Origin of the sequence: Thermohalobaculum xanthum, assembly GCF_016623495.1 — a bacterium.
Classification (GTDB): domain Bacteria; phylum Pseudomonadota; class Alphaproteobacteria; order Rhodobacterales; family Rhodobacteraceae; genus Thermohalobaculum; species Thermohalobaculum xanthum.
Window position 1 is genome coordinate 1 of record NZ_JAEHHL010000010.1, and the last position, 54,150, is coordinate 54,150.

Consider the following 54,150-nt stretch of genomic DNA (forward strand, 5'->3'; position numbering starts at 1 on the left):
GCTGGCGGCGACGCTGGCGGCTTCGGGCGCGACCGACCCCGCGCCGGCCGCCGACGCCCCGAAGCAGGCCGCGCCCTTCGCCGGCGAGCCCACACCGCTGCCGCTGCCGGTCGCGGGCCGCGTGGTCGGCGGCTATGGCTCGCCCGATCCCTGGGGACGGCGCGGCAGCGGGCTGACCTTCAGCGCCCCGGCCTGGGCCGAGGTGCGCGCGCCGGTAGACGCGACCGTGCGCTATGCCGGCCCGCTGGCCGATTACGGGCAGGTCGCGATCCTCGAGCCCGGGCCGCGCTGGCTGATCGTCATGGCAGGGCTCGGGCGGGTGACCCGCGCGCCCGGCGACACGGTGCTGGCGGGCGAGCCGGTGGGCGATCTGGGGGGGCTTCTGCCGGCAAGCGAGGAATTTTTACTTGAAGCATCCGGCAAGGATGGTGAGATCCTAGACCGGAAGCTCTATATCGAGGTGAGGCTCGACGGCGACCCCGTCGACCCGACCCCGTGGTTCGGCAATGGCGACAAGCGAGGCCCTTAGTTTATGCGCAAGACCCTTTTGGCCCTGGCGGCGGGCGTGGCGCTCGGCATCTCCGTGCCGCACTACGTGTCCCTTACCCACGCGCAGGAGAACAGCGCGCGCACGACCTATGAATATCTCGACCTCTTCGGCGACATCTTCCAGCGGGTGCGCAGCTCGTATGTCGAGGATGTCGACGAGAAGAAGCTGGTCGAGGCCGCGATCAACGGCATGCTGGCGTCGCTCGACCCGCATTCGACCTACCTTCCGCCCGCGAACTTCGAGGATATGCGCGAACAGACGCGCGGCGAGTTCGGCGGGCTGGGCATCGAGGTCACGATGGAGAACGGCTTCGTCAAGGTCGTGGCGCCCATCGACGAAACACCGGCGGCGCGCGCCGGCATCGAGGCGGGCGACTTCATCACCCATATCGACGGCGAGTCGGTGCTCGGGCTCACCCTTTCGGACGCGGTCGACAAGATGCGCGGGCCCGTGGGCTCGGAGATCACGATCACCATCGGGCGCGAGGGCGCCGAGGAGCCCTTCGACGTCACCATCGTGCGCGACACCATTCGCATCCGCGCGGTGCGCGCGCGCGCCGAGGGCGATATCGGGGTGATCCGCATCACCACCTTCAACGAGCAAACCAGCGACAACCTGCGTGAGAGCATCGCCGAGCTGCAGGAGGAGATCGGGGCCGACAAGATCACCGGCTACGTCATCGACCTGCGCAACAATCCCGGCGGCCTGCTGACCCAGGCCATCGAGGTGTCGGACGCCTTCCTCGACGAGGGCGAGATCGTCTCGACCCGCGGCCGCGACCTCGACCAGGCCGAGCGCGTCAACGCCCAGCCGGGCGACGTGACCGGCGGCAAGCCGATCGTGGTGCTGATCAACGAGGGGTCGGCCTCGGCGTCCGAGATCGTCGCGGGCGCGCTGCAGGACCAGCGCCGCGCGATCATCGTCGGCGCCAAGAGCTTCGGCAAGGGATCGGTCCAGACGATCATGCGGCTGGGCGACAAGGGCGCGGTGAAGCTGACCACGGCGCGCTACTACACCCCGTCGGGGCGGTCGATCCAGGCGCTGGGCATCGAGCCCGACATCCTGGTCGAGGAGCGCAAGATCGCGGCCGACGAGCAGTCCTCCCGTCCGCTGCGCTCGGAGGCCGAGCTGCGCGGCAGCCTGTCGAACGAGCTGTCCGAGGACGAGCGCAAGCTGCTTGAAGAAGAGCGGAGCCGGCACGAGGCGACCGCCAAGCTGCGGGCCGACGACTTCCAGCTGGCCTATGCGATCGACCTGCTGAACGGGCTCGCGATCTACGAGGGCGGCCGGAATTGAGGCCGCGCCCGGCCATCACGCCCGTCCCCGGTGCAATGCCGGGGACGCGGTTTCGCAGGTCGCCGTGATGGCAAAGCACAAGCGCTCGGCCGATCCCGCCAGCCTGCCCTACCGTCCCTGCGTCGGGCTGGTGATCCTCAACCCCGAAGGGCGGATCTTCGCCGGGCAACGGATCGATTCGACCTACGACGCCTGGCAGATGCCGCAGGGCGGGATCGACAAGGGCGAGAGCCCGCGCGAGGCCGCGCTGCGCGAGTTGCGCGAGGAGACGGGCATCGCCGCCGACAGCGTGCGCATCCTGCGCGAGAGCGCGCACTGGCTGCCCTATGACCTGCCCGTGCACCTGGTGGGCAAGCTCTGGGACGGGCGGTTCCGCGGCCAGACCCAGCGCTGGTTCGCCTTGCGCTTCGAGGGCGACGAGCGCGAGATCGACATCGAGACCGAGGAACCCGAGTTCAACCGCTGGGCCTGGATGGCGCCGGACGAGCTGGTGCACAAGATCGTGCCGTTCAAGCGCGACACCTACGCGGCGGTGTTCGAGGAATTCGCCGACCTCTTGCGCTGACGCCGCACGTCTGCGCCGCGCCGCGCGCGACGCCCGTCGACCATTCGATGCCCGGGATCAGATCACGCGCTGGCTATCGCCCGGCGAGCGGGTCCGGCGAATGCCGTCCTCGGGCTTTTCCACCACGCCCTCGGGGATGAAGACATACTCGTTGCCGAAGCGATAGACGGTGGCGCAGCCCATCATGCCGCTGCCCCAGTCCCGCTCCCACTGACGGCAGAGCAGGCCGCCCCCCGTGCCGTTGTCGCGAACGCTCCACTGGCCGCGATTGCGCTCGGTCGCGCCGTCCTGGGACTTGGCGAGGCCGTAGAGCCCGCCATCCGGCCCGATATAGACATGCCACAGCCGTTTCTCGCCGACATGGCTCAGCGTCGAGTCCGTGAGATAGATGCTGATCTCGGCGGCGGTAAGCGGCGGCGTGCCCCGGCTGACCACGTCGGCGCTCTGGACGATGCGGTCTTCCTCGGGTGTCAGGTCCGAGGTTGTGCAGCCTGCCAGCATGGCTGCCGCCAGCACAGCCGCCCCGATCTTCAGATATCGCGTCACCGATTGGCCCCCCGCATGCGCAAACTCCGGTCACGTCATGTTATGGGGATCGCGTGGCGGCGCAACCGCTCTGCGCGCGGAATGCGGCGCGGCGGGCCCGAAAACGAAAGGCGGCGCGCCGGGAAGCCCCCGGCGCGCCGCATAACTGTCCCACGTATGTCTTGCCGGCGTCAGCCCGAGATGCGCTCGGCCACAGCCTTGATGTCGTTGAGCTTGAGCGCCTCGGCCTGGGCGCGCTCGGCCGGCGCCTCGGCCGCGATCGCGGTGAAGGCCTCGATCTTCTCGTCGAGCCAGGCGCGGGTCACCTCGGCGCCCTCGACGGCCTCCTCGGCCAGGACCGAGACGGTCTCGGGCGAGATCTCGGCGAAGCCGCCGGTCACAAAATAGGTCTGCTCGCCCGCGGCGCCGCGCACCGTCACGAAACCGGGACGCAGCGTGGTGAGGAAGGGCGCGTGGTTCGGCATCGCGGTCATGTCGCCGGCCATGCCGGGAACCGTGACCGACTCGGCGTCGGCCGATGCAAGCTTGCGCTCGGGGCTCACCAGCTCGAATTTGATCGTGTCTGCCATCTGGTCACTCGCTTCCCGCCGGGGTCCCGATCAGCGCGTCGAACTGCGCGACCGCGGTCTCGAACTTGTTCCGGCAGCCCGGGTTGCAGAAGCCGACGACCCGCCCGCGATAGAGGGCCAGGGCGTCGGGAGAAACCGGCTTGCCCGACCACGGACAGGTCTCGTTGACACAGTCCGCGATGTCGGGCTTGCCGGTCATGTCGTCATCAGGCCGCGGCGGCCATCTTCTCGGCCTTGGCCACGACCTCGTCGATGTCGCCCACCATGTAGAAGGCCGCTTCCGGCAGATGGTCGAACTCGCCGGCGACGACACGCTTGAAGCTGTCGATCGTCTTCTCGAGCGGCACCTGCACGCCCGGGAAGCCGGTGAAGACCTGGGCCACGTCGAAGGGCTGGCTGAGGAAGCGCTGGATCTTGCGTGCCCGCGCCACGGTCAGCTTGTCCTCTTCCGAGAGCTCGTCCATGCCGAGGATGGCGATGATGTCCTGGAGCGCCTTGTAGCGCTGCAGGATGCCCTGTACGTCGCGCGCGACCTGGTAGTGCTCCTCGCCGACGATCGCCGGGTCGAGGATGCGCGAGGTCGAGTCGAGCGGGTCGACCGCCGGGTAGATGCCGAGCTCGGCGATCTGGCGCGAAAGCACCGTCGTCGCGTCGAGGTGGGCGAACGAGGTGGCCGGCGCGGGGTCGGTAAGGTCGTCCGCAGGCACGTAGATCGCCTGCACCGAGGTGATCGAGCCGGCCTTGGTCGAGGTGATCCGCTCCTGCAGCGCGCCCATGTCGGTCGCGAGCGTCGGCTGGTAGCCCACGGCCGAGGGGATGCGGCCCAGAAGCGCCGACACCTCGGAGCCCGCCTGGGTGAAGCGGAAGATGTTGTCGACGAAGAACAGCACATCCGTGCCCGACTGGTCGCGGAACTGCTCGGCCAGCGTCAGGCCGGTCAGCGCGACGCGCGCGCGGGCTCCCGGCGGCTCGTTCATCTGGCCGTAGACCAGCGCCACCTGGCTCTCGCCAAGATTGTCGGGCTTGATGACGCCCGACTCGATCATCTCGTGGTAGAGGTCGTTGCCCTCGCGGGTGCGCTCGCCGACGCCGGCGAAGACCGAGAAGCCCGAGTGCACCTTCGCGATGTTGTTGATCAGCTCCATGATGAGCACGGTCTTGCCCACGCCGGCGCCGCCGAACAGGCCGATCTTGCCGCCCTTCGAGTAGGGCGCGAGCAGGTCGACGACCTTGATGCCGGTGACCAGGATTTCCGATTCGGTCGACTGGGCGACGAACTCGGGAGCGGGCTGGTGGATGGTGCGGGTCTCGGTCGCGTCGACCGGGCCCTTCTCGTCCACCGGCTGGCCGATGACGTTGAGGATGCGCCCGAGCGTGGCGTTGCCCACCGGCACCGCGATCGGCGCGCCGGTGTCCTTCACCTGCTGGCCGCGGACGAGGCCCTCGGTCGCGTCCATCGCGATGGTGCGCACCGTGTTCTCGCCGAGATGCTGGGCCACCTCGAGCACGAGGCGGTTGCCGTTGTTGTCCGTTTCCAGCGCGTTGAGGATTGCGGGCAGGTGTTCGTCGAACTGAACGTCGACGACGGCGCCGATCACCTGCGTTACCTTGCCAACAGCCTGAGCCATTCGTCGTCTCCCGTGGTCGTCAGAGCGCCTCGGCGCCCGAGATGATCTCGATCAGTTCCTTGGTGATCGCGGCCTGGCGCGAGCGGTTGTAGACGATCGTCAGCTTGTCGATCATCTCGCCGGCGTTGCGCGTCGCGTTGTCCATGGCGGACATGCGGGCGCCCTGCTCGGAGGCCGCGTTCTCGAGGAGCGCGCGGAAGATCTGCACCGCGAGGTTGCGAGGCAGAAGGTCCGCGAGGATTGCATCCTCATCGGGTTCGTATTCATAGCCGGTGCCGGCCTCGGCGGCCTCGCTCTCGTCGAAGGTCGCCGGGATCACCTGCTGCGCGGTCGGGACCTGTGTGATCACCGACTGGAAGCGGTTGAAGTAGACCGTCGCGACGTCGAACTCGCCCGCGTCGAAGCGGTGGAGCACGTCCTGCGCGACCGACTGGGCATTGGCATAGGCGATGCGCTTGACCTCGGAGAAGTCGACATGGCCGACGAAGAGGTCGGCATAGCCGCGCTTGAGCTGCTCGCGCCCCTTCTTGCCGACGGTCAGGATCTTGACCGTCTTGCCCTCGGCGCGCAGGCGCTCGATGTCCTGGCGCGCGCGCTTGACGATCTGGCTGTTGAAGCCGCCGCACAGGCCGCGCTCGGCGGTGGCGACGATCAGCAGGTGCACATCGTCCTTGCCGGTCCCGGCCAGGAGCCGGGGCGCGGTCGGGCTGTCCTTCGAGGCACGGGCGAGATTGGCCAGCACCGCGTCCATCCGCTCGGCGAAGGGACGCGCGGCTTCCGCCGCCTCCTGCGCACGACGCAGCTTGGCGGCGGCGACCATCTGCATCGCCTTGGTGATCTTCCGGGTCGATTTGACCGAGTTGATCCGGTTCTTCAGGTCCTTGAGGCTCGGCATCTGCCCAAGTCTCCTCCAGCCGCGCGGGGATTACGCGAAGGTCTTCTTCACGCTTTCGATGACGGCCTTGATCTTGTCGGCCAGGTCGCCCTCGACCTTGCGGTCGTTGTCGCGGATGTCGTCGAGCAGGGCGCGGTGGTTGTCGCGAAGCTCGGTCAGCAGCGCCTTCTCGAACCGGCCGACCTCGGCGACCTTGAGGTCATCGAGATAGCCCTGGGTGCCCGAGAAGATCACGCAGACCTGCTCGGCGTTCGTCAGCGGCGAATACTGCGACTGCTTGAGGAGCTCGGTCAGGCGCGCGCCGCGGTTCAGCAGCTTTTGGGTCGCGGCGTCGAGGTCCGAGCCAAACTGCGCGAAGGCCGCCATCTCGCGGTACTGCGCCAGTTCGAGCTTGATCGAGCCCGCGACCGACTTCATCGCCTTGGTCTGCGCCGCCGAGCCCACGCGGCTCACCGAGAGGCCCACGTTGATGGCCGGACGGATGCCCTGGTAGAAGAGCTCGGTCTCGAGGAAGATCTGGCCGTCGGTGATCGAGATCACGTTGGTCGGGATGTAGGCCGACACGTCGCCCGCCTGGGTCTCGATCACGGGCAGCGCGGTCAGCGAGCCGGCGCCGTTGTCCTCGTTGAGCTTGGCCGCGCGCTCGAGCAGGCGCGAGTGCAGGTAGAAGACGTCGCCCGGATAGGCCTCGCGTCCCGGCGGACGGCGCAGCAGGAGCGACATCTGGCGATAGGCGACGGCCTGCTTCGACAGGTCATCATAGATGATCAGCGCGTGCATGCCGTTGTCGCGGAAATACTCGGCCATCGCGCAGGCCGAGTAGGGCGCGAGATACTGCATCGGCGCGGGCTCGGAGGCCGTGGCCGCGACGACGATCGAGTACTCGATCGCGCCCGTCTCCTCGAGCTTCTTCACCAGCTGGGCGACGGTCGAGCGCTTCTGGCCGACCGCGACGTAGACACAGTAGAGCTTCTTCGACTCATCGCCGCCGGCGGCCTCGTTGTAGCTCTTCTGGTTGAGGATGGCGTCGAGCGCCACCGCGGTCTTGCCGGTCTGGCGGTCGCCGATGATCAGCTCGCGCTGGCCGCGGCCGATCGGCACGAGGCTGTCGACCGACTTCAGGCCGGTCGCCATCGGCTCGTGCACCGACTTGCGGGGGATGATGCCGGGCGCCTTGACGTCGGCGATGCGGCGCTCGGCCGCCTCGATCGGGCCCTTGCCGTCGATCGGGTTGCCGAGTCCGTCGACCACGCGGCCGAGCAGGCCCTTGCCGGCAGGCACGTCCACGATCGCGCCGGTGCGCTTGACCGTGTCGCCTTCCTTGATGTCCTGGTCGGTGCCGAAGATCACGACGCCGACATTGTCGGTCTCGAGGTTAAGCGCCATGCCGCGGATGCCGCCCGGGAACTCGACCATCTCGCCGGCCTTGACCTGGTCGAGGCCGTAGACGCGGGCGATGCCATCACCCACCGAGAGGACGCGGCCGATCTCGGAGACCTGCGCCTCCTGGCCGAAGTTCTTGATCTGCTCCTTGAGGATAGCAGAGATCTCAGCTGCCTGGATGCCCATCACCCGACCTCTTTCATGACATTCTGGAGGGACGCGAGCCGCGAGCGGATCGACGTGTCGATCATCCTCGAGCCCACCTTCACGATAAGACCGCCGATGAGATCCTCATCGACCTTGACATTCAGCTTGACCTCGCGGCCGGTCGCCCCCTTGAGGGTCTCGGACAGGCTCGCGAGTTGCGCGTCCGACAGGGCCCGCGCGGCGGTCACCTCGGCGGTGATCTCGCCGCGATACTCGGCCATCAGCGCGCGGAAGGTCGAGATCAGCTGCGGCAGCACGAACAGGCGCCGCTTGGCCGCCATCAACCCGATCAGGTTTCCGGTAAGCTCCGACAGGTCCAGCGCCTTGCCGACCGCGGCCATGGCGCGGCTCTGGGCGTCGCGGGAGTAGATCGGGCTTGCGATCAGCGAGCGCAGGTCCTCGCTCGCTTCGAGCGCCTCGGCCAGCCGCGCGATGTCCGCCTCGGCCGTCTCGAGTGCCCCGCTCTCCTGCGCCAGCTCGAACAGCGCGGTCGCATAGCGACCGGCGATGCTGGCGGAAAGGGAGGATGTTTCCGACACGGTCTGCCTTCCCGGTTGCGCCCGGTCGCGCGGGCTGCGCGCCGGACAAATCCTTCAACACGCCGGGAAGCGCCGGAACCGGCCCCCGGAGGTGCGCCCGTCAGCTAGCACAGGGGTAGTGCGCATGCAACATCGTGCCGTGCCGGGCTGCGCGGGTTATTCAGGGGATTCGGATCTTTGTGAAGGGGGCACGGGCGCAGCGCCCGACGGGCACATCGTCGCAGCGTGACCCGGGGGCACGCAGCCCGCAGCCGGACAGCCCCCGGCCGTCAAGCGGGTGCCGCGCGGTCGACGCGGCACTGGAAACAGCCGTTGCGTGCCGAGCGTATGTGCACGAAGGCGATTCCCGGCTCGGAAAGCAGCCGTCCGGCCGCCGCGGCGAGTTCGGCGACCGGCACCACGGCGCCGGTGCCGTAGACGATCCGCTCGGACGCATCATAGCCGCGCAGCATGTAGTCGGGGCTCGAGCGCAGGACCGGCGGCACGTCCGCGCCCTGCCAGGGCGGACAGGGATCGGCACAGAGAAAGACGGGCCCGGTCTCGGCATAGGGCTGGCGCGCGCCGAAGGGCGAATGCGCGAGGACGAGCATCGCCGCGCTCTGGGGAATCATCTTCAGGCAGTGCCGGCAGGGGTTGCCCATGCCGTCCGAGACCGCGCGCTGGGGCGGCTGGCCATGGGCGTCAAGACCGCCGGCCTGGAGGGCGCGCGCCTGCGGCGTGGGGATCGGGGTGAAACGGATTTCGGGCATCATGGGCTCCGCGCAACGATTGAGGTGCCCAGCCTGCCGCGCGACGCGGCGCAAACCCACCCGGATCTTGCGCTCGCGGCTCAGAGAAAGCTTTGCGGGTCGATGTCGACCACCACGCGCACCGCCGCCGGCACCTTGACCGCCGCGAGCCAGCCGCGGATCGCCTCCTGGAGGGGAAGGCCTTTCGGGGCCTTGATCAAGAGCCGCATCCGCACCCGGCCCCGCACCCGCGCGATCGGGGCGGGTGCGGGGCCGTAGAGCTCGGCCCCCGCGCGCTCGATCAGCGGCGCGGCGCGGCCCAGGGCGCGAGCGGTCTCGGCCACCCGCGCCTCGTCCTCGCCCGACACGATCACACCGGCCAGCCGGCCATAGGGCGGCATGCCCGAGAGGTTGCGCAACTCGGCCTGGCCGCGCCAGAAGGCCTCGGCATCGCCCGACACGATCGCGCGCATCACCGGGTGATCGGGGCTCGCGGTCTGGATCAGCGCGCGGCCCGGCCGCTCGGCCCGCCCGGCTCGGCCCGCCACCTGGTGCAGCATCTGGAAGGTGCGCTCGGCGGCGCGCAGGTCGCCGCCCAGGAGCCCCATATCCGCGTCGATCACGCCCACGAGCGTCAGGAGCGGGAAGTTGTGACCCTTGGCCACCATCTGGGTGCCGATCACGATGTCGGCCTCCCCCGCGGCGATCGCGGCGAGACGCGCCTTCACCGCCTCGGGACCGGCGATCAGGTCGGACGAGAGCACTTCGATCCGCGCCCCGGGGAACAACTCGGCCGCCTCCTCGGCCAGCCGCTCGACGCCCGGGCCGCAGGCGGCCAGCCGGTCGTCGCGGCCGCAGCCGGGGCAGGCGCTCGGCAGCGGGGCGGTATGGCCGCACTGGTGGCACATCAGCTCGGCCCGGAAGCGATGCGCCACCATCCAGGCATCGCAGTGCGGGCAGCCGAAGCGGTGGCCGCAGGCGCGGCACAGCGTGAGGGGCGCATAGCCGCGCCGGTTGAGGAAGAAGAGCGCCTGCTCGCCCGCAGCGATTCGTCCCTGCGTCGCCTCGGCCAGCCGCGCGGTGATCCAGCGGTCGCGGCCCGGCGCCTCGCTGCGCAGGTCGACCGTCTCGATCGCCGGCAGGACGGCACGGCCGAAACGGTCGGGCAGCTCGATGCGGCGGTACTTGCCGGCTTCGGCATTGGCCCAGCTCTCGAGCGAGGGCGTGGCCGAGGCGAGCACCACCGCCCCTCCCTCGACCGAGGCGCGCAGCACCGCCATGTCGCGGGCGTGGTAGAGCACCACGTCCTCCTGCTTGAACGAGGCCTCGTGCTCCTCGTCGATCACGATCAGGCCGAGGTCCTCGAAGGGCAGGAACAGCGCCGAGCGCGCGCCCACCACCAGCCGCGCCTCGCCCGAGGCGGCGGCGTTCCAGACCCGGCGCCGCTCGGTCCCGGTGACGCCATGGTGCCACTCGGCCGGGCGGGCTCCGAAGCGCGCCTCGACCCGGGCCAGGAAGCCCGGCGTCAGCGCCACCTCGGGCAGCAGCACCAGCGCCTGCCGGCCGCGGGCGATGCATTCGGCGGCGGCCTCGAGATAGACCTCGGTCTTGCCCGAGCCCGTGACCCCGCGCAGCAGCGTGGCCGAGAATCCGCCCGCAGCCACCGCCTCGCGCAATAGCCCGGCCGCCTCGGCCTGCGCCTGCGACAGATGCCCGCCGGGCGGCTGGCCGAACAGCGGCGGAAACGGCGGGTCGGCCGGAACCGCGTGCGGCGCCAGGCAGCCGGCCGCCTCGAGCCCCTTGACCACCCCCGCCGAGACCCCTGCGAGCCGCGCGAGTTCGACCGGGGCGAGCCCTGCCCCGCCATGCTCGGCCGCCGCATCGAGCACGCGCGCCCGCGCCGGCGTCATGCGGTCGGGCCGGGCGCCGGTCGGGCGCAGCAGCACGCGCATGCGCGGCGGCTGGCCGAGGTCGGGCACCCGGGTCGCGAGGCGCAGCATCATGCCCAGCGGCGTCATCGTGTACTCGGCGGCGCGGTCGATGAAGCGCCTCAGCCCCGCCCGCAGGGGCGGGGTGTCGAGCCGCGCGGCCACCGGCTTGAGCCGCTCGGCTGCGACATCGCCCGCGCCCGGACCCCAGACCACGCCGACGACTTGGCGCCGGCCAAGCTCGACCGAGACGAAGTCGCCGCAGGCCAGCGCCATCCCCTCGGGCACCAGGTAGTCGAGCGGGCCCGGGAACGGCATCGGAAGCGCCACGCCCACGCGCGCGCCCGGCCAGAATCGCGCCGCGCCGCTCACTCCGGGCGCACCCGGCTGATAGCGCCGGCACATCCCGAAACGGGGGTTGGACCGCCCCCCGGCCTTCGGATAGATTGCCGCTCGACAACGCCCCGCAGAGGGCCCCCCCCATCGCAGGCACGAGCCCGGGACCGCAGAGGACGAACCCATATGAAATTCTTTATCGATACGGCCGAGATCGACGAGATCCGCGATCTGGCCGCGACCGGCATGGTCGACGGCGTGACCACGAATCCCTCGCTGATCGCCAAGTCGGGCCGCAACATCCTCGAGGTCACGCGCGAGATCTGCGACATCGTGCCCGGCCCCGTCTCGGCCGAGGTCACCGCGACCGAGGCGGCGGCGATGATCGAGGAGGGCCGCTTCCTCGCCAAGCTGGCGCCGAACATCGCCGTGAAGGTGCCGCTGACCTGGGACGGGCTGCGGGCGTGCAAGACGCTCTCGGATGACGGGCACATGGTCAACGTGACGCTCTGCTTCTCGGCCAATCAGGCGCTTCTTGCGGCCAAGGCGGGGGCCACCTTCATCTCGCCCTTCCTGGGGCGGCTGGACGACATCAATCTCGACGGCATGGAGCTGATCGCGGACATCCGGCAGATCTACGACAACTACGACTTCAAGACCCAGATCCTCGCCGCCTCGATCCGCACGGCGAACCATGTCGCCGAGGCCGCCAAGATCGGCGCCGACGTGGCCACCATCCCGCCCGCCGTGCTCAGGAAGCTGGCGGACCATCCGCTGACCGACAAGGGGCTCGCGGCCTTTCTGGCAGACTGGGCCAAGACCGGCCAGTCGATTCTGTCGTGACGGGCGTGTGGACATGAAGCTTCAGGACCCCTCGGCGGACCAGGCAAAGAAGGGCGGCGTCGAGCTCGACTCGGAAGAGCGCGACCTGATCCGCTCGCTGATCCTCGCCGATCCCGAGCTCGTGCTCTCGGACGACCAGGTGATGCGCGCGCTGATCCGGGCGACCGGGACGCTCGACCGCAACGTCGTCGACCTGCGCGACAAGCTGGTCGAGCGGCTCGAGCAGCGGCTCTCGAAGCTGGTGCACGCCAACCGTTCGGTGATCGCGGCGGCCTACGAGAACGTCGCCTCGACCCAGCAGGTCCATCGCGCGGTGCTGCAGCTTCTGGATGCCGACGATCTCGACGACTTCCTGCGGCGCCTGACGCAGGATGTGCCGCGCATGGTGTCGATCGACGCGGTGCGGCTGTGCCTCGAGGCCGATGTCGAGGATATCCGCCCGGCCGAGGGCGTCGCGCGCGACCTGGGCGAGCGGGTGCTGGCCCTTCCGGTCGGCATGGTCGAGACCTACCTCGCGCTTCATCCCGACGCGCGGGCCGGGCGCATCGTGCTGCGGCCCTCGGGCGAGGAGTCCGATCTGCTGTTCGGCTTCGAGCGCGTGTCCTCGGAGGCGCTGCTCAAGCTCGACCTCGGGGGCGCGGCGGGCCTGCTGGCGCTGGGGTCGACCGATCCCGACCGCTTCACCCCCGAGCAGGGGACCGACCTGCTCGAATTCTTCGCGGGCGTGGTCGCCCGCCTCGCGCTCCAGCACCTGGCGCGAATCGATCCGGACGTCTGAGACAATGCGCGCGCCCGGCCAGCGCCCGAGGCGGTGCCGATGACAGAGATGTCGGACGGCGCCGCCGACCTGCTGACCCGCTGGCTCGCGCAGCTCTCGGCGGTGCGCCGCGCAAGCCCGAAGACGATCGAGGCCTATGGGCGCGACCTGCGCGATTTCCTCGGCTTCATGGGGGCCCATACCGGCGGCGGCATGGGCAAGACCGCGCTCGGAGGGCTCGGCGTCGCGGATTTCCGCGCCTGGATGGCGGCCGAGCGTGACCGCGGGGTGGGCGCGCGCACCCTGGGGCGCAAGCTCGCCGCGGTACGCAGCTTCTACCGATGGCTCGAGGCGGCCGAGGGCGTCGACTGTCCGGCGCTGCTGACGCTGCGCACGCCGAAAGGCGCGCGGCCCCTGCCCCGGCCGGTCGCGGCCAAGGATGCGCGCGCCCTCATCGAGGTCGTCTCGGCCCATGCCGAGCCCTGGATCGCCGCCCGCGACCAGGCCGCGCTCACGCTGATCTGGGGCTCGGGCCTCAGGATCTCCGAGGCACTGGGGCTCAGGCAGAAGGACGCGCCGCTGGGCGAGGTGATCCGCGTCACCGGCAAGGGCGGCAAGGAGCGCGAGGTGCCGGTGCTGCCCGTCGCGCGCAAGGCGGTCGAGCACTATCGGGCGCTCTGCCCGCATGCGCCGGGGCGCGACGATGCGCTGTTCCTGGGCGCGCGCGGCGGGCCGCTCAACCCGCGCCTGCTGCAGGGCGCGATGGCAACGGCGCGCATGGCGCTGGGCCTGCCGGCCTCGGCCACGCCGCATGCCCTGCGCCACGCCTTCGCCACGCAGTTGCTGGCGGCCGGCGGCGATCTGCGCGCCGTGCAGGAACTGCTCGGCCACGCCTCGCTCTCGACCACCCAGGTCTATACCGGCGTCGACGAGATCCGCCTGATGGAGGTCTACGAACGCGCCCATCCGAAGGCGCGGGGCTGAGGGAACGGCGCATCGGTTGGAGCAAGGCGCCTTGGCGCGGCGCGGGGGCGGCTTATCTTCCGGCAGGGCAGGAGCGGAAAGACCGGATGCTGAGCGTCACATCCCTCGTCAAGTCGTACCCCACGCCGCAGGGCCGGCTCGAAGTTCTGCGCGGCGCCGATCTCGACGTCGCTGCGGGCGAATGCGTCGCGCTGACAGGCGAATCGGGATCGGGCAAGAGCACCCTGCTGCACCTGATCGCCGGCCTCGACGCGGCCGATGACGGCGAGATCACGATCGGCGGCACGCCTCTCCGCGGCCTCGACGACCGCGGCCGGGCGCGGCTGCGGCGCGAGCATGTCGGGCTTGTCTTCCAGCAGTTCAACCTGATCCCCAGCCTGCGCGTCGGTGCGAACCTCGCATTCCAGGCCCGCATCGCGCGGCGGCACGACCCGCAATGGGAGGCGATGCTGGCCGACCGGCTGGGCATCGCCGCGCTGCTCGACCGCTATCCCGACCAGATCTCGGGGGGGCAGCAGCAACGCGTCGCCATCGGTCGCGCGCTGGCCGCCCGGCCGCCGCTGATCCTGGCCGACGAGCCGACCGGCAATCTCGACGAGGCCACCTCGGAGGAGGTGGTGCGGGTGATCCGCGACCTCGTGCGTGAGAGCGGCGCGGCCTGTCTGATGGTCACCCATTCAACGCATCTTGCAGGGATGCTCGACCGCCGGCTCCACCTCACCGGCGGGCACATCGCATGACCGCGCCCGCCCCGCCCAGCCCCGTGCCAGCGGACGCGCCCGCTGGCGGCATAAGGGCCGGAGGCGGGCTCTGGGTGCTCCTCGTCCTGCTGTCGCACTGGCGCCGCAGCCCGGGGCAGCTTGCGACGCTGGTGCTCGGGCTCGTGGTGGCCACCGCGCTGTGGTCGGGGGTCGAGGCCCTGAACGAGCAGGCCCGCGCCTCCTACGACCGCGCGGCGCGAGCCTTCCAGGGAGCCGGCGTGCCGGCGCTGGTGGCGAGCGAGGGCGGCGATCTCGACCAGTCTCTGTTCGGCGTGCTGCGCCGCGCCGGATGGCCGGTGTCGCCGGTGATCGAGGGCCGGGTGCGCATCGCCGGCGAGCCCTTCCGCCTGGTCGGGTTCGAGCCCCTCAGCCTGCCCGCGGGCTCGGGGCTCTCGGCGCTTGGCGGCGGCGGGGCGGATGGCGGCGGCGAGGGCGAGGCGTTCACGAACTTCGTGCTGCCGGCCGGGCGGACTCTGATCGCGCCCGAGACGATGGCGCGGCTCGGCGCCGCCGAGGGCGACAGGATCGCGACCACCGAGGGGCGCGCCCTTCCCCCGCTCCTTCGCTCGGACCAGATCGCGCCGGGCCTGATCGCCACCGATATCGGCTTCGCGCAGGTCCTGCTGGGGCGTGAGGGCAAGGTTTCGCGCTTCCTTCTCGGCCCGGGAGAGGGCGCGCCGCTGGCCGAGGTCACCGATGTCGCGCTGCGCCGCGTCGCACCGACCGGCGACGACGACATGGAGCGGCTCACGGCGAGCTTCCATCTCAACCTTACGGCCTTCGGCTTCCTCGCCTTCCTCGTCGGCCTCTTCATCGTGCACTCGGCGATCGGGCTCGCGCTCGAGCAGCGGCTGGCGATGTTCCGGACCCTGCGGGCTTGCGGGGTCTCGGCGCTGGGGCTCACCGGCGCGCTGCTGGCCGAGCTGATGGTGCTGGCAGCCGCGGCCGGACTGGCCGGGGTGGCGGCGGGCTGGCTGATCGCTCAGGCCCTGCTGCCCGACGTGGCCGCGACCCTGCGTGGCCTCTACGGCGCCGAGGTGTCGTCGGTGCTGGCGCTCGGGCCCGGCTGGTGGCTCTCGGGGCTCGGGATCAGCCTCGCGGGCGCGCTGGCGGCCGCCGGCGCCGGGCTCCTGCGGGTCCACCGCCTGCCGGTGCTGGAAAGCGCCGCGCCTCGCGCCTGGGAGGCGGTGAGCCGGCGGCGCATCGCGATGCTGGGGGTGGCAGCGGCGGGGCTGCTGGCGCTCGCCGGCGCGCTCGCGGCTTGGGCCGCGCAACTCGAGACCGCCTTCGCCGCGATGGGCTGCCTGCTGCTGGGCGCGGCGCTGGCGCTGCCCGCGGTCGCCGGCCGGGCGCTGATCGTGGCCGAATCGTTGTCTCGGGGCCCGGTCATGCAGTGGTTCTGGGCGGACACGCGCCAGCAACTTCCGGCCTTGTCCCTCGCCCTGATGGCGCTCCTGCTCGCGCTCGGGGTGAATATCGGCGTGGGCACGATGGTCGGCAGCTTCCGCGAGACCTTCACCGGCTGGCTCGATGGCAGGCTGGCGGCCGAGGTCTACCTGCGGCCCGGGTCGGAGGCCGAGCGGCAGCGGATGCACGACTGGCTCGCGGCGCGGCCCGAGGTCGGCGCGGTGCTGCCAAGCCGCGCCGAGGAGACGCGCATCGCCGGCTGGCCGGTCGAGCTCCAGGGCTTCACGCCGCACCCGACCTACCGGCAGAACTGGCCGATGATGGCGATCCTGCAGGATGGCTGGGACCGGGTCGCCGCGGGCACGGCGGCGCTGGTGAGCGAGCAACTAGCGAGGCGCACGGGGCTCGCGCCGGGCGACCCGCTCACCGTGCCGACGCCCGGCGGCGACTGGCGGCTGACGGTCGCGGGCGTCTACCCCGATTACGGCAACCCCAAGGGCCAGCTGCGGGTCGCGGTGGCCGAGCTCGAACGCCGCTGGCCGGGCGCGGCGCTGGCCTCGACCGCCGTCCGGGCGGACCCTGACGCGGTGCCCGCGCTGCTCGCGGCGCTGGCCGAGGGGACCGGCATGGACCCGGCCAACATGATCGACCAGGCGGCACTCAAGCGCGAGTCGACCGCGATCTTCGAGCGCACCTTCACGGTCACCGCGGCGCTCAACACGCTCACGCTCGGGGTCGCGGCGGCGGCGCTGCTGACCTCGCTGATGACGCTCGCCACGCAGCGCCTGCCGCAGCTCGCGCCGCTCTGGGCGCTGGGGCTCACGCGGCGGCGGCTCGCGCTGATCGAGATCGCGCGGATGCTGGCGCTGGCGGCGATGACGGCACTGGCCGCCATCCCGCTGGGCATCGCGGTCGCCTGGATTCTGGTCGCGGTGGTCAATGTCGCGGCCTTCGGCTGGCGGCTGCCGCTGCATCTCTTCCCCGGTGAATGGGCGGCGCTGGCGGCACTGGCGCTGGCAGCCGCCTTCCTCGCAGCCCTGGCACCGGTGCTGCGCCTTGCGCGCACGCCGCCCGCGCGGCTCCTGCGGATCTTCGCCGATGAACGCTGAGCGCCGCCATGTCCTGAAGGCGCTGGCCGCCTGCGCGGCGCTCGCGCCGCTGCGCGCGGCAGCGCAGGGCTTCGCGGGCCTTGGCGCCGAGGCGGGCGGCTTCGCCCCGGTGCTGCCCTCGACCCGCCTCGTCTTTCCCGCCGATCACGGTCCGCACCCTGATTTCCGCATCGAGTGGTGGTACGTGACCGCCGTGCTGACGGGCACGGAGGGGGCCGAGGCCGGCGTGCAGTGGACGCTGTTTCGCATCTCGCTCGCCCCGCCGGGCGAGGGCGGAAGCGGCTGGCAGGCGCGGCAGCTGTGGATGGCGCATGCGGGCCTCACCACTGCCGAGAGCCACCACCACCACCAGCTTTATGCCCGCGCCGGCGTCGGGCAGGCCGGCGTCACCGCCGACCCGCTGCACGCCTTCATCGACGACTGGCAGCTTGTCGAGACGGCCGCCCCCGCGAGCGGCGCACCTGCAAGCGCGCTGGGCCCGTTGCGCATGGCCGCGCGGGGCGGGGACTTCGCCTACGATCTCGCCCTGACCACCGAGAGGGGCGTCGCCCTGCAGGGCATCGACGGCTACAGCGTGAAATCCGAGCGCGGCCAGGCCTCGCATTACTACAGCCAGCCCTTCTTCGAGGTTTCGGGCTGGATCGCGCCCGGCGGCCAGCGGCGCGCGGTGACGGGACGGGCATGGATGGACCGCGAATGGTCGAGCCAGCCGCTCGACGCCGACCAGTCCGGCTGGGACTGGTTCTCGCTGCACCTGCCGGGGGACGAGAAACTGATGGTCTACCGCCTGCGCCACGACACCGGCCCCGCCTATGTCACCGGCAACTGGATCGCGCCCGACGGTAGCTCGACCCGACTCGACCCGGGCGCGGTCGAGGTCGACGCGCTGGGCGAGGCCGAGGTCGCGGGCCGCCGCCTGCCCGTGCGCTGGCGCATCGCCATCCCCGCGCGCGGGCTCGAGATCGAGACCGCGCCGCTCAACCCGCAAAGCTGGATGGCGACCGATTTCGCCTATTGGGAGGGGCCGGTCCGCGCCACGGGCACGCATCCGGCCCGCGGCTATCTCGAGATGACGGGTTACTGACCGCCCCGACCGTCGCGCGCCTGCGCCACGTCAGATCGCGGCCCGCAGCGCCTCCATCTTCTGGCGCAGGAACTTCTCGGCCGCCTCGTCGGTCAGCCGCCCCGCGTCGTCGAACTTCTTCGAGGAGTTGCCGACCGAGACCTCGGGCGCCGTCACCATCCGCACGCCGAAGGGGATCAGCATGAGATAGAGCGCCGAGGTCGCGCGCTGCCCTCCGGCCATGCCCGCCGCGGCCGAGATGGGCGCGACCGGCTTGCCCTGGGTTGCCATGGGGCGGACGCGGCTGACCCAGTCGAGCGCGTTCTTCAGAACGCCCGGCGGCGCCTTGTTGTATTCCGGCGTCGAGATCACGATTGCATCCGCCGCGCGGATCTGGTCGCACAGCCTGATGACCGCGTCGGGCATGCCCTCGGCCTCGAGATCGGCGTCGTAGAGCGGAAGGCGAAGATCGGCCATCTCGAAATGGTCCGGCGCGAACAGCCGCGCGGCCTCCCTGACCAGCATGGTGTTGGTGCTGCCCTTGCGCAGCGCGCCGGAAATCCCCAAAAGCCGTGTCACGCGCACTCCTCCGTCGTTGTTCCTCGGGCCCTACAGGTAGGCGCCATGCGCCGTCGGGCCAGCGTCACGATGATGTGGCATGTCTTCAACCCCTTGCTGGCCAGATCGGAGCAGATTCGGGAATGACCGACACCAACGTCGAAGCCCTCGCCTGGCGGCACGCGGATACCGAGGCGGCCCGGGCCGGGAACGCGGCCGTCGCCGAGACCATCTCGGGCTGGATCGCGCGAGACGAGCGGGACCGGGTTGCCGCCGCACTCGAAAGCTGGAGCGGCGCCGACATCCTGGCGCTGCTCGTGCACCTTCGGCTCAAGAAGGCGCGCCGGCTGTTTCGCTGGCTGGGCGACGACGTCAGCCTCGCGGTCCTTGCCGAGCTCGACCCGCGAACGCACGGCATCCTGCTCGAGCGCGAGACCCAGCGCCGGCTCAAGAAGCTGGTATGCCGCATGAAGCGCGACGAGGCGGTGCGCATGCTCGCGAGCCTCCCGCGCAAGATGGCGGGCGAGATCATCGACGGCCTCGACGACCCCGAAGGCTGGCGGCGCGATCTCTCGTATCGCGAGGACAGCGCCGGCGAGGCGATGCGGCGCGGCTTCCTCGCGATGCCCCAGGATCGCACGATCGGCGACGCCATCGAGCACCTGCGCCAGCGCAGCGACGAGATCGACCGGCTCGACGCGCTTTATGTCGTCGACGAGGAATACCGGCTGCTTGGCTACCTGCGGGTTCGCGATCTCCTGCTCACGCCGCCCGAGACGCGGCTGGGCGATGCGCTTCGGCTCGACCTCGTCAGCGTCGACGCCGAGACCGACCAGGAGGAGGTGCTGCGGCTGGCCGAACGGCGCAATCTGCGCGTGATCGCCGTCAAGGACCCCGAGGGCCGTCTGGTCGGGACCGTCACGCCGCGCGAGCTTGCCGCCATCGCCCGCGACGAGGCCGAGGAAGACATGCTGATGATGGCGGGCGTCGACCCCCACTCGACCGCCCATGACACGCCGCTACAGATCATGCGCCGGCGCCTGCCCTGGCTGCTGGCGGGGTTGGTGGGCGCCGCGGGCGCGGGTGCGGCAATGGCCGGGTTCGAGGACGTGCTGGCCCAGGCCGTGATCCTCGCAAGCTTCATTCCCGCCATGATGGCGATTGCGGGCAATGCCGGCATCCAGGCCTCGACGGTCACGGTTCAGGCGCTCAGCAGCGGCGATGTCTGGAGCGGGGACATTCTCGGGCGGCTCGGGCGCGAGCTGGGCGGCGCGCTCTTGAACGGGCTCAGTGTCGCCGTGCTCGCGGCGATCGGCATCATCGCGATCTCGACCGTGTTCACCATCGAGAACCCGATGAGCCTGGCGCTGACCTGCGGCGCCTCGCTCCTGACCGTGACGACGGTGGCGGCGGTGCTTGGCGCGTCGATCCCGCTGGCGCTCGACCGCCTCGGCATCGACCCGGCCGCGGCCATGGGCGTGGTCATCACGACCTCGAACGACATCATCGGGGTGATGGTCTACTTCGCCTTCGCGCAGGCCATCTACCTCTGACGCCGGCCGCACCGCGGAACGAGAAAGGGCACCCGGTGGGCGCCCCTTGGATTCTGCCGGTCCGGGCTCTGCTCAGGCGTGGATCGCGCCCTGCCCGCAGGCCAAAGCCGCCTCGCGCACCGCCTCGGAATAGGTCGGGTGGGCATGGCAGGTCAGCGCGACGTCCTCGGCTGCCGCGCCGAACTCCATGGCGACGCAGATCTCGTGGATCAGGTCCCCCGCGCCCGGGCCGATGATATGCGCACCCAGGATGCGGTCGGTCTCGGCGTCGGCGAGGATCTTGACGAAGCCGTCGGCCACCAGATTCGCCTTGGCGCGGCCATTGGCCATGAAGGGGAACTTGCCGACCTTGTACTTGCGCCCGGCGGCCTTCAGGGCCTCCTCGGTCTGGCCGACGCTGGCGACCTCGGGGGCGGTGTAGATCACGCCCGGGATCACGCCGTAATTGACGTGGCCATGCTTGCCCGCGATCACATCGGCCACGGCCATGCCCTCGTCCTCGGCCTTGTGGGCCAGCATCGGCCCGTCGATGACGTCGCCGATGGCGTAGACGCCGGTGACATTGGTGCGCCAGTGGCCATCGGTCTTGACCTGGCCGCGCTCGGTCGTCTCGACGCCCAGCCGGTCGAGGCCCAGCCCCGCCGTGTAGGGCCGGCGCCCGGTCGCGACCAGCACGACATCGGCGTCGACGGTCGCCTCGCTGTCGTCCTTGCGCAGCTTGTAGGTCACCTTGAGCTTGGTCTTGAGCTTCTCGACGCCCTGCACCGCCGCGCCGAGCACGAACTTGAAGCCCTGCTTCTGCAGCAGGCGCTGGAAGTTCTTGACCACTTCCCCGTCCTGACCCGGGGTGATCTGGTCGAGGAACTCGATCACCGTGACCTCGGCGCCCAGCCGGCCCCAGACCGAGCCCAGCTCGAGCCCGATGACGCCCGCGCCGATCACGACCAGCTTCTTCGGCACCGAAGTCAGCTCGAGCGCGCCGGTCGAGCTGACGACCCGCTTCTCGTCGATCTCGACGCCGGGCAGCGACGCGGGCTCCGAGCCCGTGGCGATGACGATGTTCTTCGTGTTCAGGACCTGGTCGCCGACCTTGACCTGGCCGGGCGCGACGATCTCGCCCCAGCCCTTCACGTAGTCGACCTTGTTCTTCTTGAAGAGGAACTCGATGCCCTTGGTGTTGGCGTCGATCGCCTCCAGCTTGTAGCTGAGCATCTGCGGCACGTCGATCTCGACGCCCGAGGTCTTGATGCCCATCTTGCGGAAGTTGCCCTGAGCCTCGTGCAGCATCTCGGAGGCGTGGAGCATGGCCTTCGACGGGATGCAGCCCACGTTGAGACAGGTGCCGCCCAACGCGCCGCGCCCCTCGACGCAGGCAACCTTGAGTCCGTTCTGCGCCGCGCGGATCGCGCAGACATAGCCCCCCGGCCCGCCGCCGATCACCACAACATCATATTCGGCCATCGAGTGTCCCTCTCTTGTCCGTCCGCCCTTGCGGACCCTGCCGGCGCCGGTCGCGCGCGCGCCCCGGCGCCCCTGTCATTCCCGGATTGGCCGCGTCCCGCCTCAGGACCTGCCCGGGCCGCGCGCCGTGCCGATCGGCACCCGCGTGCACCAGGCCAGCAGAACGGCCATCAGCGGCGCGTAGACCGCCACGAAGCCCGCCACCTCGGCCGTGGCGCCGGCGGGCCCCAGCACCGCCCTCAGTGCAAGCGCCCCGGCCAGCGTGTGCAACATGGCCAGAGCGCCCATCTCGGTCACCGCGCTGCTGCCCCGCTGCAGCCGCCAGCGCGCCCAGACCATCAGCATCCCGATCAAGAGGGCGATCACGGCGGCGGCCAGGTAGCCGATCTCGGGCGGCATGCCCAGCGTCTGGCGCATCGTCAGCGCCGCCACCGCGCCGATCGCACCCAGCGGGCCGACAACGGCCATCAGCCGCGGCACCGCGGCGTCGCGGATGCGGAGTGCGGCATCTGCCCATCCCGTCATCCGCGTTCACCTCCCCTGCCTCAGAGGTCCATCAGCAGGCGGCGCGGATCCTCGAGGCTTTCCTTGACGCGCACGAGGAAGGTCACGGCCTCCTTGCCGTCGATGATGCGGTGATCGTAGCTCAGCGCCAGGTACATCATCGGGCGCGCCACGATCTGCCCGCCGATCACCATCGCGCGCTCCTGGATCTTGTGCATGCCGAGGATGCCCGACTGCGGCGGATTCAGGATCGGCGAGGACATCAGCGAGCCGTAGACGCCACCATTCGAGATGGTGAAGGTGCCGCCCTGCATCTCGGCCATGCTCAGCTTGCCGTCGCGGGCCTTCACGCCGAACTCGGCGATCTTCTTCTCGATGTCGGCGAAGCTCATGGCGTCGGCGTCGCGCACCACCGGAACCACCAGCCCCTGCGGCGTGCCGACGGCGACACCGATATGGGCGTAGTTCTTGTAGATGATCTCGTCGCCGTCGATCTCGGCGTTTACCGCCGGGATCTCCTTCAGCGCATGGCAGCAGGCCTTCACGAAGAAGGACATGAAGCCCAGCTTCACGCCGTGCTTCTTCTCGAAAATGTCCTTGAATTCCTTGCGGATCTCCATGACGCCGGTCATGTCCACCTCGTTGTAGGTGGTCAGCATGGCGGCGGTGTTCTGGGCTTCCTTGAGCCGGCGCGCAATGGTCTGGCGCAGGCGGGTCATCTTCACCCGTTTCTCGCGCTCGGGCGCGCCCGCAGGGGCCGCCGGGGCGGCCGGCGCGGGCGCCGCGGCGGGGCGCGGGGCCGCCGCGGCACGGGCCACGTCTTCCTTCATCACCCGGCCGTCGCGGCCAGTGCCCTCGACCTGGTCGCGCGAGAGGCCGGCCTCGGCCATCGCCTTCTTTGCCGATGGCGCGTCCTCGATGTCGGCGCGTCCGGCGCCGGCGGGCGCGGGCGCGGCTTCAGTCTTGGCCGGGGCTTCCTTGGCGGGCGCGGCCTTCGGCGCCGCGGCAGCGCCCTCGCCTTCCTCGATGGTGGCGAGCAGGGCATCGACGCCGACGGTCTCGCCTTCCTTGGCGACATGCTCGCCCAGTACGCCGGCCGACGGCGAGGGGACCTCGACCGTCACCTTGTCGGTCTCGAGCTCGCACAGCATCTCGTCGGCCGCGACCGCCTCGCCCGGCTGCTTGAACCAGGTGGCAACGGTTGCCTCGGTCACCGATTCGCCCAGCGTCGGCACCCTGACTTCGATGGTCATCCTGTCTGTCCCCTTGATCCGTTCAGAGCGTGAGCGCGGCGTTCACCAACGCCTCCTGCTCGGCCTTGTGCTGGCTCGCGAGGCCGGTCGCGGGCGAGGCCGAGGCCGCGCGGCCCGCATAGATCGGGCGCGAGACCTTGGCGCCGATTCGCGTCAGCACCCACTCGATATTCGGCTCCACGAAGAACCAGGCGCCCTGGTTCTTCGGCTCCTCCTGGCACCAAACCACGTCCGCGTTCTTGAAGCGGGCAAGCTCGCGGGTGAGGCTCAGCGCCGGGAAGGGATAGAACTGCTCGAGGCGCATCAGGTAGACGTCGTCGAGCCCGCGCTCGTCGCGCGCCTCCAGAAGGTCGTAGTAGACCTTGCCCGAGCACAGCACGACGCGCTTGATCTTGCTGTCCTTGGCAAGCTTGAGATCCGAGCTGCCCATCTCGGCGTCGTCCCACAGGACGCGGTGGAAGGACGAGCCGTCGGCCATCTCCTCGAGCTTCGAGACACAGCGCTTGTGGCGCAGCAACGACTTCGGCGTCATCAGGATCAGCGGCTTGCGGAAGCTGCGGTGCAGCTGGCGGCGCAGGATGTGGAAGTAGTTCGCCGGCGTCGTGCAGTTGGCGACGATCCAGTTGTCCTCGGCCGAAAGTTGCAGGAAGCGCTCGAGGCGGGCCGAGGAATGCTCGGGCCCCTGCCCCTCGTAGCCATGCGGCAGCAGCATCACCAGGCCCGACATGCGCAGCCACTTGCGCTCGCCCGACGAGATGAACTGGTCGATCATGATCTGGGCACCGTTGGCGAAGTCGCCGAACTGCGCCTCCCACAGGACCAGCGCCTTCGGCTCGGCCAGGCTGAAGCCGTACTCGTAGCCGAGCACCGCGTATTCCGAGAGCATCGAGTCGATGACTTCGTACTCGGCCTGGCCCTCCTCGATGTGGTTGAGCGGGTAGTAGCGCTCCTCGGTCCCCTGGTCGACCAGGCCGGAATGGCGCTGGCTGAAGGTGCCGCGGGTGCAGTCCTGCCCCGACAGGCGGACCTTGTAGCCCTCGGTCAGCAGGGTGCCGAAGGCCAGCGCCTCGGCCGTGGCCCAGTCGATGCCCTCGCCGGTCTCGATCATCTGCCGCTTGGCCTCGAGCAGGCGCTCGATCGTGCGGTGCGGCTTGAAGTCCGACGGCAGGCGGCTCAGCGCGTCGCCGACGCGGCGCAGGCGCTCGATCGGCACGGCGGTCTGGCCACGCTGGTATTCGTCGCCCGAGCGGCCGAGGCCCGACCAGCGCCCGTCCAGCCAGTCGGCCTTGTTGGGCTTGTAGTCCTTCGCCGCCTCGAACTCGTCGTTGAGGAAAGACTGGAACTGGGCCTTGGCCTCCTCGACCTCGTTGGCGTCGATCAGCCCGTCGGCGACCAGTCGCTCGGAATAGAGCTGCAGCGTCGTCTTCTGCTTCTTGATGGCCTTGTACATGAGGGGCTGGGTGAACATCGGTTCATCCCCCTCGTTGTGGCCGAAACGGCGGTAGCAGAAGATGTCGATCACGACGTCGCGCTGGAACAGCTGGCGGAACTCGGTCGCGACCTTGGCGGCATGGACCACCGCCTCGGGGTCGTCGCCGTTCACATGGAAGATCGGACAGTCCACCATCTTGGCGATGTCGGTCGGATAGGGCGACGAGCGCGAGTGGTGCGGCGCCGTGGTAAAGCCGATCTGGTTGTTCACCACGATGTGGATGGTGCCGCCGGTGCGATGCCCCTTGAGGCCCGAGAGGCCGAAGCATTCGGCGACGACACCCTGGCCCGCGAAGGCCGCGTCGCCGTGCAGCAGCACCGGGATCACGCTGGCGCGGTCGGTGCCGAGCTGCTCCTGCTTGGCGCGCACCTTGCCCAGCACGACCGGGTTCACGGCCTCGAGGTGGCTGGGGTTCGCGGTCAGGCTGAGATGGACGGTGTTGCCGTCGAACTCGCGGTCCGACGACGCGCCGAGGTGATACTTCACGTCGCCCGAGCCGTCGACGTCCTGCGGCTTGAAGCTGCCGCCCTGGAACTCGTTGAAGATCGCGCGATAGGGCTTGCCCAGCACGTTGGCCAGGACCGAGAGGCGGCCGCGATGCGGCATGCCGATCACGATCTCCTTGGCGCCGAGCGCGCCGCCGCGCTTGATGATCTGCTCCATCGCCGGGATCAGCGCCTCGCCGCCATCGAGGCCGAAGCGCTTGGTGCCGGTGTACTTGACGTGCAGGAACTTCTCGAAGCCCTCGGCCTCGACCAGCTTGTTCAGGATCGCCTTGCGGCCCCGCTTGGTGAACTGGATTTCCTTGCCATAGCCCTCGATGCGCTGCTGCAGCCACGACTTGGGCTCGGGGTCCTGCAGATGCATGAACTGCAGCGCGAAGGTGCCCTGGTAGGTGCGCTTCAGCAGCGACTCGATCTCGCGCATGGTGCCGTATTCGAGGCCCAGCACGTTGTCGATGAAGATCGGCCGGTCGAGATCCGACTCCTTGAAGCCGAAGAAGCGCGGATCGAACTCGGGGTGCTGGACATGGCCGGTCAGCCGCAGCGGGTCGAGATCGGCGCCCAGATGGCCGCGCGAGCGGAACGAGCGGATGTACATGATGGCGCGGATCGAATCGAGCACCGCGGCGCGCAGCTGGGCGGAATCGATCGCCTCGCCGCTGGCCACCGCCTTGGCCTCGATCTTCTTGGCCAGCTTGGCCGCGCCCGGGACCTGGTCCCACTGGCCGTCCAGCGCCGCCACCAGCTCGCCATTCGCCGTCGGCGGCCAGTCGGCGCGCTCCCACGGCGCGCCCTCGGCCTCGGCGGTCACGGCGCCGGGATCGTCGCCCAGCGAGTCGAAATAGGCCGCCCAGCTGGGATCCACCGACGCGGGGTCGGCGACATAGCGCGCGTATAGCTGTTCGACGTATTCGGCGTTGTGCCCCTGAAGGAAGGACGAGGAGTGAAACTGAAGGTTCGGGCTCTGATCGTTCATGGTCGCGCCAATCGGGAGGGCCTCTCAGCCCCCCTGTCCCCAGATGTGTCAGGGCCGCATCTCCCAGGCCCCGTCTTGCCTTTGCCGCGAGACCCTCGTCGTCGGGGCCCCTCTGGCGATGCGGGTGGCGCCGCGTCCCGGCGCCACCCGCCTATCCTTACCGACCGAGCGCCTTAAGCAAAGCCTCTCCGAGGCCTGCGGGGCTGTCTGCGACAACGATGCCCGCAGATTGCATCGCCTCGATCTTGTCCTCGGCGCCGCCCTTGCCGCCCGAGATGATGGCACCTGCGTGCCCCATGCGGCGGCCCGGAGGGGCCGTGCGGCCCGCGATGAAGCCCGCAATCGGCTTGGCGCGACCCTTCTTGCGCTCGTCGGCGATGAACTGGGCCGCGTCCTCCTCGGCCGAGCCGCCGATCTCGCCGATCATGATGATCGACTCGGTCTCGGGGTCGCCGAGCAGGAGCTCGAGCGCGTCGATATGCTCGGTCCCCTTGATCGGGTCGCCGCCGATGCCGATGCAGGTCGACTGCCCCAGCCCCGTCGCGGTGGTCTGCGCCACGGCCTCGTAGGTAAGCGTGCCCGAGCGCGAGACAATGCCCACGGTGCCGCGCTTGTGGATGTGGCCCGGCATGATCCCGATCTTGCAGGCGTCCGGCGTGATGATGCCCGGGCAGTTCGGCCCGATCAGGCGGCTGGTCGAGCCCGAGAGCGCGCGCTTGACCTTCATCATGTCCATCACCGGAATGCCCTCGGTGATGCACACGATCAGCGGGACCTCGGCGTCGATCGCCTCGAGGATCGCGTCCGCGGCGAAGGGGGGCGGCACGTAGATCGCGCTCGCATCCGCGCCGGTCTTGGCAACCGCGTCGGCCACCGTGTCGAAGACGGGCAGGCCGATATGGGTCGAGCCGCCCTTTCCGGGGGTCACGCCGCCGACCATCCTGGTGCCGTAGGCGATCGCCTGCTCGGTGTGGAAGGTACCCTGCGCGCCGGTCAGGCCCTGGCAGATGACCTTGGTGTTCTCGTCAACCAGAACCGCCATCTCACGCGCCCCCCTTCACGGCCTTCACGATCTTCTGCGCGGCGTCCGCCAGGTTGTCGGCGGCGATCACGTCGAGACCGGACTTGTTGATGATGTCCTTGCCCAGCTCGACATTGGTGCCTTCGAGACGCACCACCAGCGGCACCTGGAGGCCGACCTCCTTGACCGCCGCGATCACGCCCTCGGCGATGACGTCGCAGCGCATGATGCCGCCGAAGATGTTGACGAGGATGCCCTTCACCTGCGGGTCCGAGGTGATGATCTTGAACGCCTCGGTCACCTTCTCCTTGGTCGCGCCGCCGCCCACGTCGAGGAAGTTGGCGGGCTCCGAGCCGTAGAGCTTGATGATGTCCATGGTCGCCATGGCGAGGCCCGCGCCGTTCACCATGCAGCCGATCTCGCCGTCGAGCGCGATGTAGTTCAGATCGAACTTCGAGGCCTCGAGCTCCTTGGGGTCCTCCTCGGTCTCGTCGCGCAGCTCGACGATCTCGGGATGGCGGTAGAGCGCGTTCGAGTCGAAGTTCATCTTGCAGTCGAGGCACTTGATGTCGCCCGACTCGGTCACGATCAGCGGGTTGATCTCGACCAGGCTGCAGTCCTTCTCGACGAAGAGCCGGTAGAGCGTGTCGATCAGCTTGACGCACTGCTTCATCGCCTGGCCCTCGAGGCCCAGCGCGAAGGCAACCTTGCGGCCGTGGAACGGCTGGATGCCGGTGGCCGGATCGACCGAGAAGGTCAGGATCTTCTCGGGCGTCTCGGCGGCGACCTCCTCGATGTCCATGCCGCCCTCGGTCGAGGCGATGAACGAGATGCGCGAGGTTTCGCGATCGACCAGCAGCGAGAGGTAGAGCTCGCGCGCGATGGCGGCACCCTCCTCGAGATAGATGCGGCCCACCTGCTTGCCCGAGGGGCCGGTCTGGTGCGTGACCAGCGTCTTGCCGAGCATCTGCTCGACGAAGGCCACCGCCTCGTCCTCGGACTTGGCGATGCGCACGCCGCCCTTCTCGCCCGCGTCCGATTCCTTGAACTTGCCCTTGCCGCGGCCGCCAGCGTGGATCTGCGCCTTCACGACCCAGACCGGGCCGCCCAGGGTTTCGACCGCACGCCGCGCCTCGGCGGCATCGAGCACCGGCACGCCGCGCGACACGGGTGCGCCGTACTCCTTGAGAATCTGCTTGGCCTGATATTCGTGGATATTCATCGCCTTATACGCCCTCCCCCTCGCGTTGGCCGCGCTCGGCGGCACTGGGTTCGTCTTCTATTTGGCGCGATCGGGGCGCGGAAGTGCCGTCCCGTCCGTCGCATTCCGCCCGAATGGCGCCCTTCCTCTAGCCTGCGGGGACCCATGCTGCAACTGCACAGTTCCCCCTGTGACAACGGGCCACCTTGCGGCCCGGCGCAACAGCAGGTATGTGGTATACCAGAGTGTCGGGACTGTCTACCGACCTTGATCCTCCGAAATCACCGAATGCCCGCAATACCCTGATTTGGCGGCGGCGTCACGCCGCGCGAGGCTGCGCCGCGCGGCGCGCGGGTCGGTCCGGGTCGGGGAGAAGCGCCCGGGCGGCATCGCTGCCGCCTGCGCCGGGGCGCGTGCCATGCCGCGTCCCGGCGCCTTGCTTGTGGGCGGCTGGCCCGTCAGCCGGCCACGCGGCGGCGGCGCATCCGCAAGGCAACGCCGGCGGCATAGCCGCGCAGCGCCGCATTACCGGCCCGAAGCCAGTGTCCGAACGCCTCGGCGCGCAGGCGCCGGCCTTCGCGGATCGCGGCCTCGATCTCGCCGGAACTGATGTTGCGGAAGGTAACGGGCTCGTGGGGCCCGGTCGGATTGGAAGTCGGTCTGCTCATGGAAAACCTCCGTCACACGATGTGTCACGGGCGTTTCCCTCCCGATGCAGCGGACGTGGACCGTCTTTTTGCGCTGCACCCCGATATTGTGCGCTGCACCACGGGGGATCAACCCTTGCCTCGCCCCGAGCGCGCATGTCCCGTTTGCGCCACGCGCATAGCTGGCCGGTCGGAAAGCACGGCACCAGAACGCGAACGGGCCGCGGGGAATGCCCCCGCGGCCCGCGCGAATGCGAAAAAGGCGGCTGCCGTCAGACGAGGCTGCCGTCGATCCCCTTGCAGGCGGCGACCAACCCCTCGACCGCCGAGACGGACTTGTCGAGCATCACCTGCTCGTCCTTGTTGAGCTTGATCTCGACGACCTTCTCGATGCCGTTCTCGCCGATCACCACCGGCACGCCGACATAGAGGCCCTTGAGCCCGTACTTGTTCTCGACCCAGGCGGCGCAGGGCAGCACGCGCTTCTGGTCCTTGAGGTAGCTCTCGGCCATGGCGATCGCCGAGGCCGCCGGCGCGTAGAAGGCCGAGCCGGTCTTCAGCAGGCCCACGATCTCGGCGCCGCCGTCGCGGGTGCGCTGGACGATGGCGTCGAGCTTCTCCTGCGTGGTCCAGCCCATCTCGACGAGGTCGGGCAGCGGGATGCCCGCGACCGTCGAATAGCGCGTGAGCGGCACCATGGTGTCGCCGTGGCCGCCGAGCACGAAGGCCGTGACGTCCTTGACCGAGACGCCGAACTCCTCGGACAGGAAATAGCGGAAGCGCGCCGAATCCAGCACGCCAGCCATGCCGACGACCTTCTCCTTCGGCAGGCCCGAATACTGCTGCAGCGCCCAGACCATCGCGTCGAGCGGGTTGGTGATGCAGATGACGAAGGCGTTCGGCGCGTGCTCCTTGATGCCCTCGCCCACCGACTTCATGACCTTGAGGTTGATGCCCAGCAGGTCGTCGCGGCTCATGCCCGGCTTGCGCGGGACGCCGGCGGTGACGATGCAGACATCCGCGCCCGCGATCGCCGAATAGTCGTTCGCGCCCGAATAGGCGGCGTCGAACCCGTCTACGGGGGAGCTCTCGGCGATGTCGAGCGCCTTGCCCTGGGGAATGCCCTCGGCGATGTCGAACAGGACGACGTCGCCCAACTCCTTGAGCCCAGCGAGATGCGCAAGCGTGCCGCCGATCTGCCCGGCGCCGATCAGCGCGATTTTCCGTCTGGCCATCGTGTTGTCTCCCAATCTCTCGTCTCGGTGATGCCCCTGCCTGGCGATGGCGGGGCAACGGTGCCGCTCCTCCGACGCCGCGGATCGGCCTCTCGGTCCGAGAGCGCGACGCGGCGGCGAGACGGGGGGGCCATGCCCGATTTACCCAAAATTGGCAAGAGGGTGCACCGACACGACACGCGATGCCGCATCCCCGGGCGTCGCGCCGCACCGGCGTCGAGGGGTCGCGAATCGGTGATACGCCGGTGCCCGCGCGCCGTCCGGGCGCGTGCCGGATCCACGCGCGCGAACCCTGCGCGCGGACGCATCGCGCGCGCAGGTTTCCCGGGCAACGGCCCGACTGACGGGATCCCTGGCACCTGCGCCGCGGGCGCCCGGCCCTGCCACCGCCCATGACCGCGCCACGGTACGTAACCGGGTGCTCGGCCGGGCGCGCTGCAGCCCCTGCGGCGCGCTCCGGCCGGTCCGTTCCGGGCGGGATTCCCCCGGCGATTCGGGAAGGCCCCGTTCGGGGACCGTGGCCGACACTGCCCCGCGACCGGTAAAGAGAACGTGAAGGCGTCAGCCATGCTTGGGCACCGAAGGCACCCAGACATAGCCCTCGGGATCGGCGAGGTAGCACTCGCGCAGGCCGTGCGGCTTGTCCTCGGCCCCGGCAAGCACCCCCCCGCCGACCTCGGCGGCCAGCGCCTCGGCCTGTGCCGCCGCCTTGTCCGGGTCGCGACCGTAGAGCCGCAACTCGGCCCCAGCGCCGCGCGCGTCGCCGCCAGACCGGGCGATCCCGCCCATCGGGTGCCGGCCATAGGTGCGGTCGTGATGCAGCATCCAGACCGAGCCATGCGCGGCCACGATCGCGAAATCGGCGTCGCGATACACCACCTCGGCCCCCAGCACCCGCGCCTGCCAGCGCGCCGACCGCGCCACGTCGCTCACCAGCAGGTTCACGCCCAGACCGGGTCCCAGCGCGCGGCCGAAAGCGTCGGGGTCGGGCCGGCCCTCGCCCTCGGGCGGCAATGGGTCGTCAGCGGTCATCGCGGCGGGCTCCGTTGGCCATGGCGCAGGACGGCAGGCTGACGCCGGGCGCGGCCCCGCGTCAAGCGCGCGAACAGGCCATGTCGCACCCCGCGACCCCTCGGCCCTTGCGCCATGCTGCGCTGCGGCATAATGATCGCGCAACAATCTTGCGACTTCTGTCACCGCCTTCGGGAGATCCCCGCATGTCCAGCCCCGCCGCCGCCCCGCGCCCGCGCCGTTCGGTCCTCTACATGCCCGGCTCGAAGGCCCGCGCGCTCGAGAAGGCACGCAGCCTTGCCGCCGACGCGCTGATCCTCGACCTCGAGGACGCGGTCGCCCCGGCCGAGAAGGCAGCCGCGCGCGGCATGGTGGCCGAGGCGACACGCGCGGGCGGGTTCGGCCCGCGCGAGGTGGTGATTCGGATCAACGGGCTCGACACCGAATGGGGCGCCGAGGACCTCGCCGCCGCGGTGGCCGCGGGCCCGGACGCGGTGCTGATCCCCAAGGTCGAGAGCGCGGCCATGGTGCAGGACGTGGCGCTGCGCTTCGAGCGCCTGGGCGCGGACCCGCGAACCCGCATCTGGGCGATGATGGAGACCCCGCTCGGCATGCTGAACGCGGCCGCGATCGCGGGCGCCCACCCGCTGCTGGCCTGCCTGGTGATGGGCACCAACGACCTGGTCAAGGACCTGCGCGCCCAGCACACCGAGACCCGCCTGCCGGTGATCACCGGCCTCGGCCTCTGCCTGCTGGCCGCGCGCGCCCACGGGCTCGCGATCGTCGACGGGGTCTACAACGCCTTCCGCGACGCCGAGGGGCTGCGCCGCGCCTGCATCCAGGGCAAGGAGCTGGGCATGGACGGCAAGACCCTGATCCATCCCGACCAGCTTGCCGTGGCCAACGAAGTCTTCGCGCCTTCGGACGCCGATGTTGCGCAGGCCCGCGCATATGTGGAAGCCTTCGCGGCGGCCGAGGCCCGGGGCGAGGGCGTGGCGGTTGTCGACGGGCGGATCGTCGAGAACCTGCATGTCGAGAACGCCCGGCGCCTGCTGGCCGAGGCCGAGGCAATCGCGAGACTCGAGGCCGCAACGCCCGCCTGAGGGCGGTTATCGACAGGGAGCCGCAATCCATGACCTTGCTGATTCTGGGCCTCGTCCTGTGGTGGGCGACGCATCTCTTCAAGATCCTCGCACCGGGGCCGCGCGCGGCGCTCGATGCGCGCATCGGCGCGGGGCCGGCCAAGGGCGCGATGGCGCTGGGCTCGCTCGCCGCGATCGCACTGATGGTGATCGGCTACCAGCGCGCGGATTTCGTGAACCTGTGGTTCCCCCCCGCCTTCATGATCCACATCAACAACCTGCTGATGCTGATCGCGGTGTTCGTCTTCATCGCCAAGGACTTTCGCAGCGGCGTGCGGCTGCGGGTACGCCACCCGCAGCTCTCGGGCGTCAAGATCTGGGCCTTCGCGCATCTGCTGGTGAACGGCGACCTCGCCTCGGTGGTGCTGTTCGGCGGCCTGCTCGCCTGGGCCGTGGTGGCGATGATCGGCTCGAACCGGCGCGACGGCCCCGACTGGGTGCGCCCCGCGCCCGCCACCGCGAAGGGCTGGGCGTTCCACGTGATCGCGACCGTGGTGGTCTTCGCGATCATCGCGATGCTCCACCTGTGGGCCGGTCTCTCGCCCTTGCCCGGAGGTGGCGCATGAAAGCCTATCGCCTGCTGACCGAGGACGACACCTCGGCCTTCTGCCACAAGGTCACCGCCGCGCTCGCCGCGGGGTGGGAGCTCCATGGCGGGCCGGCCTACGCCTTCGACGCCGCGCGCGGGGTGATGCGCTGCGCGCAGGCCGTGGTGAAGGACGTCGAGGGCGAGTATTCGCCCGACATCAAGCTGGGCCAGCTCTGAGGCACCGCCCGCGCGGGCCGATCCGAACGACAGCGAGGGGCAGATGGGCAAGACCGATCCGGGCCGTTTCTTCGAGGACTACCGCGTGGGCGAGGAGATCGTGCACGCCACGCCCCGCACGGTGACCGAGGGCGACCGCGCGCTCTACACCGCCCTCTATCCCAGCCGTTTCGCGCTCGCCTCGTCGGACGAGTTCGCCCGCGCCTGCGGCCTGCCGCGCGCACCCTTGGACGATCTCGCGGCTTTCCACGTCGTGTTCGGCAAGACCGTCCCCGACATCTCGCTGAACGCCGTGGCCAACCTGGGCTATGCCGAGGGGCGGTTCCTGCTGCCGGTCTACCCGGGCGACACGCTCAGCACTGTCTCCGAGGTGATCGGCCTGCGCGAGAACTCGAACGGGCGCACCGGCGTCGTCTGGGTGCGCTCGACCGGCTACAACCAGCGCGCCGAGGCGGTGATCCGCTACTGCCGCTGGGTCATGGTGAAGAAACGCGACGCGGCCTCGCCCGCCCCCGCGCCCGTCGTGCCCGACCTGGCCGGCGCCGTGCCGGCCGGCGACCTGGTGGTGCCTGCGGGACTCGATTTCAGCGGCTATGACGCGCCGCTCGCGGGCTCGGCGCATTTCTGGGACGACTACGCGACGGGCGAGCGGATCGACCATGTCGACGGCGTGATGCTCGAAGAGGCCGAGCACATGATGGCCACGCGGCTCTGGCAGAACACCGCCAGGGTCCATTTCGACCCGGCGGCGCGCGCCGGCCAGCCCCGGCTGATCTATGGCGGGCACATCATCTCGCTGGCGCGCGGGCTCAGCTTCAACGGGCTTGGCAACGCGCAGCTGGTTGCGGCGATCAATGGCGGCGCGCACACGGCGCCCTGCTTCGCCGGCGACACGGTCTATGCCTGGTCCGAGGTGCTCGACAAGGCCGAGACCGCGACCCCCTCGGTCGGCGCGCTGCGGCTCAGGCTGGTGGCGGTCAAGAACCGCCCGGCGCAGGACTTCCCGCTGCGCGCGCCCGACGGCAAGCATGCCGAGGGGGTGGTGCTCGATTTCGACTACTGGGTGCTGATGCCCCGCCGCTAAGGACGTCCGCTCAGCCGCCGCGGCAGGCGGTGAAGGCCGCCGCCGCATCGCGCCGCGCGGCATTGTGATCGGCCATCAGCTTCTGGAACTCGAAGAGCCGCGTCACGACCTTGGCGAAGACCTCCTGCAGCTCGGCGCGTGACGGGTCGGCCTCCAGCGCCTCGCCCAGCGCCGCGATCCGCTCCATGCGCGCGGCATGGACGGGCTCGGCCATGTAGCCCTCCTCGTCCGCGTCGGACCAGGGAACGCCGCCCGCCTCGTCCGCGAAGGCCTCGGGGTGCGCGACGGTCAGATAGGCGACACGGTCGAGCCGATCCTGCGCCAGCAGCACCTGGAGATCGCGCGAGCGCCCCGCCAGGGCGGCGTGGTCGGGCGCGACATCCGCGACGATCTCGACCAGCCCGTTCTCGAAGGCGATGCGCGTCTCGGTCTCGGCACGGGCCATCGTCAGCAGGCATTCCGCGCCGGTCTCCGCGAGCGCCGGGCCCGCGAGCAGCACCGCCGCGCAGGCGGCACCACACAGGCGGCTCAGCGCCACGCCACCCCGCCGATCCCCGCGATCCCCGGCGCACCGGCGCCCTTGGGCTTGGCCGTGCGGATGTTGAGGTGGCGCAGGTAGCGCCGCTCGACCAGCCGGAAGACCCAGACGACCGCGAATGTGATCGCCATGTAGAGCGCGGCCGAGGTGAGAAAGCCCTCGTAGGCCACGTAATGCCGCGCGTTCAGCGTGCGCCCGGCGCCGAGGATGTCCTGGATCGTGATCACGCTGGCCACGACCGAGCCGTGCAGCATGAACACGATCTCGTTGCCGTATTGCGGCAGCGCGCGCCGCAGCGCCGAGGGCAGCAGCACCAGCCGCGTCACCTGCGAGGGGTTGAGCCCAAGCGACTTCGCCCCCTCGAGCTCGCCCTCGGGCACGACCGCAAGGCCGCCGCGCAGGATCTCGGCCTGATAGGCGCCCGAGTTGAGCGAGAAGGCGATCAGCGCGCACCACCAGGCGGATTTCAGCGAGGGCCAGACCGCGCCCAGCCAGGTGCCGTCTAGGAAGCCCGGCGCGCCCCACAGGAAGCTCGACCGCACCCAGTCGAACTGGCTCAGCCCGTAATAGATGAGGTAGGTCTGCACCAGCAGCGGCGTGCCCCGGAAGACGTAGACATAGGCGCCCCAGACCCGGTGGAAGCGCCCCTTGTGATGCAGCGACAGCGCCGCCGGCAGGGCGATCACGAAGCCCAGCGACAGCGCGAGCACGGTCAGATGCAGCGTGATCCACACGCCCTTGGCGAACAGCGGCCAGGCCTCGAGGATGATCTCGAAATTCATGCCGTGATGCCCTTGCTCACCCGGCGATCGACCTGCCTCAGCCCCCAGTTCGAGGCGGCGGTGATCGCGAGGTAGACCAGGATCACGGCGGTGAAAAACAGGAAGGGCTCGCGCGTTGACTTGCCGGCCTTGTCGGCAAGGCCCACCAGGTCCTCGAGCCCGATGACCGAGACCACGGCGGTGGACTTGACCAGCACCATCCAGACATTGCCGTAGCCGGGCAGCGCGTGGCGCAACAGTTGCGGCAGCGTCACCAGCCGCAGGGTCTGGCCACGGTTGAGGCCCAGCGCATAGGCGGCTTCGGGCTGCCCCTTCGGCACGCTCAGATAAGCGCCGCGGAAGGTCTCGGTCAGGTAGGCGCCGTAGATGAAGCCGATCGAGACGACGCCCGACCAGAACTTCGACACCTCGATGTAGTCGAGGTCGAGGCCGCGGCCGATATCGTTCACCAGCCGTTGGCCGCCGAAATAGATCAGCAGGATCAGCACGAGGTCGGGCACACCGCGCACGATGGTGGTGTAGATCCCGGCCACGCCCGTGGGCAGCATCCCGCCCGAGAGCTTGGCGATCGCGCCGAGCGCGCCCAGGAACGTGGCCAAGACCAGTGACAGGACGGCCACCGATATCGTGACGAGGGTTCCCTGCCCCAGCAGCGGCGCATATGCGATCAGCGTTTCCAGGCGGCGACCTCCCCGTGGTCACAGGGCCGGGCGGCATGCCGCCCGGCCGGTCCCGGCGACGGCCCTCAGGCGCCGTAGAGGTCGAAGTCGAAGTACTTGTCGTTGATCGTCTTGTACTCGCCCGAGGCGCGGATCGCGTCGATCGCCGCATTGAGCGCGGCCTTCAGGTCGCCGTCCGACTTGCGCACGCCGATGCCCGCGCCCTCGCCATGGTATTTCGGGATCGAGTAGTCCTTGCCGAAGAAGGCATAGCCCTTGCCGTTCTCGGTCTTGAGGAAGCCGTCATCCATCGCGACCGAGTCGGCGATCACCGCGTCGATGCGGCCGGCCTGGAGGTCGAGATAGGCCTCGTCCTGGGTGCCGTAGAGCTTGAGCTCGACATCCGGGAACTCGCCTTCCATGAAGTCCTGGTGGATCGTGCCGCGCTGCACGCCCACGACCTTGCCCTTCAGCCCCTCGGGCGTGTCGACCAGGCCGGCATCGGCCTTGGAGATGAACTTGGCCGGGGTCTGGTAGTACTTGTTGGTGAAGTCGATGACCTTCATCCGGTCCTCGGTGATCGACATCGACGCGACGATGGCGTCGCACTTGCCCTCGATCAGCGCGGGGATGATGCCGTCCCACTCGGTCTTGACCATTTCGCAGCTCTTGCCCATCGAGGCGCAGAGCGCGTTGGCGATGTCGATGTCGAAGCCCACGATGTCGCCCGAGGCGGTGGTTTCCGAGAACGGCGGGTAGGCGCCCTCGACGCAGATCTTCAGATCGGCCGCGGCGGCCGTTGTGGCGAACCCCGCCAGTGCGGCGGCGAGCACGAGACGCTTCATTGTTGTGACCTCTCCCTGCGGGATTGTTTTCAGCAGAATTTTTTCTCTGCGGCGATATTGGACAGCCGCGCGCGCGGGCGTCAACTACCGTAACACTTCCTGACGCAACGTCAGTCCGGCCCCGGGGTCCGCCCCGCGGCGGCGGCGGCGCGGCAATCTTGTCCTTGTGCATCGCCGGGCGCCGTGGATCACTGGCACGATCAGCATGGCCGCGCGGCGGGAGGCAGGCGCTGGATATCGATACCCTCATCGACACGATCTACGCGACGGTGCCGCGCGCGCAGAACGCGCTTTCCGAGTTCGCGCAGCCCTGGCGGCTCTACCAGATCGCCATTCTCGCGCTCGCCTTCCTGATCGCCCATGTCGCCAGCCGGATGATCGAGCCTCGGCTCGAGGCGCGCATCCGCGCCATGGAAGCGGTGCCGCGGCAGCGGATGCGCTTCTTCGTGACGGTCCTGCGCCGGCTGCGCCCGATCATCTTCATCGTGCTGGCCTGGATCGCGGTCTTCGCGCTCAGGGCGACCACCTGGCCCAGCCGCAGCTACCTCGTGGCGCTGGTTGCCTCGCTGGTGCTGGCCTGGGTGCTGGTCGGCATCTGCGGGCGGCTGATCCGGAACCGGGTGCTGCGCGCAATGATCACCTGGAGCGCATGGGCCTTCGCGAGCCTCGCCATCCTCGGCCAGCTCGACACCGCGGCCGATATGCTCGACGCGGCCGCGATCAGCATCGGCGACCTGCGCATCTCGCTCCTCATGGTGCTCAAGGGCGCGGTCACCGTCGCGCTGCTCTTCGCCGGTGCGGGCCTGCTGTCGAACGCCGCCGAGCGGCGGATCCGCGCGGTCGAGGACATCACGCCCGCCTCGAAGGTCCTGGCCGACAAGGCGATCAGGCTCTTTCTCTACGGCGTCGCGCTGTTCATTGGGCTGCAATCGGTCGGGTTCGACCTGACCAGCCTGACGGTGCTGTCGGGCGCGGTCGGGCTCGGCATCGGCTTCGGCCTGCAGAAGGTGGTCTCGAACCTCATCTCGGGCGTGATCCTGCTGCTCGACAAGTCGATCAAGCCCGGCGACGTGATCTCGCTCGGCGACACCTTCGGCTGGATCTCCGAGCTGGGCGCACGCTACGTCGCCGTCGTCACCCGCGACGGGCGCGAGTACCTGATCCCGAACGAGGACCTGATCACCGGCCAGGTGGTGAACTGGTCGCATTCATCCGACCTCGTGCGCATCGACCTGAAGTTCGGCGTGGCCTACTCGTCGGACCCCCATGCCGTGCGCCGTCTTGCCCGCGAGGCGGCGGCGACGGTCAGGCGCGTGGTCGGCGATCCCGCGCCGGTCTGCCACATCACCGGCTTCGGCGACTCGTCGGTCGATTTCATCCTGCGCTTCTGGATCCGCGACCCGATCGGCGGGATCACCAATGTCCGGGGCGACGTCTTTCTCGCGCTGTGGGACGCGTTCAAGGCCGCGGGCGTCGAGATCCCCTTCCCCCGTCGCGATGTCACCATCCTTGGCGGCGACCGCCCGGCCGGGACCGGGGCCGGCGCAGGCTGATCGCGTGCCGATCACGTGCGCGCGAGCGGCGGGTGCAATGCACGCGTTTTTCGCATCTGCGTCATTTTCACGTTTGAATGCGACGGTCTCGGCTCGTATGACAGGGCAATTACCAGAGGCACGAAAGCCTGGGGGACGACATGGCAGACGTGAACAGGGGCAGCCGCCCCCTTTCGCCGCATCTTCAGATCTACCGTCCGCAAATCACCAGCGTGATGTCGATCCTGCACCGCATCACGGGCGTTGCGCTCACCTTCGGCGCGGTGCTGGTCGTGTGGTGGTTCCTCGCGGCGGCCAGCGGGCCGGGCTACTTCGCATTCGTCGACGGGCTGCTGACCTCGTGGATCGGCACGCTGATCATGATCGGCTCGCTCTGGGCGCTCTGCTACCATCTGTGCAACGGCATCCGCCACCTGTGGTGGGACACCGGCCGCGGCTTCGAGCTCGACGCGGTCACCCGCTCGGGGCAGATCGCCACCGGCGCGTCGGTCGTGCTGACGCTGATCGTCCTGATCCTGGCGTGAGGGGGAACGGATCATGAGCTTCAAGACACCCCGCGCGCTGGCCACCGGCCTCGGCACCGCCCATTCGGGCACGCATCACTGGTGGGTGCAGCGCCTGTCGTCGATCGCGCTGATCCCGCTCAGCGTGCTCTTCGTCATCCCCTTCGCGGGTGCGCTGGGCCAGGGGCACGAGGCGGTGATCGCCCTCTACTCGAACCCCTTCCACGCGATCGTCGCCATCCTGACGATCGCGGTCGCCTTCCAGCACCTTCACCAGGGCTTGCAGGTCGTCATCCAGGACTATGTGCATCACAAGGGATGGCTGACCGCGGCGCTGACCGGCGCCTGGATGCTCAGCGGCGCGGCCGGCCTTGCCGGCGTCTTCGCCGTGCTCAAGATCGCCTTCGCCGGCTGACGGCGCCCTCCGCGCCACCCCGGAGCTGAGAGAAAGACGGACGAGAATGGCCGCTTACACTTTCATCGATCACAAATACGATGTCGTCGTCGTCGGCGCCGGCGGGGCGGGCCTGCGCGCCACCCTCGGCATGGCCGAGCAGGGGCTCAAGACCGCCTGCATCACCAAGGTCTTCCCGACCCGCAGCCACACCGTGGCGGCGCAGGGCGGCATCGCCGCCTCGCTTGCCAACATGGGCCCCGACAACTGGCAGTGGCACATGTACGACACCGTCAAGGGCTCGGACTGGCTGGGCGACGCCGACGCGATGGAATACCTCGCGCGCGAGGCGCCGAAGGCGGTCTACGAGCTCGAGCATTACGGCGTGCCGTTCTCGCGCACCGAGGAAGGCAAGATCTACCAGCGCCCCTTCGGCGGCCACACGACCGAGTTCGGCGAGGGTCCGCCGGTGCAGCGCACCTGCGCCGCCGCCGACCGCACGGGGCATGCGATCCTGCACACGCTCTACGGCCAGTCGCTCAAGAACAACGCCGAGTTCTTCATCGAGTATTTCGCCACCGACCTCGTGATGTCCGAGGACGGCCAGTGCCAGGGCGTGATCGCCTGGAAGCTCGACGACGGCACGATCCACCGCTTCGCCGCCAAGATGGTCGTGCTGGCGACCGGCGGCTATGGCCGGGCCTATTTCTCGGCGACCTCGGCGCATACCTGCACCGGCGACGGCGGCGGCATGATCGCCCGCGCGGGCCTGCCGCTCCAGGACATGGAGTTCGTGCAGTTCCACCCGACCGGCATCTACGGCGCCGGCTGCCTGATCACCGAGGGCGCGCGCGGCGAGGGCGGCTATCTCACCAACTCGAAGGGCGAGCGCTTCATGGAGCGCTATGCGCCGACCTACAAGGATCTTGCCTCGCGCGACGTGGTCTCGCGCTGCATGACCATCGAGATCCGCGAGGGCCGGGGCGTCGGCAAGGATGGCGACCACATCCACCTGCACCTCAACCACCTGCCGCCCGAGGTGCTCAAGCTGCGCCTGCCGGGCATCTCGGAATCGGCGCGCATCTTCTCGGGCGTCGACGTGACCATGGAGCCGATCCCGGTGCTTCCGACCGTCCATTACAACATGGGCGGCGTGCCGACGAACTACTGGGGCGAGGTGCTGAACCCGACCGCGGACGAGCCCGACCGCATCGCGCCCGGCCTGATGGCGGTCGGCGAGGCAGGCTGCGCCAGCGTCCACGGCGCCAACCGGCTGGGCTCGAACTCGCTGATCGACCTCGTGGTCTTCGGCCGTGCCGCGGCCATCCGGGCGGGCCAGGTGATCGACCGCGAGGCGCCGGTGCCGGAGCTCAATGCCGCCTCGGTCGACAAGGCGATGAGCCGCTTCGACCGGCTGCGCCACGCCAACGGCGCCGCCCCCACGGCGGAGCTGCGGCTCAAGCTGCAAAAGGCGATGCAGGAGGATGCGGCCGTCTTCCGCACCTCCGAGACGCTCAAGCAGGGCTGCGAGCGGGTCTCGGCCATCTGGCAGGAGGCCGCCGATGTCCGGGTGACCGACCGATCGATGATCTGGAACTCGGACCTGATGGAGACGCTCGAGCTCGAGAACCTCCTGCCCAACGCCATCACCACGGTCTACTCGGCCGAGGCGCGCCAGGAGAGCCGCGGCGCCCACGCGCACGAGGACTTCCCTGACCGCGACGACAAGAACTGGCGCAAGCACACGCTGGCCTGGGTCGACGACGCCGGCGCCGTGACGCTGGCCTACCGCCCGGTCCATGTCGACCCGCTGACGCCCGAGGACAGCGGCGGCATCCCGCTCAAGAAGATCGCGCCCAAGGCGCGCGTCTACTGAGGCGATGGGCGCGCGGCACGAGCATCCGGCCGGGGGACGAGGACGATGAGCCTCGTCGCACCAGTCGTGTCCGCTCCCGGCGCGCGCTCGGCCGAGGAGATCGCCGCCCTGCACCGCCACCGGGTGGACAAGGCGGTGGCATGGTTCCGCGAGGCCGCCGAGGGCAGGACACCCCGGCTCTGCCCGATCTGCGGCTATCGCGGCGCCTTCTCGCCCGTCCGCTTCAAGACCGAGACCTGGTGTCCCTCCTGCGACTCGCGCCCGCGCCACCGGCTGCTCAAGCTCTGGATGGAGCGCGAGATGCGGCTCGCGCCCGGCGCCGAGGTGATCCACTTCGCGGCCGAGCCCTGGGTGCGCGGCTGGCTCGAGGACAGGGGCGCGCACTACCGCACCGCCGACATCAACGACAAGTTCGAGCTGCAGCTCGACATCACCGCGATGGACCTGCCCGACGCCTCGGCCGACATGATCATCGCGAACCACGTGCTCGAGCATGTCGACGACGCGAGGGCGCTGTCCGAGATGCACCGCGTCCTGCGGCCGGGTGGCCAGGCGGTCATCACGGTGCCGATGATCGAGGGCTGGACCGAGACCTACGAGGCCCCCGGCCTCGACGAGCCCGGGCGGCGCCTGCGCTATGGCGACCCGGACCACCTGCGATTCTACGGGCGCGACATCCGCGACCGCATCCGCCGGGCGGGGTTCGACCTCGCCGAGTTCCCGGCCGTCGAGCCGGACGTATCCACCCACGCCCTGCAACGGGGCGAACGCATCTTCACAGGCACGAAGCTCTGACGTCGTGACGCACGGCCAACGGAGAAGAGGACGACATGGTTGAATTCGCGCTGCCCAAGAACTCGCGCATCACGGTCGGCAAGACCTGGCCGAAGCCGCAGGGGGCCACGAACGTCCGCGCGTTCAGGATCTACCGCTGGGACCCGGATTCAGGCGAGAACCCGCGGGTCGACACCTATTACCTCGACCTCGACGACTGCGGCCCGATGGTTCTCGACGCGATCATCAAGATCAAGAACGAGATCGACCCGACCCTGACCTTCCGCCGCTCGTGCCGCGAGGGGATCTGCGGCTCCTGCGCGATGAACATCGACGGGATCAACACGCTCGCCTGCACCTATGGCCTCGACGAGATCAAGGGCGACGTGAAGATCTACCCCCTGCCGCACATGCCGGTGATCAAGGACCTCGTGCCGGATCTCACGCACTGGTACGCCCAGCACGCCTCGATCAAGCCGTATCTCCAGACCGCGACGCCCGCGCCCGCGACCGAGTGGCGCCAGTCGATCGAGGACCGCGAGAAGCTCGACGGGCTCTACGAGTGCGTGATGTGCGCCTGCTGCTCGACCTCCTGCCCCAGCTACTGGTGGAACGGCGACCGCTACCTCGGCCCGGCGACGCTCCTGCACGCCTATCGCTGGATCATCGACAGCCGCGACGAGGCCACCGGCGAGCGGCTCGACGACCTCGAGGACCCTTTCCGGCTCTATCGCTGCCACACGATCATGAACTGCGCGAAGACCTGCCCCAAGGGCCTCAACCCCGCCAAGGCCATCGCCGAGATCAAGAAGATGCTGGTCGAGCGCCAGCTCTGAGCCTGGGCCTCGCGCGGGCATGACCTGCGCGAAGACCTGCCCCAACGGCTGTTCGGGACCGCACACAGGAACACCCTTCCCGACCCTCCGTTAAGGATTTATTCACTTTCCCGCGTACAGCCTGCTTGCAAGCAGAAATATCGGGGAGGGGGGCGATGATCGGCGGACCCGTCGGCCTGGCCGACGCGCAGTCGGCACGGCAGAACTGCGTCGAATGCCATGGCGTCACGATCCCTCTCGACACGCCCCTCGCCCGACGGGTGATCACCCCCGCGATCCTCACCGCGATACTGTCCGGCCGCTACGAGGCGAACGAGGCGCGCTTCCTGCCCGAGATCGTCGAGCCGGGCGACCGCGTGCTCGAGATCGGCGCCGGCATCGGCGTGATCTCGACCCTGCTCGCGCGCCTGCCCGAGGTCGCGCATATCGTCGCCGTCGAGGCCAATCCCCGCCTCATCCCCATGATCCGCGAGGTCCATGCCCTCAACGGCGTCAGCGGGGTGACGCTCATCAACACCATCCTCGGCAAGGGCGCCGCGCGCGCGCCCTTCTACCTGCGCCGCGACTTCTGGATGTCGTCGATGTCCCCCGGGCCCGAGCCCTACGAGGAATGCATCGAGGTCGGCACCAGCGATCTCGACGCCCTGCTCAGGCGCGAGCGCATCAGCCTGATCATCTGCGATGTCGAGGGGGCCGAGACCGTGCTGTTCTCGGGCACCGATCTTTCCGGCGTCGACCGGGTCTACCTGGAACTCCACGACCACCTGACCGGCATCGCCGGGATCGCACGCGTGTTCGGCGACATGGCGGCGCAGGGCCTCGCCTACGACCCGCGCGGCTCGTCGGGTCAGATCGTGCTCTTCCGCCGTGCCCGCGAGAACGAGGTGCTGCGTCCCTATCGCGGCTGAACGCCGCCCGGCGCGGGCCGCGCGCCGCACGCGTCAGCCGGAAAAGGCGTCGTCCTCGCGCGCATCGACCCGCAGCGCGAAGGCCTCGATTGCCCGGCGCTCCTCGTCGTCCCCGGTCAGCGCCGCAAGGTGGCCCAGCAACGCCTCGAGCCGCGCGCGCAGTCGGAAGTCGCCCTGCCCCGCGACGGCCACCGGCAGCACCGCGCCGGTCAGGAACTCGCGGGCACGCTTGGGCGGCAGGACAAGCCGCGCGACGCGCTCGCCGTCACCCAGCACGTCGGGCGGCGGGCCGTCGGCGGCGAGGATCGCGATCCCCTCGAACAGCAGGTTTAGGCAGGAAATCGCGCTCGCCGGATCGTTGATCCCGGGCGAGAGCGCCCTGAGCGCCGCCTCCGACAGCGCCGCCGCCTCGTAATCGGCGCCCCATGCCGGCGTGCGCCGGTCGGTCAGGGCGACCAGGGCCGCGATGTTGCGCGCGCCGACCGCGCCGTCCGGGTGCAGGCCGAGCACGCGCGCCACCGGCATGCCCGGCAGAAGGTGGTCGTTCTCGCGCACCGAAAGCGCGATCACCAGGTCGTTGGCCGCCGCCAGCCGCACGAGTCCCGCATGGTCGATCCGCGCGACATAGCCCGCCTCGCCCGCGCGCACGATTTCGGCCCCCGCCAGTTCCTCGTCGATCACCGCCCGCGCGCCCGGCGACAGGCGGACCGGGACGCAACCCGCAGGCCCCGCGATCAGCTGCCGCGCCGCCCGCGCGAAGGCGCGGCCAAGGCGCGAGACCATGTCCTCGCTGCGCATCACCCGCGTCATCGAATGCACGAAGATCACCACCGCGCCCAGCGTGGCGGTCGCAAGCCCCAGCGCCAGCGGCACCGCGACGCCAAAGCGCCAGGGCTCGGCATCGCTCGACAGCGCCAGCGAGATCGCGGCGAACAGGAAAGTGGCCAGCGCGAGCCCGATCAGCACCTGCGTCACGCGCCCGCGCAACACGTAGTCGAGGATGCGCGGGCTCAGCTGCTGCGCCGTGATCGACAGCGCCACGAAGGTCAGCGAGAAGACGATGCCGGCCACAGACATCACGCCCCCCGCCACCGCCGAAAGCGCCGCTCGCCCGCCGTCGGGATCGACCCAGGACGCGGCGCCCAGCATCGTCCCGAGCGGCCCGACCACCAGCGCAAGGACCAGCCCCGCCAGCGCCAGCGCCAGCGGCACGGTCCAGATCCCCTCGAAGGCGCGCGCGATCCGAACCGGCAGCCGGACGGCGAGGCCGTGCCACCCCTCGGGGCCGCCGCCGCTCACCGGGCCCGCGCGGCGTAGTCGCCGGCCATCATCTCGTGCAGCCGCGAGGCGGTGCGCGCAAACTCGAACGCGCCCTTGCCCTCGGTGTAGAGGCTCTCGGGCGGCCCGTCGGCCGAAATGAACAGGCGCGTGCGCGCCTCGTAGAGCGTGTCGATCAGCGTCACGAAGCGCTTCGCCTCATTGTTCTGCTTCCATGCAAGGCGCGGTACATCGTCAACGAAAAGCGTGGCGAAACGTTCCGCGATGGTCAGGTAGTCGGTGGGACCCAGCGGCGCCTCGCACAGCGCCTCGAAGCTGGCCCGCCCGGCCTCCTCGGTCGCCTGCTCGATCCGCACCCGGCGGCCGTGGATCGACAGCGTCACCGGCGCCACCCGCTCGCCGCGCGTGATCCCGGTCCAGGCCGCATCCATCCCGGCGCGCGCATCCGGCCCCAGCGGCGAGAAATAGCGCCGCTCGCCGGCGGCGCGCCCTACCCGATAATCGGTCGGCCCCTCCAGCTCGACCAGGTCGACCCGCTCCTTGAGCATGTCGATGAAGGGCACGAAGAGCTGGCGGTTGAGGCCGTCCTTGTAGAGGTCGTCCGGCGGCCGGTTCGAGGTGGCGACCACCACCACGCCGCGCGCGAACAGCGCCTCGAACAGCCGGCCCAGGATCATCGCGTCGGTGATGTCGCTCACCTGCATCTCGTCGAAGCACAGCAGCACCGCGCCCTCGGCGATCTCCTCGGCGACATAGTGGATCGGGTCGCGCACGTTCGATTCGCGCGCGATGTGGATGCCGACATGCACCTCGGCCATGAAGGCGTGGAAGTGCACGCGCCTCTTCTGGCGCACCGGGGCGGCGGCGAAGAACAGGTCCATGAGCATCGACTTGCCGCGCCCGACGCCGCCATACATGTAGAGCCCGGTCAGCGGCTTGTCGGCCTTCGCCGCCTTGCGGCCGAAGCCGAGCCAGCCCATCGCGACCTTCTTGCCCCGGCTGGGGTCGTAGTCGCCCAGGCGCATGTACAGAAGCTGCAGCTTCTCGATCGCGGCGCGCTGCGCGGGATCCGCCTTGATCGCCCCCTCGGCAACGAGGGCGCGATAGCGCTGCATGGGTCCTTCGGTCATCGGCGGATGCGTCTCGGCCTCGGTTGTCGCGGGCGAAGGCGTCATGGCCCGCCGACCCGCCAGGTGTGGCCCTGTCTAACCTTCGCGGCCGCGGGACGACAAGCGGCGCTTTCGCGCGGGCATTCCCGGAGCGTCCCCCGCGCGTCCCCGGCGCGTCCCCGGCGCGTCCCAAGCGCGCCTCAAGCGCGCCCCCGGGGCAACCCGGGCGCACCCTGCCAGCGCCGCTTCGCTTCAGTCACATTGATGCGAAAGTGCAAAATTTATTGTTTGTCGCGCGACAGCCCCCGACGCATCCTGCGCGCCTCGTTCCTCAGGAGGACCCCGGATGCGCCAGCTCGCCCCCGGCACCGTGATCATCATTGCCGGCTCGCTGATCGTGTCGCTCAGCTTCGGCGTGCGCTCGATCTTCGGCGTGGTCATGGACCCGATCTCGGCGACCTATGACTGGCCGCGCGAGGTGTTCTCGATGTCGCTCGCGATCCAGAACATCTTCTGGGGCCTCGGTCAGCCGCTGTTCGGCTGGATCGCCGACCGCTTCGGCGACCGCCGCGCGCTGTGGCTGGGCTTCGTGGTCTACCTGGTCGGTATGCTGATGTCGGCCATGGGCCAGACGCCCCTCGCCCAGCACATGGGCGCGGGCATGTTCGTCGGCTTCGGCATCGCGGGCACCGCCTTCGGCCTCGTCCTCTCGGTGGTGGGCCGCGCCACGCCCGAGGCGCGCCGCAGCCAGGCGTTGGCGCTGACTGCGGCCTTCGGCTCGCTGGGCCAGATGATCATGCCGGCGGTGGCGGGGCTGATGGTCGAGTCGCTCGGCTGGCAGACGACGCTGCTTGCCTTCACCGCCGTGCTGCTGCCGATGGCGGCCTGCATCCCCTTCATGCGCGCGGGCACGCCGGCGGGCGACACGCCGGATCCGGGCGCGGCCAGCACGCGCGCGCTCCTGCGCACCGCCTTCGGCCACCGGTCCTACCTCCTGCTCACGGTGGGCTTCTTCGTCTGCGGCTTCCACGTGGCCTTCATCAGCGCCCATTTCCCGGCCTTCGTCGCCGAGATGTGCGCAACCCCCGACGGCCCGGCGACCGAGCTTGGCGCGCTCACCCTCTCGATCGTGGGCGTCGCCAATTTCATCGCCACCCTGGCGGTGGGACGGCTCGGCGCGATCTATCCCAAGCCCTACATCCTCAGCGCCATCTACGCGCTCAGGGCGGTGGTGATCCTCGTCTTCATCTCGATGCCGGTCACGCCAGCCTCGGTGATCGTGTTCTCGGCGGTGTTCGGGCTGTTGTGGCTGACGACCGTGCCGCTGACCTCGGGCCTCGTGGCGACAATGTTCGGCACCCGCAACATGGGCACGCTCTGGGGGTTCGTGTTCCTCAGCCACCAAGCCGGCAGCTTCGCGGGGATCTATCTGGGCGGGCGGGTCTACGACCTCACGGGCAGCTACGACCTGTTCTGGTACGTGGCGATCGTGCTCGGCGTCGTGTCGGCCATCGTCCATCTGCCCGTCGAGGACCGCGCCTGGAGGCCCGCCACCGCGACCGCCTGACCAGCGTCGCACGCGCGCGCACAGCCCCCTGCTTCCGAGGCTGGAAAAAATCGCTCCGCTGAGGCATTATTCCTGTGACGGAGGGGGTATGCGGACCGTCGTTCACACAGGAACGCAATGCGGGCGTGACATTTTGCCGGGCACGGGGCGGCCGGATGGTCGCCGCGTGCCGGGGGCCTGAGGGCGGCGCCATGTTCAGCGTCACGCATCGGACACCGGATCGCCTCGTGATCAGCTTCCGGCCGCTGCTGCTTCTCGGTATCCTTGCCTCGGTCTCGATCATGCCGCTGATCGTCGCGCTGTCCGGCGCGCTCGGGCCCGCCGGCTCGGTGCTGTTCTACCTGATCGCGCTCGGGCCGGTTCTGCTGCCCGTGCGCTTCCTGCCGTTCCGGCGCTATGTCTTCGACCGGCAGACCGGCAAGCTCACCCGCGTGGAATGGCGGTTCCTCGACCGCCAGGTGCATTCGATGCCGCTGTCGGATGTCGAGGCGGCGGTGATCCAGGAGCGGCGCTCGGCCAAGAACCGGCAGATGCAGCGCCTCGCCCTTCAACTCTACGACCAGACGGTCGCGCTCGATCCGGTCTGGTCCTCGCTCAAGGTCGAGCGCGTCGCCGCCGAGATCAACGACTGGCTCTGCAGGAGCGGCGCGGCCGCGCGCACGGCCCAGCCACCGATGCCGCCCCCCGCCAGCGCCTGAGACCCCGCCGAGGCCAAACGGCGGCGCAGGGTCAGCGCACCACCATCACGCTCACGGGCACATGCAGCGCGACATGCGCGGCGTTCGAGCCGATGAGGAAGTCGCTGGCCCGCGGGTTGTGCGAAGCCATCACCACTAGGTCGGCGCCCGTATCGGCCACCTCGGTGATGATGCGGCCCGAGATCGAGCCCCCCATCCGCAGGATCGTCCCGCCCTCGATGCCTGCCGCATGGCGCGCGCGCAGCGCTTCCATCGCCTCGCGCTGGTCCCGCGGCACCTCGCCAAGGTCCTCGCGCCAGACCGGCACGACGGCAAGAATGCTGAGCCGCGCCCCTTCGCTGCGCGCTATCGCGGCCGCGCGCGCCAAGGCCTTCTCGGAGGCCTCCGGGGCGTCGGGATCGACGGGAACCAGGATGTGGCGGAACCGCTCGGCTTCCATGCACTTCTCCGCAACTGCTACATGGGCCCGCGCGGGGTGGGCCCTGACGGATGAAACTGGGCGCGAGCGACCCGCAGGTCAACCTTCGCCAAGGCGCCCCCGCCGCTGACGCGCTTGACTCCGCGGCCCGCCTCGGCCATATCCGCGGCATCCCGGAAGTGTGAGTGCTTCCGGTCCCGGGCGGGGCCCGGGATCGCCGCCGGTCAGCGCATCGCGCCCACCGGCGCGTTTCTCGTTTGGTCGCCCACCGGCGTCCTGATGGTTTTCCGGCGTCCCCGCGGCGCCACAGCGGAGCAGACAAGGAGCATCGGATGTTCGAGGCCCTGTCGGATCGCCTGAGCGGCGCCCTCGAGAAGCTCACCGGCAAGGGTGCGCTGACCGAGGCCGATATCTCGACCGCTCTGCGCGAAGTGCGCGTGGCGCTGCTCGAGGCGGACGTCTCGCTCCCGGTCGCCCGCGGCTTCATCAAGCGCGTCGAGGAGGCCGCCCAGGGCCGCCACGTCGTGAAGTCGGTCACGCCGGGCCAGCAGGTCGTCAAGATCGTCCATGACGAGCTGGTCAAGGTGCTCGCGGGCGAGGACGAAGAGCCGGGCCGCCTGCGGATCGACAACCCGCCTGCGACGATCATGATGGTCGGCCTCCAAGGCTCGGGCAAGACTACCACCACCGCCAAGCTCGCCAAGCGCCTGAAGGAGCGCGAGGGCAAACGCGTGCTGATGGCCTCGCTCGACACCCGCAGGCCCGCGGCGATGGAGCAGCTTGCCGTCCTCGGCACGCAGATCGGTGTCGACACCCTGCCGATCCAGCCCGGCCAGACGGCTGTCCAGATCGCCAAGCGGGCCAAGACGCAGGCAAATCTCGGCGGCTATGATGTCGTGATGCTCGACACCGCCGGCCGCCTTTCGATCGACGACGAGCTGATGGCCGAGGTCGAGGCGGTGCGCGACGAGACCAGGCCGCGCGAGACCCTGCTGGTCGTCGACGGCCTCACCGGCCAGGACGCGGTCTCGACCGCCGAGAACTTCGACGGCCGCATCGGCATCACGGGCTGCGTGCTGACGCGCATGGACGGCGACGGCCGCGGCGGCGCGGCGCTGTCGATGCGCGCGGTCACCGGCAAGCCGATCAAGTTTGTCGGCCTCGGCGAGAAGATGGATGCGCTCGAGGAGTTCCACCCCGAGCGTGTCGCCGGCCGCATCCTCGGCATGGGCGACATCGTCAGCCTCGTCGAGAAGGCGCAGGAGCAGATCGAGGCGGCCGAGGCCGAGCGCATGATGAAGCGGTTCCAGAAGGGCCGCTTCGACATGAACGACATGAAGGCCCAGTTCGACCAGATGCTCAAGCTCGGCGGCATGCAGGGCATCATGGGCATGCTGCCGGGCATGGGGAAGCTGTCGAAGCAGCTCGACGAGTCTGGCTTCGACGACCGCATCATCCGCCGCCAGATCGCGATCATCCAGTCGATGACCAAGGCCGAGCGCAAGAACCCCGACCTGATGCAGGCCAGCCGCAAGAAGCGCGTGGCCGCCGGCGCCGGGCTCGAGGTGCAGGACGTCAACAAGCTCATCAAGATGCACCGCCAGATGGCGGACATGATGAAGAAGATGGGCAAGATGGGAAAGAAGGGCCTGATGCGCGGCGCCCTCTCGCAGATGTTCGGCAAGGGCGGCATGCCCCCCGGCGTCGCGGCGCCCGGCGCAGGCCCGGCGCTGCCCCCGGGCGGCTTCCCCGGCCTCGGCGCGGGCAAGGGGCCGGCGCTGCCACCAGGCCTCGGCGGCCTATCTGGGCTCTCGAAAAAGAAATGATGTCCGCGGCCCCCATGATCGAGACCGCACGCCTGCAGCTCCGCGCGCCCCGCGCCGCGGACTGGGAGGCCTGGGCGCCCTTCGCCCGGTCCGAGCGCGCGCGCTTCGTCGGCGGGCCGTACGATCTGGGCGAGGCCTGGCGCGGCTTTGCCCATGTGGTGGGCCACTGGGTGCTGCGCGGCTTCGGCATGTTCGTCTTTGCCCCCAAGGGCTCGGATGCCGCGATGGGCATGGCGGGCCCCTGGTTCCCCGCCGACTGGCCCGAGCCCGAGATCGCCTGGAGCCTGTGGCGCCCGGAGGACGAGGGCAAGGGCTACGCCTTCGAGGCCGCGCAGGCCGCGCGCGCCCATGCCTTCGGTCCACTGGGCTGGCGCACCGCGGTCAGCTATGTCGACCCCGCCAACACCCGCTCGATGCGCCTGGCCGAGCGGCTGGGCGCCCGCCGCGACCCCGCAGCCGAGACGCCCGGGGACGCGACCTGCCTGGTCTATCGCCACGCGGCGAACGGGGGCACGGCATGACCGCGATCCCCGTCATCACCACGGAACGCCTGCGCCTGCGCGCCCCGCGCGTCGAGGACTTCGAGCCCTATGCCGCGTTCTATGCCTCGGACCGCTCGGTCTACCAGTCGGGACCGCTCGACCGCATCCGCGCCTGGCGCGACTTCGCCTCCTGCGCCGGACTGTGGGCGATCCGCGGCTACGGCGCCTGGGCGATCGAGGACCGCGAGACCGGCGACTACCTGGGCGAGGTCGGGCTCTACCACCCGATCAACTACGCCGAGCCCGAGCTGGGCTGGATGGTCGTGCCCCGGGCCGAGGGCCGCGGCGTCGCCTTCGAGGCCTCGCTCGCCGCGCGCAACTGGGCCTGGCAGGCGCGCGGCCTCGGCCCGCTGATCAGCTATATCGACCACGGCAACGACCGCTCGATCCGGCTGGCCGAGCGGCTGGGCGCGGTGCTCGACCGGACCGCGCCGCTGCCGCAGGGCGAGGATCCGTGCCTCGCCTTCCGCCACCCGGATTTCGCGGCCGTGAGGCGGCAGGCATGAGCGATCAAACCCAAGGGAGCGCCGGGATGAACGACGCCGAAGACAGCGCCCGCGCGCAGGAGATCCTGTCGGACCTCCGTCACTCGATCGACAATCTCGACGCGATCCTCGTCCACACGCTGGCCGAGCGGTTCAAGTGCACGCAGGAGGTGGGGCGCCTCAAGGTGACCTTCGGCCTGCCGCCCGCCGACCCCGCGCGCGAGACGCGCCAGATCGCGCGGCTCGAGAAGCTGGCCGAGGACGCCGGGCTCGACCCCGTCTTCGCCAAGAAGTTCCTGCGGTTCATCGTCGACGAGGTGATCCGCCACCACCAGCAGATGCAGGACTGACCGGCCCCGCGGGGCCACCAACGCCATAGACAGGAGAACCACCATGGCAATGAAGATCAGGCTCGCCCGGGGCGGCTCGAAGAAGCGCCCCTTCTACCGCATCGTCGCGGCCGACAGCCGCATGCCGCGCGACGGCCGCTTCGTCGAGAAGCTCGGCACCTACAACCCGCTCCTGCCGAAGGACTCGGAAGAGCGCGTGAAGATGGATGTCGAGCGCGTCCAGCACTGGCTCGACCACGGCGCCCAGCCGACCGACCGCATCGCCCGCATGCTCGAGGCCGCGGGCCTGCGCACCAAGTCCGAGCGCTCGAACCCCCAGAAGGGCGAGCCCGGCAAGGCCGCGCAGGAGCGCGCGAAGAAGCGTGCCGACCGCGAGGCCGCCGCTGCCGAGGCCGCGAAGGCGCCCGCTGCCGAGGAAGCCGCGTCCGAGGAAGCCGCTGCCGAGTGAGGCAGCCTGAAGCGCGGGGGCTGCCATGGGCGGTCTGATCCTGACGATCGTGATCGGCGCCGCGGCCGGCTGGCTGGCGGGGCGGATCATGGGCTCGCGGCTCGACATTCCGTGGCAGATCGCGCTCGGCATCCTGGGCGGTGTGGTCGGCAACTGGATCGCAGGGACCATCGGGCTCTGGGCGGGCGGCGGCCTTCTCGCCGCACTGGTCTGGAGCACGGTGGGCGCCTGCGTGCTGATCGCGCTCTCGCGCGCGATCCGCTGACGGCATGTCCCGCCGTCCCGCCGACAACGAGGACCTGATCTGCGTCGGCGCCGTCGCCGGCGCCTTCGGCGTGCGCGGCGAGGCGCGGCTCAAGTCCTTCTGCGCCGAGCCCGGCGCCATCGCCGACTACGCGCCCCTCTGGACCGAGGACGGGCGCGAGGTGGCGGTGCGCATCACCCGCCCGCTCAAGGGCGCCTTCGCCGCGCGCCTCTCGATCGCCGCGACGCGCGAGGAGGCCGAGGCGCTCAAGGGCACGCGGCTCTACGCCCGGCGCGAGCGGCTGCCCAGCCTGCCGGACGACGAGTTCTACCATGTCGACCTGATCGGCCTGCCGGTGATCGACGCCGGCGGCGCCGAGTTGGGCCGCGTGCGGGCGATCCACGATTTCGGGGCGGGAGACATCCTCGAGGTGACCCGCCCCGGCGCGCGGCCCGTGCTTCTGCCCTTCACCCGGGCGGTCGTGCCCACCGTGGACCTTGCAGCCGGACGCATCATCGCGGACCCTCCCGAAGGAGCCCTCGACGCAGAGACGGGGCCGGGACCGGAGGACGCCGAATGACCAGTGAGGCCGCGCGCGCAGCCCTGAGCCAGACCATCCGGCGCATCCTGCTCGCCCATTGGGACCCGCTCGGCCTCGCCGACACGCCCGGCGCGGCGGACGCCTATACCCATCAGACGCGCGAGGTGCTGGCACTTTTGTCCGATCCCGACATCACGGCGGGACGGGTGGCGCATTACCTCGACTGGGTCGAGCGCAATACGATGCACCTCCAGCCGCGCGAGGGGGCAGCAAGGGCCGCGGCCGAAAAGCTCGTCGCCCTGCCCCACCCCGATGCGGACGTGGCCGAGGATTGAGCGATGCGCCCCCGAATGGTGCCCGAGCTTGCTGTCCGGGACATCGCCGCTAGCCTCGCATTCTACACAGGCCTCGGCTTTCGCGTGACCTATGAGCGAGCAGATGAGGGTTTCGCCTCGATCGAGCGCGACGGCGCGGT

The 54,150-nt window shown here is 70.0% G+C and carries 58 protein-coding genes (1 of these 58 only partly in view); 32 read left to right on the forward strand and 26 right to left on the reverse strand.

Features of this window, described 5'->3' with window-relative positions; all coding sequences use genetic code 11:
• From H0I76_RS15855 to H0I76_RS15865, 3 genes are all read left to right on the forward strand, one after another.
• Positions 1–529, forward strand: a 529-nt coding sequence (locus H0I76_RS15855; protein ID WP_200611941.1) for a murein hydrolase activator EnvC family protein, incomplete at its 5' end; no start/stop codon positions are given.
• Between the two features lie 3 nt (positions 530–532).
• Positions 533–1,846 carry a S41 family peptidase gene (locus tag H0I76_RS15860; RefSeq protein ID WP_200611944.1) on the forward strand — a complete coding sequence of 438 codons (1,314 nt, stop codon included), beginning with the start codon at positions 533–535 and terminating at the stop codon, positions 1,844–1,846.
• A gap of 67 nt (positions 1,847–1,913) precedes the next feature.
• The gene (locus H0I76_RS15865; protein ID WP_200611947.1) at positions 1,914–2,411 is read left to right on the forward strand and encodes an RNA pyrophosphohydrolase; all 498 of its coding nucleotides are present in this window, start codon (positions 1,914–1,916) and stop codon (positions 2,409–2,411) included.
• Positions 2,412–2,468: 57 nt separating this feature from the next.
• On the opposite strand, the gene H0I76_RS15870 is transcribed toward H0I76_RS15865, so the two are convergent.
• The 9 genes from H0I76_RS15870 to H0I76_RS15910 form a co-directional block, all read right to left on the reverse strand.
• Entirely contained in the window at positions 2,469–2,957 is a 489-nt protein-coding gene (locus tag H0I76_RS15870; protein WP_200611950.1) for a hypothetical protein, read from the reverse strand.
• 170 nt (positions 2,958–3,127) lie between these two features.
• Positions 3,128–3,526 (reverse strand): ATP synthase F1 subunit epsilon, encoded by a 399-nt coding sequence (atpC, locus tag H0I76_RS15875; RefSeq protein WP_200611952.1) that lies wholly within the window; start codon positions 3,524–3,526, stop codon positions 3,128–3,130.
• Positions 3,527–3,530: 4 nt separating this feature from the next.
• Positions 3,531–3,725: a glutathione S-transferase gene (locus tag H0I76_RS15880; RefSeq protein ID WP_200611954.1), complete on the reverse strand. Its 195-nt coding sequence runs from the start codon at positions 3,723–3,725 to the stop codon at positions 3,531–3,533.
• 7 nt (positions 3,726–3,732) lie between these two features.
• On the reverse strand, positions 3,733–5,154 hold the full coding sequence (gene atpD / locus H0I76_RS15885) for a F0F1 ATP synthase subunit beta (RefSeq protein ID WP_200611956.1): 1,422 nt from the start codon (positions 5,152–5,154) through the stop codon (positions 3,733–3,735).
• Between the two features lie 19 nt (positions 5,155–5,173).
• Positions 5,174–6,049, reverse strand: a complete 876-nt coding sequence (locus H0I76_RS15890; RefSeq protein WP_200611958.1) for a F0F1 ATP synthase subunit gamma — start codon at positions 6,047–6,049, stop codon at positions 5,174–5,176.
• Positions 6,050–6,079: 30 nt separating this feature from the next.
• Positions 6,080–7,618 (reverse strand): F0F1 ATP synthase subunit alpha, encoded by a 1,539-nt coding sequence (atpA, locus tag H0I76_RS15895; RefSeq protein ID WP_200611960.1) that lies wholly within the window; start codon positions 7,616–7,618, stop codon positions 6,080–6,082.
• A complete protein-coding gene (locus tag H0I76_RS15900) occupies positions 7,618–8,178 on the reverse strand; it encodes a F0F1 ATP synthase subunit delta (RefSeq protein ID WP_200611961.1) in 561 nt (186 codons plus the stop codon). The genes atpA and H0I76_RS15900 overlap by 1 nt, the downstream gene beginning before the upstream one ends.
• A gap of 269 nt (positions 8,179–8,447) precedes the next feature.
• Entirely contained in the window at positions 8,448–8,927 is a 480-nt protein-coding gene (locus tag H0I76_RS15905) for a DUF1203 domain-containing protein (protein ID WP_200611963.1), read from the reverse strand.
• An 80-nt stretch (positions 8,928–9,007) separates the two neighbouring features.
• Complete coding sequence (locus H0I76_RS15910) at positions 9,008–11,239, reverse strand: primosomal protein N' (RefSeq protein WP_200611966.1); 2,232 nt, start codon at positions 11,237–11,239, stop codon at positions 9,008–9,010.
• A 117-nt stretch (positions 11,240–11,356) separates the two neighbouring features.
• Between H0I76_RS15910 and fsa the strand changes: the two genes are divergently transcribed.
• The 6 genes from fsa to H0I76_RS15940 all read left to right on the forward strand — a co-directional run bounded on the left by fsa (position 11,357) and on the right by H0I76_RS15940 (position 18,115).
• A complete protein-coding gene (gene fsa, locus H0I76_RS15915) occupies positions 11,357–12,013 on the forward strand; it encodes a fructose-6-phosphate aldolase (RefSeq protein WP_200611969.1) in 657 nt (218 codons plus the stop codon).
• 13 nt (positions 12,014–12,026) lie between these two features.
• Complete coding sequence (locus tag H0I76_RS15920; RefSeq protein ID WP_200611971.1) at positions 12,027–12,791, forward strand: DUF484 family protein; 765 nt, start codon at positions 12,027–12,029, stop codon at positions 12,789–12,791.
• 39 nt (positions 12,792–12,830) lie between these two features.
• Positions 12,831–13,754, forward strand: a complete 924-nt coding sequence (locus H0I76_RS15925) for a tyrosine recombinase XerC (RefSeq protein WP_200611974.1) — start codon at positions 12,831–12,833, stop codon at positions 13,752–13,754.
• Between the two features lie 86 nt (positions 13,755–13,840).
• Positions 13,841–14,494 (forward strand): ABC transporter ATP-binding protein, encoded by a 654-nt coding sequence (locus H0I76_RS15930; RefSeq protein ID WP_200611977.1) that lies wholly within the window; start codon positions 13,841–13,843, stop codon positions 14,492–14,494.
• A complete protein-coding gene (locus H0I76_RS15935; RefSeq protein WP_200611979.1) occupies positions 14,491–17,031 on the forward strand; it encodes an ABC transporter permease in 2,541 nt (846 codons plus the stop codon). The genes H0I76_RS15930 and H0I76_RS15935 overlap by 4 nt, the downstream gene beginning before the upstream one ends.
• The gene (locus H0I76_RS15940; protein WP_200611981.1) at positions 17,021–18,115 is read left to right on the forward strand and encodes a lipocalin-like domain-containing protein; all 1,095 of its coding nucleotides are present in this window, start codon (positions 17,021–17,023) and stop codon (positions 18,113–18,115) included. The genes H0I76_RS15935 and H0I76_RS15940 overlap by 11 nt, the downstream gene beginning before the upstream one ends.
• Positions 18,116–18,145: 30 nt before the next feature.
• Here the strand turns inward: H0I76_RS15940 and H0I76_RS15945 are convergent, their stop codons facing one another.
• The gene (locus H0I76_RS15945; RefSeq protein WP_200611983.1) at positions 18,146–18,673 is read right to left on the reverse strand and encodes an NADPH-dependent FMN reductase; all 528 of its coding nucleotides are present in this window, start codon (positions 18,671–18,673) and stop codon (positions 18,146–18,148) included.
• A gap of 122 nt (positions 18,674–18,795) precedes the next feature.
• Here H0I76_RS15945 and mgtE point away from each other — a divergent pair, with 122 nt between their 5' ends.
• Positions 18,796–20,205, forward strand: coding sequence for a magnesium transporter (gene mgtE / locus H0I76_RS15950; protein WP_200611993.1), 1,410 nt, complete (start codon positions 18,796–18,798; stop codon positions 20,203–20,205).
• A 72-nt stretch (positions 20,206–20,277) separates the two neighbouring features.
• Here the strand turns inward: mgtE and lpdA are convergent, their stop codons facing one another.
• The 9 genes from lpdA to H0I76_RS15995 all read right to left on the reverse strand — a co-directional run bounded on the left by lpdA (position 20,278) and on the right by H0I76_RS15995 (position 31,530).
• Positions 20,278–21,666 carry a dihydrolipoyl dehydrogenase gene (gene lpdA, locus H0I76_RS15955; RefSeq protein ID WP_200611995.1) on the reverse strand — a complete coding sequence of 463 codons (1,389 nt, stop codon included), beginning with the start codon at positions 21,664–21,666 and terminating at the stop codon, positions 20,278–20,280.
• Between the two features lie 102 nt (positions 21,667–21,768).
• Positions 21,769–22,191, reverse strand: coding sequence for a hypothetical protein (locus tag H0I76_RS15960; protein ID WP_200611998.1), 423 nt, complete (start codon positions 22,189–22,191; stop codon positions 21,769–21,771).
• 20 nt (positions 22,192–22,211) lie between these two features.
• On the reverse strand, positions 22,212–23,423 hold the full coding sequence (odhB, locus tag H0I76_RS15965; protein WP_200612002.1) for a 2-oxoglutarate dehydrogenase complex dihydrolipoyllysine-residue succinyltransferase: 1,212 nt from the start codon (positions 23,421–23,423) through the stop codon (positions 22,212–22,214).
• Between the two features lie 22 nt (positions 23,424–23,445).
• Complete coding sequence (locus H0I76_RS15970; protein WP_200612005.1) at positions 23,446–26,394, reverse strand: 2-oxoglutarate dehydrogenase E1 component; 2,949 nt, start codon at positions 26,392–26,394, stop codon at positions 23,446–23,448.
• Positions 26,395–26,551: 157 nt separating this feature from the next.
• A complete protein-coding gene (sucD, locus tag H0I76_RS15975) occupies positions 26,552–27,436 on the reverse strand; it encodes a succinate--CoA ligase subunit alpha (protein ID WP_200612007.1) in 885 nt (294 codons plus the stop codon).
• 1 nt (position 27,437) lies between these two features.
• Entirely contained in the window at positions 27,438–28,637 is a 1,200-nt protein-coding gene (gene sucC / locus H0I76_RS15980; RefSeq protein ID WP_200612009.1) for an ADP-forming succinate--CoA ligase subunit beta, read from the reverse strand.
• Between the two features lie 437 nt (positions 28,638–29,074).
• Positions 29,075–29,284 (reverse strand): hypothetical protein, encoded by a 210-nt coding sequence (locus H0I76_RS15985; RefSeq protein WP_200612011.1) that lies wholly within the window; start codon positions 29,282–29,284, stop codon positions 29,075–29,077.
• A gap of 251 nt (positions 29,285–29,535) precedes the next feature.
• Positions 29,536–30,498 (reverse strand): malate dehydrogenase, encoded by a 963-nt coding sequence (gene mdh / locus H0I76_RS15990; RefSeq protein WP_200612012.1) that lies wholly within the window; start codon positions 30,496–30,498, stop codon positions 29,536–29,538.
• A gap of 561 nt (positions 30,499–31,059) precedes the next feature.
• Positions 31,060–31,530, reverse strand: coding sequence for a VOC family protein (locus tag H0I76_RS15995; protein ID WP_200612014.1), 471 nt, complete (start codon positions 31,528–31,530; stop codon positions 31,060–31,062).
• Between the two features lie 185 nt (positions 31,531–31,715).
• Between H0I76_RS15995 and H0I76_RS16000 the strand changes: the two genes are divergently transcribed.
• Genes H0I76_RS16000 through H0I76_RS16015 form a run of 4 tightly spaced genes read left to right on the forward strand, consistent with a single transcriptional unit; the run spans position 31,716 to position 34,501 of the window.
• Positions 31,716–32,612 carry an HpcH/HpaI aldolase/citrate lyase family protein gene (locus H0I76_RS16000; protein ID WP_200612016.1) on the forward strand — a complete coding sequence of 299 codons (897 nt, stop codon included), beginning with the start codon at positions 31,716–31,718 and terminating at the stop codon, positions 32,610–32,612.
• A gap of 29 nt (positions 32,613–32,641) precedes the next feature.
• On the forward strand, positions 32,642–33,217 hold the full coding sequence (locus H0I76_RS16005) for an NnrU family protein (protein ID WP_200612018.1): 576 nt from the start codon (positions 32,642–32,644) through the stop codon (positions 33,215–33,217).
• A complete protein-coding gene (locus H0I76_RS16010; RefSeq protein WP_200612020.1) occupies positions 33,214–33,417 on the forward strand; it encodes a DUF1737 domain-containing protein in 204 nt (67 codons plus the stop codon). Before H0I76_RS16005 ends, H0I76_RS16010 begins: the two co-directional genes overlap by 4 nt.
• Before the next feature lie 43 nt (positions 33,418–33,460).
• Positions 33,461–34,501, forward strand: a complete 1,041-nt coding sequence (locus tag H0I76_RS16015; protein ID WP_200612023.1) for a MaoC family dehydratase — start codon at positions 33,461–33,463, stop codon at positions 34,499–34,501.
• Positions 34,502–34,511: 10 nt separating this feature from the next.
• On the opposite strand, the gene H0I76_RS16020 is transcribed toward H0I76_RS16015, so the two are convergent.
• The 4 genes from H0I76_RS16020 to H0I76_RS16035 all read right to left on the reverse strand — a co-directional run bounded on the left by H0I76_RS16020 (position 34,512) and on the right by H0I76_RS16035 (position 37,325).
• Positions 34,512–35,039 (reverse strand): hypothetical protein, encoded by a 528-nt coding sequence (locus tag H0I76_RS16020; RefSeq protein ID WP_200612025.1) that lies wholly within the window; start codon positions 35,037–35,039, stop codon positions 34,512–34,514.
• Positions 35,030–35,821, reverse strand: coding sequence for an ABC transporter permease (locus H0I76_RS16025; protein WP_200612028.1), 792 nt, complete (start codon positions 35,819–35,821; stop codon positions 35,030–35,032). Before H0I76_RS16025 ends, H0I76_RS16020 begins: the two co-directional genes overlap by 10 nt.
• Positions 35,818–36,501: an ABC transporter permease gene (locus H0I76_RS16030; protein ID WP_267913367.1), complete on the reverse strand. Its 684-nt coding sequence runs from the start codon at positions 36,499–36,501 to the stop codon at positions 35,818–35,820. Before H0I76_RS16030 ends, H0I76_RS16025 begins: the two co-directional genes overlap by 4 nt.
• 65 nt (positions 36,502–36,566) lie before the next feature.
• Positions 36,567–37,325 (reverse strand): lysine/arginine/ornithine ABC transporter substrate-binding protein, encoded by a 759-nt coding sequence (locus H0I76_RS16035; protein ID WP_200612032.1) that lies wholly within the window; start codon positions 37,323–37,325, stop codon positions 36,567–36,569.
• 158 nt (positions 37,326–37,483) lie between these two features.
• Here H0I76_RS16035 and H0I76_RS16040 point away from each other — a divergent pair, with 158 nt between their 5' ends.
• From H0I76_RS16040 to H0I76_RS16070, 7 genes are all read left to right on the forward strand, one after another.
• The gene (locus tag H0I76_RS16040) at positions 37,484–38,878 is read left to right on the forward strand and encodes a mechanosensitive ion channel family protein (protein ID WP_200612041.1); all 1,395 of its coding nucleotides are present in this window, start codon (positions 37,484–37,486) and stop codon (positions 38,876–38,878) included.
• Positions 38,879–39,018: 140 nt separating this feature from the next.
• Positions 39,019–39,402: a succinate dehydrogenase, cytochrome b556 subunit gene (sdhC, locus tag H0I76_RS16045; RefSeq protein WP_200612043.1), complete on the forward strand. Its 384-nt coding sequence runs from the start codon at positions 39,019–39,021 to the stop codon at positions 39,400–39,402.
• Between the two features lie 13 nt (positions 39,403–39,415).
• Positions 39,416–39,796, forward strand: coding sequence for a succinate dehydrogenase, hydrophobic membrane anchor protein (gene sdhD, locus H0I76_RS16050; protein ID WP_200612045.1), 381 nt, complete (start codon positions 39,416–39,418; stop codon positions 39,794–39,796).
• 46 nt (positions 39,797–39,842) lie between these two features.
• Positions 39,843–41,651 (forward strand): succinate dehydrogenase flavoprotein subunit, encoded by a 1,809-nt coding sequence (sdhA, locus tag H0I76_RS16055; RefSeq protein WP_200612047.1) that lies wholly within the window; start codon positions 39,843–39,845, stop codon positions 41,649–41,651.
• Positions 41,652–41,696: 45 nt separating this feature from the next.
• The gene (locus H0I76_RS16060; protein WP_200612049.1) at positions 41,697–42,446 is read left to right on the forward strand and encodes a class I SAM-dependent methyltransferase; all 750 of its coding nucleotides are present in this window, start codon (positions 41,697–41,699) and stop codon (positions 42,444–42,446) included.
• Positions 42,447–42,481: 35 nt separating this feature from the next.
• A complete protein-coding gene (locus H0I76_RS16065) occupies positions 42,482–43,261 on the forward strand; it encodes a succinate dehydrogenase iron-sulfur subunit (RefSeq protein WP_200612051.1) in 780 nt (259 codons plus the stop codon).
• 155 nt (positions 43,262–43,416) lie between these two features.
• On the forward strand, positions 43,417–44,169 hold the full coding sequence (locus H0I76_RS16070; RefSeq protein ID WP_200612052.1) for an FkbM family methyltransferase: 753 nt from the start codon (positions 43,417–43,419) through the stop codon (positions 44,167–44,169).
• Positions 44,170–44,202: 33 nt separating this feature from the next.
• On the opposite strand, the gene H0I76_RS16075 is transcribed toward H0I76_RS16070, so the two are convergent.
• On the reverse strand, positions 44,203–45,468 hold the full coding sequence (locus H0I76_RS16075) for a DUF2254 family protein (RefSeq protein WP_200612055.1): 1,266 nt from the start codon (positions 45,466–45,468) through the stop codon (positions 44,203–44,205).
• Positions 45,465–46,577: a cell division protein ZapE gene (gene zapE / locus H0I76_RS16080; RefSeq protein WP_234455381.1), complete on the reverse strand. Its 1,113-nt coding sequence runs from the start codon at positions 46,575–46,577 to the stop codon at positions 45,465–45,467. The genes H0I76_RS16075 and zapE overlap by 4 nt, the downstream gene beginning before the upstream one ends.
• Positions 46,578–46,902: 325 nt before the next feature.
• On the opposite strand from zapE, the gene H0I76_RS16085 reads away from it, so the two are divergent.
• Together H0I76_RS16085 and H0I76_RS16090 are read left to right on the forward strand one after the other, a co-directional pair.
• Complete coding sequence (locus H0I76_RS16085; RefSeq protein WP_200612058.1) at positions 46,903–48,123, forward strand: MFS transporter; 1,221 nt, start codon at positions 46,903–46,905, stop codon at positions 48,121–48,123.
• Between the two features lie 191 nt (positions 48,124–48,314).
• On the forward strand, positions 48,315–48,821 hold the full coding sequence (locus H0I76_RS16090) for a hypothetical protein (protein ID WP_200612061.1): 507 nt from the start codon (positions 48,315–48,317) through the stop codon (positions 48,819–48,821).
• A 31-nt stretch (positions 48,822–48,852) separates the two neighbouring features.
• On the opposite strand, the gene H0I76_RS16095 is transcribed toward H0I76_RS16090, so the two are convergent.
• The gene (locus H0I76_RS16095; RefSeq protein ID WP_200612063.1) at positions 48,853–49,260 is read right to left on the reverse strand and encodes a universal stress protein; all 408 of its coding nucleotides are present in this window, start codon (positions 49,258–49,260) and stop codon (positions 48,853–48,855) included.
• 311 nt (positions 49,261–49,571) lie between these two features.
• Between H0I76_RS16095 and ffh the strand changes: the two genes are divergently transcribed.
• The 9 genes in view from ffh to H0I76_RS16140 are tightly spaced (at most 43 nt apart) and all read left to right on the forward strand, a layout consistent with a single transcriptional unit that may run on beyond the window.
• Positions 49,572–51,065 carry a signal recognition particle protein gene (gene ffh, locus H0I76_RS16100; protein ID WP_200612066.1) on the forward strand — a complete coding sequence of 498 codons (1,494 nt, stop codon included), beginning with the start codon at positions 49,572–49,574 and terminating at the stop codon, positions 51,063–51,065.
• Positions 51,065–51,586 carry a GNAT family N-acetyltransferase gene (locus H0I76_RS16105; RefSeq protein ID WP_325166472.1) on the forward strand — a complete coding sequence of 174 codons (522 nt, stop codon included), beginning with the start codon at positions 51,065–51,067 and terminating at the stop codon, positions 51,584–51,586. The genes ffh and H0I76_RS16105 overlap by 1 nt, the downstream gene beginning before the upstream one ends.
• A complete protein-coding gene (locus H0I76_RS16110) occupies positions 51,583–52,113 on the forward strand; it encodes a GNAT family N-acetyltransferase (RefSeq protein WP_200612073.1) in 531 nt (176 codons plus the stop codon). Before H0I76_RS16105 ends, H0I76_RS16110 begins: the two co-directional genes overlap by 4 nt.
• A 26-nt stretch (positions 52,114–52,139) precedes the next feature.
• Positions 52,140–52,442 carry a chorismate mutase gene (locus H0I76_RS16115; RefSeq protein WP_200612076.1) on the forward strand — a complete coding sequence of 101 codons (303 nt, stop codon included), beginning with the start codon at positions 52,140–52,142 and terminating at the stop codon, positions 52,440–52,442.
• A 43-nt stretch (positions 52,443–52,485) separates the two neighbouring features.
• Positions 52,486–52,890, forward strand: a complete 405-nt coding sequence (rpsP, locus tag H0I76_RS16120) for a 30S ribosomal protein S16 (protein WP_200612086.1) — start codon at positions 52,486–52,488, stop codon at positions 52,888–52,890.
• Between the two features lie 25 nt (positions 52,891–52,915).
• On the forward strand, positions 52,916–53,155 hold the full coding sequence (locus H0I76_RS16125) for a GlsB/YeaQ/YmgE family stress response membrane protein (RefSeq protein ID WP_200612088.1): 240 nt from the start codon (positions 52,916–52,918) through the stop codon (positions 53,153–53,155).
• A 4-nt stretch (positions 53,156–53,159) separates the two neighbouring features.
• Positions 53,160–53,714 (forward strand): ribosome maturation factor RimM, encoded by a 555-nt coding sequence (rimM, locus tag H0I76_RS16130; protein WP_200612090.1) that lies wholly within the window; start codon positions 53,160–53,162, stop codon positions 53,712–53,714.
• Positions 53,711–54,010 carry a hypothetical protein gene (locus H0I76_RS16135; RefSeq protein ID WP_200612092.1) on the forward strand — a complete coding sequence of 100 codons (300 nt, stop codon included), beginning with the start codon at positions 53,711–53,713 and terminating at the stop codon, positions 54,008–54,010. The genes rimM and H0I76_RS16135 overlap by 4 nt, the downstream gene beginning before the upstream one ends.
• 15 nt (positions 54,011–54,025) lie before the next feature.
• A protein-coding gene (locus tag H0I76_RS16140; RefSeq protein WP_234455382.1) for a bleomycin resistance protein crosses the window boundary here: on the forward strand, positions 54,026–54,150 show its 5' end (the start). It continues 298 nt past the right edge of the window; only the first 125 of its 423 coding nucleotides appear in the window; the start codon lies at positions 54,026–54,028; the stop codon falls past the right edge of the window.

What these genes read in the sequence shown, in the direction of transcription:
- H0I76_RS15860 (WP_200611944.1), top strand. Translation starts at nt 533, where the DNA reads ATGCGCAAGACCCTTTTGGCCCTGGCGGCGGGCGTGGCGCTCGGCATC.
- H0I76_RS15865 (WP_200611947.1), top strand. Translation starts at nt 1,914, where the DNA reads ATGGCAAAGCACAAGCGCTCGGCCGATCCCGCCAGCCTGCCCTACCGT.
- atpC (WP_200611952.1), bottom strand. Translation starts at nt 3,526, where the DNA reads ATGGCAGACACGATCAAATTCGAGCTGGTGAGCCCCGAGCGCAAGCTT.
- H0I76_RS15880 (WP_200611954.1), bottom strand. Translation starts at nt 3,725, where the DNA reads ATGACCGGCAAGCCCGACATCGCGGACTGTGTCAACGAGACCTGTCCG.
- atpD (WP_200611956.1), bottom strand. Translation starts at nt 5,154, where the DNA reads ATGGCTCAGGCTGTTGGCAAGGTAACGCAGGTGATCGGCGCCGTCGTC.
- H0I76_RS15890 (WP_200611958.1), bottom strand. Translation starts at nt 6,049, where the DNA reads ATGCCGAGCCTCAAGGACCTGAAGAACCGGATCAACTCGGTCAAATCG.
- atpA (WP_200611960.1), bottom strand. Translation starts at nt 7,618, where the DNA reads ATGGGCATCCAGGCAGCTGAGATCTCTGCTATCCTCAAGGAGCAGATC.
- H0I76_RS15905 (WP_200611963.1), bottom strand. Translation starts at nt 8,927, where the DNA reads ATGCCCGAAATCCGTTTCACCCCGATCCCCACGCCGCAGGCGCGCGCC.
- H0I76_RS15910 (WP_200611966.1), bottom strand. Translation starts at nt 11,239, where the DNA reads ATGTGCCGGCGCTATCAGCCGGGTGCGCCCGGAGTGAGCGGCGCGGCG.
- fsa (WP_200611969.1), top strand. Translation starts at nt 11,357, where the DNA reads ATGAAATTCTTTATCGATACGGCCGAGATCGACGAGATCCGCGATCTG.
- H0I76_RS15920 (WP_200611971.1), top strand. Translation starts at nt 12,027, where the DNA reads ATGAAGCTTCAGGACCCCTCGGCGGACCAGGCAAAGAAGGGCGGCGTC.
- H0I76_RS15925 (WP_200611974.1), top strand. Translation starts at nt 12,831, where the DNA reads ATGACAGAGATGTCGGACGGCGCCGCCGACCTGCTGACCCGCTGGCTC.
- H0I76_RS15930 (WP_200611977.1), top strand. Translation starts at nt 13,841, where the DNA reads ATGCTGAGCGTCACATCCCTCGTCAAGTCGTACCCCACGCCGCAGGGC.
- H0I76_RS15935 (WP_200611979.1), top strand. Translation starts at nt 14,491, where the DNA reads ATGACCGCGCCCGCCCCGCCCAGCCCCGTGCCAGCGGACGCGCCCGCT.
- H0I76_RS15940 (WP_200611981.1), top strand. Translation starts at nt 17,021, where the DNA reads ATGAACGCTGAGCGCCGCCATGTCCTGAAGGCGCTGGCCGCCTGCGCG.
- mgtE (WP_200611993.1), top strand. Translation starts at nt 18,796, where the DNA reads ATGACCGACACCAACGTCGAAGCCCTCGCCTGGCGGCACGCGGATACC.
- lpdA (WP_200611995.1), bottom strand. Translation starts at nt 21,666, where the DNA reads ATGGCCGAATATGATGTTGTGGTGATCGGCGGCGGGCCGGGGGGCTAT.
- H0I76_RS15960 (WP_200611998.1), bottom strand. Translation starts at nt 22,191, where the DNA reads ATGACGGGATGGGCAGATGCCGCACTCCGCATCCGCGACGCCGCGGTG.
- odhB (WP_200612002.1), bottom strand. Translation starts at nt 23,423, where the DNA reads ATGACCATCGAAGTCAGGGTGCCGACGCTGGGCGAATCGGTGACCGAG.
- H0I76_RS15970 (WP_200612005.1), bottom strand. Translation starts at nt 26,394, where the DNA reads ATGAACGATCAGAGCCCGAACCTTCAGTTTCACTCCTCGTCCTTCCTT.
- sucD (WP_200612007.1), bottom strand. Translation starts at nt 27,436, where the DNA reads ATGGCGGTTCTGGTTGACGAGAACACCAAGGTCATCTGCCAGGGCCTG.
- sucC (WP_200612009.1), bottom strand. Translation starts at nt 28,637, where the DNA reads ATGAATATCCACGAATATCAGGCCAAGCAGATTCTCAAGGAGTACGGC.
- H0I76_RS15985 (WP_200612011.1), bottom strand. Translation starts at nt 29,284, where the DNA reads ATGAGCAGACCGACTTCCAATCCGACCGGGCCCCACGAGCCCGTTACC.
- mdh (WP_200612012.1), bottom strand. Translation starts at nt 30,498, where the DNA reads ATGGCCAGACGGAAAATCGCGCTGATCGGCGCCGGGCAGATCGGCGGC.
- H0I76_RS15995 (WP_200612014.1), bottom strand. Translation starts at nt 31,530, where the DNA reads ATGACCGCTGACGACCCATTGCCGCCCGAGGGCGAGGGCCGGCCCGAC.
- H0I76_RS16000 (WP_200612016.1), top strand. Translation starts at nt 31,716, where the DNA reads ATGTCCAGCCCCGCCGCCGCCCCGCGCCCGCGCCGTTCGGTCCTCTAC.
- H0I76_RS16005 (WP_200612018.1), top strand. Translation starts at nt 32,642, where the DNA reads ATGACCTTGCTGATTCTGGGCCTCGTCCTGTGGTGGGCGACGCATCTC.
- H0I76_RS16010 (WP_200612020.1), top strand. Translation starts at nt 33,214, where the DNA reads ATGAAAGCCTATCGCCTGCTGACCGAGGACGACACCTCGGCCTTCTGC.
- H0I76_RS16015 (WP_200612023.1), top strand. Translation starts at nt 33,461, where the DNA reads ATGGGCAAGACCGATCCGGGCCGTTTCTTCGAGGACTACCGCGTGGGC.
- H0I76_RS16025 (WP_200612028.1), bottom strand. Translation starts at nt 35,821, where the DNA reads ATGAATTTCGAGATCATCCTCGAGGCCTGGCCGCTGTTCGCCAAGGGC.
- H0I76_RS16035 (WP_200612032.1), bottom strand. Translation starts at nt 37,325, where the DNA reads ATGAAGCGTCTCGTGCTCGCCGCCGCACTGGCGGGGTTCGCCACAACG.
- sdhC (WP_200612043.1), top strand. Translation starts at nt 39,019, where the DNA reads ATGGCAGACGTGAACAGGGGCAGCCGCCCCCTTTCGCCGCATCTTCAG.
- sdhD (WP_200612045.1), top strand. Translation starts at nt 39,416, where the DNA reads ATGAGCTTCAAGACACCCCGCGCGCTGGCCACCGGCCTCGGCACCGCC.
- sdhA (WP_200612047.1), top strand. Translation starts at nt 39,843, where the DNA reads ATGGCCGCTTACACTTTCATCGATCACAAATACGATGTCGTCGTCGTC.
- H0I76_RS16060 (WP_200612049.1), top strand. Translation starts at nt 41,697, where the DNA reads ATGAGCCTCGTCGCACCAGTCGTGTCCGCTCCCGGCGCGCGCTCGGCC.
- H0I76_RS16065 (WP_200612051.1), top strand. Translation starts at nt 42,482, where the DNA reads ATGGTTGAATTCGCGCTGCCCAAGAACTCGCGCATCACGGTCGGCAAG.
- H0I76_RS16070 (WP_200612052.1), top strand. Translation starts at nt 43,417, where the DNA reads ATGATCGGCGGACCCGTCGGCCTGGCCGACGCGCAGTCGGCACGGCAG.
- zapE (WP_234455381.1), bottom strand. Translation starts at nt 46,577, where the DNA reads ATGACCGAAGGACCCATGCAGCGCTATCGCGCCCTCGTTGCCGAGGGG.
- H0I76_RS16085 (WP_200612058.1), top strand. Translation starts at nt 46,903, where the DNA reads ATGCGCCAGCTCGCCCCCGGCACCGTGATCATCATTGCCGGCTCGCTG.
- H0I76_RS16090 (WP_200612061.1), top strand. Translation starts at nt 48,315, where the DNA reads ATGTTCAGCGTCACGCATCGGACACCGGATCGCCTCGTGATCAGCTTC.
- H0I76_RS16095 (WP_200612063.1), bottom strand. Translation starts at nt 49,260, where the DNA reads ATGGAAGCCGAGCGGTTCCGCCACATCCTGGTTCCCGTCGATCCCGAC.
- ffh (WP_200612066.1), top strand. Translation starts at nt 49,572, where the DNA reads ATGTTCGAGGCCCTGTCGGATCGCCTGAGCGGCGCCCTCGAGAAGCTC.
- H0I76_RS16105 (WP_325166472.1), top strand. Translation starts at nt 51,065, where the DNA reads ATGTCCGCGGCCCCCATGATCGAGACCGCACGCCTGCAGCTCCGCGCG.
- H0I76_RS16110 (WP_200612073.1), top strand. Translation starts at nt 51,583, where the DNA reads ATGACCGCGATCCCCGTCATCACCACGGAACGCCTGCGCCTGCGCGCC.
- H0I76_RS16115 (WP_200612076.1), top strand. Translation starts at nt 52,140, where the DNA reads ATGAACGACGCCGAAGACAGCGCCCGCGCGCAGGAGATCCTGTCGGAC.
- rpsP (WP_200612086.1), top strand. Translation starts at nt 52,486, where the DNA reads ATGGCAATGAAGATCAGGCTCGCCCGGGGCGGCTCGAAGAAGCGCCCC.
- H0I76_RS16125 (WP_200612088.1), top strand. Translation starts at nt 52,916, where the DNA reads ATGGGCGGTCTGATCCTGACGATCGTGATCGGCGCCGCGGCCGGCTGG.
- rimM (WP_200612090.1), top strand. Translation starts at nt 53,160, where the DNA reads ATGTCCCGCCGTCCCGCCGACAACGAGGACCTGATCTGCGTCGGCGCC.
- H0I76_RS16135 (WP_200612092.1), top strand. Translation starts at nt 53,711, where the DNA reads ATGACCAGTGAGGCCGCGCGCGCAGCCCTGAGCCAGACCATCCGGCGC.